At 68.3% G+C, this 57,671-nt stretch carries 51 protein-coding genes, 1 tRNA gene and 1 pseudogene (1 of these 53 cut by a window edge); 29 read left to right on the forward strand and 24 right to left on the reverse strand.

Annotation, left to right across the window (positions count from 1 at the left end):
* The first annotated feature begins 51 nt into the window (after window positions 1-51).
* Window positions 52-543 (forward strand): transcription elongation factor GreA, encoded by a 492-nt coding sequence (greA, locus tag JW364_RS02365; RefSeq protein WP_004020945.1) that lies wholly within the window; start codon window positions 52-54, stop codon window positions 541-543.
* Window positions 544-707: 164 nt separating this feature from the next.
* On the opposite strand, the gene JW364_RS02370 is transcribed toward greA, so the two are convergent.
* On the reverse strand, window positions 708-1,139 hold the full coding sequence (locus JW364_RS02370) for an Ltp family lipoprotein (protein WP_238995045.1): 432 nt from the start codon (window positions 1,137-1,139) through the stop codon (window positions 708-710).
* 119 nt (window positions 1,140-1,258) lie between these two features.
* Window positions 1,259-2,194: a type IV toxin-antitoxin system AbiEi family antitoxin domain-containing protein gene (locus JW364_RS02375; protein WP_068971446.1), complete on the reverse strand. Its 936-nt coding sequence runs from the start codon at window positions 2,192-2,194 to the stop codon at window positions 1,259-1,261.
* Between the two features lie 207 nt (window positions 2,195-2,401).
* On the opposite strand from JW364_RS02375, the gene JW364_RS02380 reads away from it, so the two are divergent.
* A complete protein-coding gene (locus tag JW364_RS02380; protein ID WP_065629943.1) occupies window positions 2,402-2,920 on the forward strand; it encodes a hypothetical protein in 519 nt (172 codons plus the stop codon).
* 15 nt (window positions 2,921-2,935) lie between these two features.
* On the opposite strand, the gene JW364_RS02385 is transcribed toward JW364_RS02380, so the two are convergent.
* The 5 genes from JW364_RS02385 to JW364_RS02405 form a co-directional block, all read right to left on the reverse strand.
* Window positions 2,936-3,685: a hypothetical protein gene (locus tag JW364_RS02385; protein WP_065629944.1), complete on the reverse strand. Its 750-nt coding sequence runs from the start codon at window positions 3,683-3,685 to the stop codon at window positions 2,936-2,938.
* Between the two features lie 265 nt (window positions 3,686-3,950).
* The gene (locus tag JW364_RS02390) at window positions 3,951-4,685 is read right to left on the reverse strand and encodes a BTAD domain-containing putative transcriptional regulator (protein WP_068972355.1); all 735 of its coding nucleotides are present in this window, start codon (window positions 4,683-4,685) and stop codon (window positions 3,951-3,953) included.
* 28 nt (window positions 4,686-4,713) lie between these two features.
* Entirely contained in the window at window positions 4,714-5,913 is a 1,200-nt protein-coding gene (gene ilvA / locus JW364_RS02395; RefSeq protein ID WP_205333262.1) for a threonine ammonia-lyase, read from the reverse strand.
* 49 nt (window positions 5,914-5,962) lie between these two features.
* Window positions 5,963-8,965, reverse strand: a complete 3,003-nt coding sequence (locus tag JW364_RS02400) for a BTAD domain-containing putative transcriptional regulator (protein ID WP_068972356.1) — start codon at window positions 8,963-8,965, stop codon at window positions 5,963-5,965.
* Between the two features lie 30 nt (window positions 8,966-8,995).
* Entirely contained in the window at window positions 8,996-9,703 is a 708-nt protein-coding gene (locus tag JW364_RS02405; protein WP_068972357.1) for a PIG-L deacetylase family protein, read from the reverse strand.
* 163 nt (window positions 9,704-9,866) lie between these two features.
* Here JW364_RS02405 and JW364_RS02410 point away from each other — a divergent pair, with 163 nt between their 5' ends.
* Window positions 9,867-10,973: a class I SAM-dependent methyltransferase gene (locus JW364_RS02410; RefSeq protein ID WP_068972358.1), complete on the forward strand. Its 1,107-nt coding sequence runs from the start codon at window positions 9,867-9,869 to the stop codon at window positions 10,971-10,973.
* A 15-nt stretch (window positions 10,974-10,988) separates the two neighbouring features.
* On the opposite strand, the gene JW364_RS02415 is transcribed toward JW364_RS02410, so the two are convergent.
* Both JW364_RS02415 and JW364_RS02420 read right to left on the reverse strand, forming a co-directional pair.
* Window positions 10,989-12,161, reverse strand: coding sequence for a cystathionine gamma-synthase (locus tag JW364_RS02415; protein ID WP_055474899.1), 1,173 nt, complete (start codon window positions 12,159-12,161; stop codon window positions 10,989-10,991).
* 10 nt (window positions 12,162-12,171) lie between these two features.
* Window positions 12,172-13,566, reverse strand: coding sequence for a cystathionine beta-synthase (locus tag JW364_RS02420; protein ID WP_055474900.1), 1,395 nt, complete (start codon window positions 13,564-13,566; stop codon window positions 12,172-12,174).
* 134 nt (window positions 13,567-13,700) lie between these two features.
* On the opposite strand from JW364_RS02420, the gene JW364_RS02425 reads away from it, so the two are divergent.
* On the forward strand, window positions 13,701-14,636 hold the full coding sequence (locus JW364_RS02425) for an SGNH/GDSL hydrolase family protein (RefSeq protein ID WP_374100784.1): 936 nt from the start codon (window positions 13,701-13,703) through the stop codon (window positions 14,634-14,636).
* A gap of 65 nt (window positions 14,637-14,701) precedes the next feature.
* Entirely contained in the window at window positions 14,702-15,925 is a 1,224-nt protein-coding gene (locus tag JW364_RS02430) for an acetyl-CoA C-acetyltransferase (protein WP_055474902.1), read from the forward strand.
* A 16-nt stretch (window positions 15,926-15,941) separates the two neighbouring features.
* Here JW364_RS02430 and JW364_RS02435 read toward each other — a convergent pair whose 3' ends face one another.
* The 5 genes from JW364_RS02435 to JW364_RS02455 all read right to left on the reverse strand — a co-directional run bounded on the left by JW364_RS02435 (window position 15,942) and on the right by JW364_RS02455 (window position 21,944).
* Window positions 15,942-16,499 carry a DUF6790 family protein gene (locus tag JW364_RS02435; protein ID WP_055474903.1) on the reverse strand — a complete coding sequence of 186 codons (558 nt, stop codon included), beginning with the start codon at window positions 16,497-16,499 and terminating at the stop codon, window positions 15,942-15,944.
* 133 nt (window positions 16,500-16,632) lie between these two features.
* Entirely contained in the window at window positions 16,633-17,499 is an 867-nt protein-coding gene (locus tag JW364_RS02440) for a Bax inhibitor-1/YccA family protein (protein WP_055474978.1), read from the reverse strand.
* Between the two features lie 144 nt (window positions 17,500-17,643).
* On the reverse strand, window positions 17,644-18,330 hold the full coding sequence (locus JW364_RS02445) for a TetR/AcrR family transcriptional regulator (RefSeq protein WP_055474904.1): 687 nt from the start codon (window positions 18,328-18,330) through the stop codon (window positions 17,644-17,646).
* A 54-nt stretch (window positions 18,331-18,384) separates the two neighbouring features.
* Window positions 18,385-20,655 carry an MMPL family transporter gene (locus JW364_RS02450; protein WP_055474905.1) on the reverse strand — a complete coding sequence of 757 codons (2,271 nt, stop codon included), beginning with the start codon at window positions 20,653-20,655 and terminating at the stop codon, window positions 18,385-18,387.
* Window positions 20,656-20,708: 53 nt separating this feature from the next.
* Complete coding sequence (locus tag JW364_RS02455) at window positions 20,709-21,944, reverse strand: oxygenase MpaB family protein (RefSeq protein ID WP_165630267.1); 1,236 nt, start codon at window positions 21,942-21,944, stop codon at window positions 20,709-20,711.
* A gap of 189 nt (window positions 21,945-22,133) precedes the next feature.
* Here JW364_RS02455 and JW364_RS02460 point away from each other — a divergent pair.
* Both JW364_RS02460 and JW364_RS02465 read left to right on the forward strand, forming a co-directional pair.
* A tRNA-Leu gene (locus JW364_RS02460) sits at window positions 22,134-22,207 on the forward strand.
* A gap of 227 nt (window positions 22,208-22,434) precedes the next feature.
* Window positions 22,435-22,998: a hypothetical protein gene (locus tag JW364_RS02465; protein WP_205333261.1), complete on the forward strand. Its 564-nt coding sequence runs from the start codon at window positions 22,435-22,437 to the stop codon at window positions 22,996-22,998.
* Between the two features lie 54 nt (window positions 22,999-23,052).
* On the opposite strand, the gene JW364_RS02470 is transcribed toward JW364_RS02465, so the two are convergent.
* Window positions 23,053-23,622, reverse strand: coding sequence for a TetR/AcrR family transcriptional regulator (locus JW364_RS02470; protein ID WP_055474920.1), 570 nt, complete (start codon window positions 23,620-23,622; stop codon window positions 23,053-23,055).
* Between the two features lie 114 nt (window positions 23,623-23,736).
* Between JW364_RS02470 and JW364_RS02475 the strand changes: the two genes are divergently transcribed.
* Together JW364_RS02475 and JW364_RS02480 are read left to right on the forward strand one after the other, a co-directional pair.
* The gene (locus JW364_RS02475) at window positions 23,737-25,170 is read left to right on the forward strand and encodes an MFS transporter (protein ID WP_068972359.1); all 1,434 of its coding nucleotides are present in this window, start codon (window positions 23,737-23,739) and stop codon (window positions 25,168-25,170) included.
* A 98-nt stretch (window positions 25,171-25,268) separates the two neighbouring features.
* Entirely contained in the window at window positions 25,269-25,487 is a 219-nt protein-coding gene (locus JW364_RS02480; RefSeq protein WP_004020299.1) for a hypothetical protein, read from the forward strand.
* Here JW364_RS02480 and JW364_RS02485 read toward each other — a convergent pair.
* Window positions 25,484-26,338: an SDR family oxidoreductase gene (locus JW364_RS02485; RefSeq protein WP_068972360.1), complete on the reverse strand. Its 855-nt coding sequence runs from the start codon at window positions 26,336-26,338 to the stop codon at window positions 25,484-25,486. The two genes, JW364_RS02480 and JW364_RS02485, sit on opposite strands and share 4 nt — an antisense overlap.
* A gap of 177 nt (window positions 26,339-26,515) precedes the next feature.
* Between JW364_RS02485 and JW364_RS02490 the strand changes: the two genes are divergently transcribed.
* The 6 genes and pseudogenes from JW364_RS02490 to JW364_RS02515 all read left to right on the forward strand — a co-directional run bounded on the left by JW364_RS02490 (window position 26,516) and on the right by JW364_RS02515 (window position 34,455).
* On the forward strand, window positions 26,516-26,863 hold the full coding sequence (locus JW364_RS02490; protein WP_068972361.1) for an L-rhamnose mutarotase: 348 nt from the start codon (window positions 26,516-26,518) through the stop codon (window positions 26,861-26,863).
* A 108-nt stretch (window positions 26,864-26,971) separates the two neighbouring features.
* Window positions 26,972-28,345, forward strand: a pseudogene (locus JW364_RS02495) (MFS transporter).
* A 125-nt stretch (window positions 28,346-28,470) separates the two neighbouring features.
* Window positions 28,471-29,679 carry an L-rhamnose isomerase gene (gene rhaI, locus JW364_RS02500; protein ID WP_205333260.1) on the forward strand — a complete coding sequence of 403 codons (1,209 nt, stop codon included), beginning with the start codon at window positions 28,471-28,473 and terminating at the stop codon, window positions 29,677-29,679.
* On the forward strand, window positions 29,679-31,715 hold the full coding sequence (locus JW364_RS02505; protein WP_058250774.1) for a bifunctional rhamnulose-1-phosphate aldolase/short-chain dehydrogenase: 2,037 nt from the start codon (window positions 29,679-29,681) through the stop codon (window positions 31,713-31,715). Before rhaI ends, JW364_RS02505 begins: the two co-directional genes overlap by 1 nt.
* A complete protein-coding gene (locus JW364_RS02510; RefSeq protein ID WP_058250775.1) occupies window positions 31,712-33,199 on the forward strand; it encodes a rhamnulokinase family protein in 1,488 nt (495 codons plus the stop codon). The genes JW364_RS02505 and JW364_RS02510 overlap by 4 nt, the downstream gene beginning before the upstream one ends.
* Before the next feature lie 20 nt (window positions 33,200-33,219).
* Window positions 33,220-34,455, forward strand: coding sequence for an alpha-hydroxy acid oxidase (locus tag JW364_RS02515; RefSeq protein ID WP_058250776.1), 1,236 nt, complete (start codon window positions 33,220-33,222; stop codon window positions 34,453-34,455).
* Window positions 34,456-34,495: 40 nt separating this feature from the next.
* Here JW364_RS02515 and JW364_RS02520 read toward each other — a convergent pair whose 3' ends face one another.
* A complete protein-coding gene (locus JW364_RS02520; RefSeq protein ID WP_205333259.1) occupies window positions 34,496-35,953 on the reverse strand; it encodes an MFS transporter in 1,458 nt (485 codons plus the stop codon).
* Between the two features lie 119 nt (window positions 35,954-36,072).
* On the opposite strand from JW364_RS02520, the gene JW364_RS02525 reads away from it, so the two are divergent.
* The 3 genes from JW364_RS02525 to JW364_RS02535 all read left to right on the forward strand — a co-directional run bounded on the left by JW364_RS02525 (window position 36,073) and on the right by JW364_RS02535 (window position 40,234).
* Window positions 36,073-37,086, forward strand: coding sequence for a LacI family DNA-binding transcriptional regulator (locus tag JW364_RS02525; protein ID WP_078112102.1), 1,014 nt, complete (start codon window positions 36,073-36,075; stop codon window positions 37,084-37,086).
* A 105-nt stretch (window positions 37,087-37,191) separates the two neighbouring features.
* Entirely contained in the window at window positions 37,192-37,869 is a 678-nt protein-coding gene (locus tag JW364_RS02530; RefSeq protein WP_307814692.1) for a TetR family transcriptional regulator, read from the forward strand.
* A gap of 1 nt (window position 37,870) precedes the next feature.
* Window positions 37,871-40,234 carry an MMPL family transporter gene (locus tag JW364_RS02535; RefSeq protein ID WP_205333257.1) on the forward strand — a complete coding sequence of 788 codons (2,364 nt, stop codon included), beginning with the start codon at window positions 37,871-37,873 and terminating at the stop codon, window positions 40,232-40,234.
* 6 nt (window positions 40,235-40,240) lie between these two features.
* Here the strand turns inward: JW364_RS02535 and JW364_RS02540 are convergent, their stop codons facing one another.
* Window positions 40,241-40,561: a putative quinol monooxygenase gene (locus JW364_RS02540; protein ID WP_058250780.1), complete on the reverse strand. Its 321-nt coding sequence runs from the start codon at window positions 40,559-40,561 to the stop codon at window positions 40,241-40,243.
* Between the two features lie 184 nt (window positions 40,562-40,745).
* On the opposite strand from JW364_RS02540, the gene JW364_RS02545 reads away from it, so the two are divergent.
* From JW364_RS02545 to JW364_RS02565, 5 genes are all read left to right on the forward strand, one after another.
* Window positions 40,746-42,170, forward strand: a complete 1,425-nt coding sequence (locus JW364_RS02545; RefSeq protein ID WP_058250781.1) for an aldehyde dehydrogenase family protein — start codon at window positions 40,746-40,748, stop codon at window positions 42,168-42,170.
* Between the two features lie 288 nt (window positions 42,171-42,458).
* Entirely contained in the window at window positions 42,459-43,391 is a 933-nt protein-coding gene (locus JW364_RS02550) for an alpha/beta hydrolase family protein (protein WP_078112206.1), read from the forward strand.
* A 44-nt stretch (window positions 43,392-43,435) separates the two neighbouring features.
* On the forward strand, window positions 43,436-44,245 hold the full coding sequence (locus tag JW364_RS02555) for an alpha/beta fold hydrolase (RefSeq protein ID WP_078112207.1): 810 nt from the start codon (window positions 43,436-43,438) through the stop codon (window positions 44,243-44,245).
* 75 nt (window positions 44,246-44,320) lie between these two features.
* Entirely contained in the window at window positions 44,321-45,802 is a 1,482-nt protein-coding gene (locus tag JW364_RS02560; RefSeq protein WP_078112208.1) for an alpha/beta hydrolase family protein, read from the forward strand.
* Window positions 45,803-45,912: 110 nt separating this feature from the next.
* Window positions 45,913-46,359: a hypothetical protein gene (locus tag JW364_RS02565; RefSeq protein WP_078112106.1), complete on the forward strand. Its 447-nt coding sequence runs from the start codon at window positions 45,913-45,915 to the stop codon at window positions 46,357-46,359.
* 15 nt (window positions 46,360-46,374) lie between these two features.
* On the opposite strand, the gene JW364_RS02570 is transcribed toward JW364_RS02565, so the two are convergent.
* The 3 genes from JW364_RS02570 to JW364_RS02580 form a co-directional block, all read right to left on the reverse strand.
* Window positions 46,375-47,211 (reverse strand): alpha/beta hydrolase, encoded by an 837-nt coding sequence (locus JW364_RS02570; RefSeq protein WP_078112107.1) that lies wholly within the window; start codon window positions 47,209-47,211, stop codon window positions 46,375-46,377.
* A gap of 21 nt (window positions 47,212-47,232) precedes the next feature.
* Window positions 47,233-47,622 (reverse strand): hypothetical protein, encoded by a 390-nt coding sequence (locus tag JW364_RS02575; RefSeq protein WP_205333256.1) that lies wholly within the window; start codon window positions 47,620-47,622, stop codon window positions 47,233-47,235.
* A gap of 390 nt (window positions 47,623-48,012) precedes the next feature.
* Window positions 48,013-48,942 carry an LLM class F420-dependent oxidoreductase gene (locus JW364_RS02580; protein ID WP_165630275.1) on the reverse strand — a complete coding sequence of 310 codons (930 nt, stop codon included), beginning with the start codon at window positions 48,940-48,942 and terminating at the stop codon, window positions 48,013-48,015.
* Window positions 48,943-49,071: 129 nt separating this feature from the next.
* On the opposite strand from JW364_RS02580, the gene JW364_RS02585 reads away from it, so the two are divergent.
* Window positions 49,072-49,485, forward strand: a complete 414-nt coding sequence (locus JW364_RS02585; protein WP_165630276.1) for a hypothetical protein — start codon at window positions 49,072-49,074, stop codon at window positions 49,483-49,485.
* 123 nt (window positions 49,486-49,608) lie between these two features.
* Here JW364_RS02585 and JW364_RS02590 read toward each other — a convergent pair whose 3' ends face one another.
* On the reverse strand, window positions 49,609-50,112 hold the full coding sequence (locus JW364_RS02590) for a DinB family protein (protein ID WP_137809276.1): 504 nt from the start codon (window positions 50,110-50,112) through the stop codon (window positions 49,609-49,611).
* A gap of 69 nt (window positions 50,113-50,181) precedes the next feature.
* Here JW364_RS02590 and JW364_RS02595 point away from each other — a divergent pair, with 69 nt between their 5' ends.
* The 5 genes from JW364_RS02595 to JW364_RS02615 all read left to right on the forward strand — a co-directional run bounded on the left by JW364_RS02595 (window position 50,182) and on the right by JW364_RS02615 (window position 55,826).
* Complete coding sequence (locus JW364_RS02595; protein WP_307814694.1) at window positions 50,182-51,636, forward strand: LLM class flavin-dependent oxidoreductase; 1,455 nt, start codon at window positions 50,182-50,184, stop codon at window positions 51,634-51,636.
* Window positions 51,633-52,676 (forward strand): methionine ABC transporter ATP-binding protein, encoded by a 1,044-nt coding sequence (locus tag JW364_RS02600; protein WP_065632010.1) that lies wholly within the window; start codon window positions 51,633-51,635, stop codon window positions 52,674-52,676. Before JW364_RS02595 ends, JW364_RS02600 begins: the two co-directional genes overlap by 4 nt.
* On the forward strand, window positions 52,673-53,380 hold the full coding sequence (locus JW364_RS02605; protein ID WP_065632009.1) for a methionine ABC transporter permease: 708 nt from the start codon (window positions 52,673-52,675) through the stop codon (window positions 53,378-53,380). The genes JW364_RS02600 and JW364_RS02605 overlap by 4 nt, the downstream gene beginning before the upstream one ends.
* 86 nt (window positions 53,381-53,466) lie before the next feature.
* Entirely contained in the window at window positions 53,467-54,405 is a 939-nt protein-coding gene (locus JW364_RS02610; protein WP_058250790.1) for a MetQ/NlpA family ABC transporter substrate-binding protein, read from the forward strand.
* Between the two features lie 83 nt (window positions 54,406-54,488).
* Window positions 54,489-55,826, forward strand: coding sequence for a YibE/F family protein (locus JW364_RS02615; protein WP_205333255.1), 1,338 nt, complete (start codon window positions 54,489-54,491; stop codon window positions 55,824-55,826).
* Window positions 55,827-55,841: 15 nt separating this feature from the next.
* Here JW364_RS02615 and JW364_RS02620 read toward each other — a convergent pair whose 3' ends face one another.
* Together JW364_RS02620 and JW364_RS02625 are read right to left on the reverse strand one after the other, a co-directional pair.
* The gene (locus JW364_RS02620; protein WP_171011574.1) at window positions 55,842-56,687 is read right to left on the reverse strand and encodes a hypothetical protein; all 846 of its coding nucleotides are present in this window, start codon (window positions 56,685-56,687) and stop codon (window positions 55,842-55,844) included.
* 162 nt (window positions 56,688-56,849) lie between these two features.
* Window positions 56,850-57,671 carry the 3' portion of a hypothetical protein gene (locus JW364_RS02625; RefSeq protein WP_078112115.1) on the reverse strand. The gene runs 123 nt beyond the window's last position, so 822 of the gene's 945 nt are visible here — the last part of the coding sequence; its start codon lies beyond the right edge, outside the window — the gene reads right to left on this strand; it ends in the stop codon at window positions 56,850-56,852.

Genomic DNA, 57,671 nt, shown 5'->3' on the forward strand with positions numbered 1-57,671 from the left:
CCCCTGGTGTAAACGGTCGCCCGGGGCGCGGACAACACAAAGGAGTGACCGATGACCGACACCCAGGTGACCTGGCTGACCCAAGAGTCGCATGACCGCCTCAAGAGCGAGCTCGATTCGTTGATCGCCAACCGTCCGGTCATCGCCGCCGAGATCAACGAGCGTCGCGAAGAAGGCGACCTCAAGGAGAACGGTGGCTACCACGCCGCTCGCGAGGAGCAGGGCCAGCAGGAAGCGCGTATCCGCCAGCTGCAGGAACTGCTGAACAACGCGAAGGTCGGCGAGGCGCCGACCCAGTCCGGCGTCGCACTGCCCGGTTCCGTCGTGACCGTCTACTACGACGGTGACGAGAAGGACACCGAGACGTTCCTCATCGCCACCCGCGAGGAGAGCGGCCAGGGCGGCCTGGAGACCTACTCCCCGAGCTCCCCGCTCGGTGCCGCCCTCATCGACGCCAAGGTCGGCGAGACCCGCGAGTACTCCGTGCCCAGCGGTGCCACCATCAAGGTGACCCTGGTCAGCGCGGAGCCCTACCACGGCTGATCGGACGACGAACACAACCCGGGACGGTATGACCGTCCCGGGTTTCGTGTTTTCGGGGGTTCTCGTCCGTGAGCTACCGCCGGTCGCGCGACCGGCGAACCTCAACTCGACTCCTGGACTTCGATCGAAGTCCAGGAGTCGAGTTGGGGTTCATCGGTCGTGCCCTACGCGTGGTCGACCCCATACGTCGCCTGCGTGGACGTGAAGCCCTCATACTCGAGCTGTTCGATCAAGCCCTGCCGCGAGAACGCCGTCATCGAACGATAGTCGCGGGCCTTCTGCGCCGCCTGTTCGTTCCAGTCGACGGCGCCCTGAGCCTCGACCTCGGTCACGGCGTACGTCGCGTCGGCCGTCGAGAACCCTTCGTACTCCAGCTGATCGATCAGACCCGCTCTCGAGAACGCCATGATCGAGAGGTACTCCTTCGCCTTCGCCACTGCGCTCGTCTGCTCCCAGGTCGCGAGTGACTCTGCACCGGGAGTCCCGGTCGTCGGTGACTGCTCGAACACCTGGCTCGAACCGGTAGCGGTCACAGCGACGCCACTTTGAATGCCGATCGTACTGACTCCCAACGCAATTCCGCACACCGCGACCACGCCGGCAATCAGACGGGGCCACACACGGCGTGCCAACGACGGTCGTGCTCCGACCGGCGAACCTCGACTCGACTCCTGGACTTCGATCGAAGTCCAGGAGTCGAGTTGGGGTTCATCGGTCAAGCCGCGGTCAGTTTGTCCAACCACGGCCGGAGCAGATTGGCGAGCCCGCCGCGCTCGAGCGTTCCCCACGTCCATCGGATCACCATGATCCCCTGTGCGCGCAGCGCATCCTCCCGACGCTTCTCCCGGATGAGTGCATCGCGCGGGCTCTCACCCTGGCGCAACAGTCGGCCGTACTTCTGTAGTCCGTCGAACTCACCGACAAGTGTTCCGTCCCAGTCGAAGTCGGTCCGCGCGTCTCCGGCGTCCGTCTGGAACGTGTGCTGCAGTCGCGGAGTCGGCAACCCGGCCTCGATCATCTGCGCCCGGCTCCACGACTCCCCGACACTCTCCGACGCACCGTCCGCATGCGCAAGGGCACGACGCGCGGTCCCCGCACCGCGCCAACGGTTCCGCGACGCGAGGATACGGGTCATCGTGGCGATGTCGGCGCCGGACGCTAGCGCGCGATCGAACACGGCCAGCGCTTGGGCGAAGTCACCGGACATCGCAACATCTACGGCGGTTCGCTCACGAGACGTGACCCTGATTCCGCCGATGTCGACCACCTCGTCGGGCGCCACCGGCCCGGCATGGACGATCCGTAACCCGTGCCCGAACCCGCCCACCTTCGACTTCTTCGTCAGATGCACGACCTCGCGTTCCGGGTGCAGCAGCGGCAGCTCGTGAACGGCTGCCGCCGAGTCGTGACTCAGGATCGACGCGTCACAGTCTCGAACAGACGTCGCGACCGCGATCGATCTCAGTCGGTACAGACGGTCACCCGGGTCCTCGGCGGACGCCTCGTCGGCCGCCAGTGCGCAGACCCCCGGGGCAAGACGAATCAGTTCGCCGCGCCGTACGGCGGCTGTCACAGCGTCGTCGTTGATGCCGAGTCGCAGCGTTGCCGTGCGGCGAATTAGCCCGTGTCTGTCGGTGGGAAAAGAGGTCATGACTTTAGGACGCACCAGGGCCGATATCGGATCCGCTGGCGAGGGTCGCTTACCCCACGACCGGCGAACCTCGACTCGACTCCTGGACTTCGATCGAAGTCCAGGAGTCGAGTTGAAGTGCACCGGTGGACCTCGACAGGAGGCCGACCCTGTTTCGACCACGCTCGCCCGGGGCTCGACCCGGAACACCGTGCTTCAATGTGACACATGGCACGTTCTCATGAGCTGGAGTCCTTCGATCTTGACTTCTTCGACGATGCGCCGGTGCGGCACGTCATCGACGTGCGTCTGCCGGTCGCGCCGGAACGCGCGTGGGCCGAGTTCACCCGTCAGCACACGCTGGACTGGTGCCGCGCGATCAAGAAGATCGAGTTCGTCTCACCGGAACCGTACGGGGTGGGAACACAACGCCGCGCGGTCCTCGGTCCCGGCTATGTGACCCTCGAAGAGGACTTCTTCGACTGGACGGAAGATCCGGCGAATGGCCACTACCGCAACGGTTTCCGGGTCCTGAGGGCGAACGTTCCCGGCATCCGCCGCTTCGGCGAGGCGACCGAGATCCTGCCCGCCGATGTGGGCTGCCGACTCAAGTGGACCTTCGCGCTCGAGTTGCCCACCTCGTCGCGGGTGGTCACCGCGTTCTCCGGTCCCGCGTCGTCGACGGTCTACAAGACCATCGAGGCCGACACCCTCAAGCACTTCGCGAACCTCGAACCTGCGAAGTGAGCCGCCGGCCGGTTGTCAGGCCACCACCGCGACGGCCGCCGACGTTCGACCCGTCGTCGGCACAGGCGAGGCAGTCAGCGTGCCCCGGCCCAGGTCATCGGCGAGACGCATCAGCACGCGAACCGATGGAGACGCTTGTGTGCTCCCCGTCCACGCAGGCTCGATCGCCACGGTGAACACGTCCACGTCGACGACCGCCGGGCGTCGCCCGTCGATCTCTGCGGAGCGGCAGAGCTTCCGGTCGCGGGTCAGCACGTGCAGCCTGATCATGTCCACGACGGGCGGCGAATTCTCCCCACCGAGTGTTGTTCGCCACCAGCACAAGCCGTCGATCCCGACGTCGCGATTGTCGAGACCCGGACATCTCTTCGATGGTCGATGGCGTCCGGCGGACCTCTCGAACAAGGCGAGACCGGCGCTACCCAATGTTGGTAGGACGCGGGTGTCCACACCGCCACCCCCGGCGGTGGCTTCCTCGTTCCGCACGCCTGTGATCAGCTCGACTGCCGGGGCAGTGACCCAGTGCACCGGCGCGTCGGCGAGATTCAACACCGTCACCGCGAGCGACGAAGACCACCAGTTGATGAGGCTGAGGAGTCCGTCCGCCTTCTCGAGGACGGCCTCCCGGTCGGCGTACTCGTCCGGATCGAGATGCAGCGAGCCCTCGTCCGCATCATTGAGATCTTCGGCCAGCAGACTCGCTTCGGCCTCGAGTTCGTCCAGCCGCCGGTAGGCCTTCCGTCGTTGCTCGTGAACGTCATCCATGAGCTCGTGACGGACGCGGTGAGCAATCCGTGGTGTCCAGGCCGCCTCTGCGGAGTGTGTGCGTCGTCCCATGGCAGGCAACGTAATCCGCCCTGCCCTCGCAGCCGCACCGAGAATCCACAGCACAGACGCTCATCCACAGAACTCCTCGTGTCAGCCGCGTCGAATACACGTCGGTCGCCCGTGGACGTTCCTCGGGAGCGTTCTGCGGAACACTCCGCCTCAACGACAGCACCACGTAAGCCGACGCAAGCCCGACGACAGGCTACGGCGCCACAGTTGTCGGCATGACAACGACAACCACTCCCCGGCCACCCGGGTCCGTCCCCAGCTCGGTCGACAGTCGCCGTCGGAGCCGGTCGAACACCACGAGCGCGTCGGCGGCGCGGCCTTCCCCGGCGAGCGCCCGCATCAGGGCGGTGTGTGCCGACTCGTCGAACGGGTCTCGCGCGCAGCGCTGTTCGGCGATGGATCGCGCGGTCGCGAAGTCCCCTTCGGCGAGCGCGGCCGTCAGTTGCGCACCGTCGAGCGCGTCCTGGGTGCGTCGAATGCGTGCGGACAGTGTCGCCGTCGCCGGGGACCCGTCCCCGAGATCGTCTCCGGGCACGCCGCGCCACCACTGCCGGGCCCGGTCGTGGGCATCCCGGTCGCCTTCGGCGAGCAGCGTGTCGACCACGTCGAGGTCGGTGCGGCTGTTGCGCAGTCGATAACCGTTCTCGGTGCCCTCCAGAACCCCCTCGGGCAGGAGCTTGCGCAGCCGGGACACCTGGGTGTGCAGCGCACTGTGGGGCGAACGCGGCGGATCGGCGGCCCAGACGTGGTCGATGAGGCGATCCGCCGAGATCACGCGCCCGTCGGCGAGAGCGAGCGACACGAGCAGGCGTCGGGCCCGCAGCCCCGGCACCGCGACGAGCCGATCGGGGCTCTCGGCGCCCACCGGGCACGCGCCGACCGCGATCGGGCCCAGCACACCGATCAGGGCGGGTCCGTCGGCAGCCACCCAGACAGGTTAGCGCCGACGTTCGCCCTCAGTCCCGCAGGAACCCCGCGTCGGCGAGGGCCCGCCGGACGTCGTGCTGGTGGTCGTGTCCGCGGGTCTCGACGCTGACGGTCACCTGCACCTCGCCGAGATACAGGTCGTCGGCGACACGGGAATGGACGACGTCGAGCACACTCGCGCCGAGGTCGCGGAGCAGTTCCAGCAGTGCGACCAGTCCACCGGGCCGGTCGGAGACGGTCGCGGTCACGGTCAGGAATCGTCCGGCGGCGGTCAGGCCGTGTGTCGTCACGTGGCGCAGCAGCAGCGGGTCGATGTTGCCGCCGGACAACACGACGCACACGGTCCCGGACAGTGCGAGCCGACCGCTCACCGCCGCCGCCACCGCCGCGGCCCCGGCAGGCTCGACCACCAGCTTCGCCCGCTCCAGCATGAGCAGCAGCGCGGTGCTCAACTCTTCCTCGCTGACCGTGACGATCCGGTCGACGAACTCGGAGACGTGCGCGAACGGGACCTTCCCGGGTGTCGCGACGGCGATGCCGTCGGCCATGGTGTTCATCGCCGCGACCGGTGTCGGCCGCTCCTTGGCGAGCGACGTCGGCCAGGCCGCGGCCTGCGCCGCCTGCACGCCGATCACCTCGACCTCCGGTCGTCGCAGACGCGCCGCCGCGGCGACGCCGGCGAGCAGCCCCCCGCCGCCGAGCGGCACGAGAATCGTTGACACGTACGGGATCTGCTCCAGGATCTCGACGCCGACCGTCGACTGTCCGGCAACGATGTCGAGATGATCGAACGGGTGGATCAGAGCCGCGCCCGTCGTCTCGGCATGACGCTGCGCCTCGACGAGCGCCTCGTCGACCGTTGATCCGGCGAGCACCACCTCTGCGCCATAGGCTTTCGTCGCGGCGATCTTCGGCAGCGCGGCCCCGACCGGCATGTAGACCCGTGAGGCGATCCCCAGTTCCGATGCCGCCCAAGCGACTCCCTGCGCATGATTGCCCGCACTGGCCGCGACGACCCCACGCGCACGTTCCCCCGCCGACAACCGCGAGATGCGCAGGTACGCGCCGCGTGGCTTGAAAGATCCGGTGCGCTGCAGGTTCTCGCACTTGAGCCACACCTGCGCACCGCTGCGCTCGGACACCACCCGCGACGCGATCGTCGGGGTCCGCCGTATCACGGACGCGAGCTCGTCGGTCGCGCGGTCGACGTCGTCGGCAGTCAGCAGCATGCGACCAGTATCGGCCATCTCCGCCCTGCAGGAGCCACCCGAGGAGACGTCATCGCGCCGCCGAGCTCCCGCGGTCGTCCGATGACGTCGACTCCCTGATCTCTCGGAGTTCGCGCATCGCCCGGTCGAGCACGACTTCGGTGTCGGCGTGGACCGTGTTGTCGGCGTGCACCAGGTCCCCGAAAGCACGGTCCGCGGCACCTCTGCGTGTGTCGAAGGCCGCGGCGGGGTCGAGATCGGCACACTCGACGAGCAGGTCGGCCACGTCGATCCGGCCCCGGACGCGCAGCAGTGCGGCGGCGTCGCGCGCCGTGGTCCACAGCTGCGTCGGCTGACCGCTGTCGCGCCATGCCCCGAGCAGGACGACGTAGGCCTCCGCGGCACGCGCTACATCGCCGACGCGGACGAGACACGCCGCCGCGCCGACACGAGCGACCCCGACGATGAACGTCGCCCCGACGCCGGCGGCCCGTTCGTGGGCGCGTTCGTAGAGGGCGAGCGCGCTGGACGGGTCGTGCGCGGACAGCAGCTCGCCGTGGACGTAGTCGAGGAAGGCGTGCTGCGACGGCCCCGCCGACGGGTCCAGCGTCGACCGGGCCTCGGCCAACAGCCGGGCAGCCCCGCTCGAGTCACCGGAGTACGACGCGGCGAGCGCCGCAGACGCGAGGAACGCCGACCCCAGGGACGGGTGTGTGCCGCAGCGGGTCCATTCCCGTACCGCCACCGCGAAGTCGCCACGGAAGTGCGCGACCGCCGCCCTGGCCGCCCGCGCGCCGACCAACGCGGGCGCATCCGGATCCGGTGGTGCCCCGGAGGCATCGGGACGTAGGGCGGAGGTCGCGAAGTCGACGGCGAGGTCGAACTCGCCGACGAGCCGCGCGGCCTCGGCCGCCGCGGACAGCATCTCGGCGCGATCGGGATGACCATCGAGCCACGCCGAACGCGCCGATTCGACGGCCCACGTCCACAATTCGTTGAGGTTGCGCCATGTGCTGATCAGCGACAGCGATGTCGTGATCGCCACGAGTACGTCGACGCGTCCGCGCGCCAGTGCCAGGTCCCGCGCCGACCGCAGGTTGTCCATCTCGGCATGGAGACGCTCATTCGCCTCGAACTCCGCGACGCCGAGCCACTCGTCGCCGATGTCCCGCACCGTTGCGACACATTCGTCGAGGAACCGGTCCTCGGCCGCGGCGAGCACGCCCGCACGGTCGAGGTGATCAAGCAGATGGGTGCGGATGAGATGCAGGAGACGGTATCTGCCGCCCGACGCGTCGGCGACGAGCAACGAGCTGTCGATCAGACGGTGCAGGGTCTCCACCGGGTCGAGCCCGCCGTCACCTCGCGTGCCGATGCCCGCTGCGCCGACGACCTCCGCTTCGACGCTCAGTGCGACGGATTCGAACGTGCGCAGCGACACACCGCCGGGAAACGGTGCGAGGGCGGCGAGTACGGCTTGATCGACCACGCTCAGCCGTCGGAATGACATGTCGATGCTGCTGCGGAGCGTCAGCCGCCGCTGGTCGTCGGCTCCGGTTCCCGTCGCGAGATCGAGTGCACCATCGAGCATTCGGGCCACGGCCGACATCGGCATCACAGCGGCCTGACGCGCCGCCAGCTCGATGCCGAGCGGGAGCCCGTCGACACGGCGCACGACGTCGACGAGGTCCGTGAGCTCACGACTCGACACCGCGAAGTCCGGATTGCGACGCAGCGCGTGCTCGACGAACGCGCGCACCGCAGGCTGCCGGGCGACCGCGTCGACGTCGTCGACGCGGGTGGGAAAGGTCAGGGGCTGCAGACGCAGGACGTACTCGGCGGAGAGTGAGAGCACGACTCGGGAGGTGGCCAGGATCCGCACCGCGGGAGCCAGTTCGACGATCGCCGCGACCAATTCGCGACAGGACGACAACACATGTTCGCAATTGTCGAGGACGAGCAGGAGCGACCCGTCGACGGCGCGCGCGATCGCGTCCACGGAAGCACCCACCCCGACCTCGAGACCGAGGGTGGACACCACCGACGGGAGGACGCGGTCGGCTCGCGCGACCGCGGCGAGGTTGACGACGACAACGGCGTTCCCGGGGAACACCGCGGGGTCGGCGGCGACGTCGAGCGCGAGACTGGTCTTGCCGACGCCGCCCGTACCGGTCAGGGTCACGACCCGATGCGCCGACAACAGCCGGATGATCTCGGCGCGTTCTCGCTCCCGCCCCACCAGAGGCCCGGCCGGCGGAGCAGGTCGCCGCCGCGAGGTCACGCCGGGTCCCGGATTCGTCTCGGCCTGCCCGTATTCGGAGCCCGCCGCCACCCGCTGCTCGAGCGACGCGAGGGCCGGACTCGGATCGAGACCCGTCCGCTCACGCAACTGCTCGCGGAAGTTCATCGCGACAGCCATCGCGTCGCCGACACGCCCGTCGGCGGCGAGTGCGCGGATGAGCAGTCGTGCCGAACTCTCGCGTAACGGCGCGGACGCGACACCGGCCCTCGCCGTCGCGGTCGCGCTCGGGTCGCGGCACTCCACCAGCGCTTCGACGTGGGTGTCGGCGAGCCGGTTGTGGAGGTCCTCCAACGCAACGCGTTCGGTGTCCAGGTCGGGGATGCCGGCGAACTCGCCGAGCGGCTCGCCGCGCCAGAGTTCGCGGGCCCGGACGGTCAGACGGAGACGCTCGGCGGGATCGGGCGTGTCGGCGGCGGATGCGAGCAGGTCGCGCACGATCGTCACATCGACGACGGACACCCGGAGCCGGTAGCCGTCGGGGCGTCGTTCCAACAGATCGGCGTGTCGGCCGAGATGGCGTCGCAGCCGGGACACCAGATTGTGCAGTGCGGCAATCGGTTCCCGCGGCAGATCGTCGCCCCACAGCGCGTCGACGAGCCGCCCGATACCCATGCCGTGCCGGCCGGCGACGGTCAACAGCGCGAGCAGGGCGCGTCGTCGTTCCCCGGGGACCGCGACCTCGGCACCGTCGACCCGCAACCTCAGTGCACCCAGCAGGCCGACCTCGACCGCGGGCGACACGTGCCCGTCTTCGGTTTCGCGCACCACCATCCCGATCGTCGCTCTCTGTTCTCCGACGGCCTATGCAGGATGAGCGTAGGTCTCCACCGACACCCATGTTCGATATCGCTCGAGGCCGATCGCCGCGGCCAGGTCCGCGGTCTGCGAGCGCTGAGCCAGCAGGGCTCGCACCTTACGGTCCAGTTCGGCCCCGTCGAGATCGATTCGCAACGCGACCATCTCCTTCGGACACTGGCGCGGCCCGCCCAGCGCCCACATGTCGAACTCACGGGTGAGGTCGAACTCGATCCCCCGCCCGGTGCCCACCGGGTGAAGGATTCGCGGGCAGGTCGACGAACGGTCGACGGCGAGGCGGACCCACCGGTTGACGGTGCGGTGGTCGGGGTGCCCGGTCACGCCGTCTGGACCGAAGGTCAGGACGGTGTCGGGTGACACGTCGTCGAGGAGGGCGGTGATGCGTCCGACCGGGCCGCTCTCGTCGATCGCCGCCAGTGAACCGTCGGGTAGGTCCAACCAGTGGTGCTCCTGGATGCCGAGCTCGATAAAAGCCTTCTCAAGCTCGCCGGTCCGGACCAGGGCGAGCTCCGAACGCTCTGCGGCGGTGGCATTCTCGTCGGCCGCTTCGCCGCGGGTCGCGGTCACGCACACCACGCGCCCACCCGCGTCGCGGACGGCGGCCATCACGCCGCCGGCGAGGTAGGTCTCGTCATCGGGGTGAGCCCAGATGGACATCACGGTGCCCAGGTCGCTGATCTGTGTTGTTCTCATGCGTCGACGGTCTCCGAGCCCGCTGTCACGGGGCTGTCACCATCGGCTCACCGCCCAGCGGGTCACGGTCCGGTCATGACAGCGCCGCGACAGGACGCCGGCGCACGCTCGGTGCACACGCCGCCCGGCGTGGTTACGACATCGCACACGAGAGGTTCATCCCATGACCACCACACACGCCGCCGGTTCCGGCACCGCGACCGACTTCGCTCGGGTCGAGGCCTTCGCCGGCCAGGTGAGCGCCGATCTCACCCATGCCTATCACTCGATCAGCACCTACCTCGGCGACCGCCTGGGACTGTGGCGGGCGCTGGCGCAACTCGGTTCGGCGACGAGCGCCGAGCTCGCCGAACGCTCGGGACTCGCCGAACGGTATGTGCACGAATGGTTGTGCGTGCAGGCCGCGGCCGGATACGTCCTGCTCCACGACACCGGCGATGACGCCGCGAATGGCCCAGAGGTGTTCGTGTTCCCCGCCGAGCACGCGATGGTGCTCGCCGAGGACAACAGTCCGGCGGCGATCGTGGCCGGCTTCGAGGTCGCTGCCGCGGTGTGGTCCTCGGTCGACCAGCTCGCGCATGCGTACGCGACCGGCGACGGCGTGCCCTGGCACGCGCACGATTCCCGGCTGTTCTCCGGCGTCGAACGGTTCTACGGCACGATCTACCGTGCGTCGCTGCTCAGCGAGTGGGTTCCGGCGATCGACGGCCTCGGACAGCGCCTCACCGACGGCATCCGCGTTCTCGACGTCGGGTGCGGGTACGGGGTCCCCACGATCCTGCTCGCCGAGGCCTTCCCGAACTCCACGTTCGTCGGCGTGGACAGCCACGAGGAGTCCGTCCGGCGCGCCACCGCAGCCGCCCATGCGGCCGGGGTCGACGACCGGGTCCGCTTCGAGGTGGCCACGGCCCAGTCGTACGCCGGCGACCACGACGCGATCATGATCTTCGACGCCCTGCACGACTTCGGCGATCCGGTGGGTGCGCTCGCACACGCACGGTCGTCACTGCGTCCCGGCGGTCAGGTGATCGCCGTCGAACCGCTGGCGCACGACACACTGGCCGAGAATCTGACCAATCCCGTTGCGCTGCTGTTCTATTCGGGTAGCTCATACCTCTGCGTACCGCACAGCATCGCCGACGGCCCGACCTCGCTGGGAGCCCAGGCCGGCCCCACTCGACTGCTCGACACCTTCCGGGCGGCCGGTCTGACCTCGGCGCGTGTCGCGGCGACCACTGCGTCGAACCTGCTCCTCGAGGCGCGGGTCTGACGCCCCCCCGACTCCTCAGCGCAGCGCGTTCTCCAGGTCCCCGAGGAGGTCGTCGATGTCCTCGATACCGACCGAGAGCCGGACGAGGTTGGCGGGGACCTCGAGGAGCGATCCGGCGGTCGAGGCGTGCGTCATCGCACCGGGGTGTTCGATCAGCGATTCGATGCCGCCGAGTGATTCGGCGAGCGTGAACACCTCGGTGCGGGCGCAGAACTCCTTGGCGGCGTCGAGCCCGCCCTTGACCAGCACCGACACCATGCCGCCGTAGCGCTTCATCTGCTTGCCCGCGACCTCGTGGCCCGGATGGTTCTCCAAGCCCGGGTACAGGACGGCGTCGATCTTGTCGTGGCCGCTCAGATAGTCGACGACCTTCTCCGCGTTGTCACAGTGCCGGTCCATCCGGACGCCGAGGGTCTTGATGCCGCGCAGGGTGAGGAATCCGTCGAACGGTCCGGGGACCGCCCCGGCGCCGTTCTGCAGGAACGCGAACGCCTCGTCGAGCTCCTCGCTGTCGGTGACCAGTGCGCCGCCGACGACATCCGAGTGCCCGCCCAGGTATTTGGTCGTCGAGTGGAGCACCACGTCGGCGCCCAGGACGAGCGGCTGCTGCAGGTACGGCGAGGCGAAGGTGTTGTCGACCACGAGCTTCGCGCCGGCCTCGTGCGCGACGGCGGCGAGGGTCTCGATGTCGCCGACGTTGAGCAGCGGGTTGGTCGGCGTCTCGGTCCAGACCAGCTTGGTCTCCGGCCGGATGGCGTCGCGCACCGCGGCGACGTCGGACACCGGGGCCACCGAGTAGGTGATCCCCCACTGGCTGAACACCTTGTCGATGAGCCGGAAGGTCCCGCCGTAGGCGTCGTTCGGGATCACCAGATGATCGCCCGGCCGCAGCGTCGAGCGCAGCAGGCAGTCGGTGGCCGCCATGCCGGAGGCGAAAGCCCGTCCGTAGGTGCCGCTCTCGAGCGCAGCGAGATTGGCTTCGAGGGCGCGTCGGGTCGGGTTGCCGGTGCGCGCGTACTCGAAGCCGTCGCGCAGTCCGCCGACGCCGTCCTGGGCGAAGGTCGAACTGGCGTAGATCGGGACGTTCACCGCCCCGGTCTGCGGATCCGGCTCGTAACCGGCGTGGATGGCGCGGGTCGAGAAGCCTTGCCAGCGAACCGAATCCGCGGCACTGCGTCGTTCACTCACGGTGATGCTCCTATCCGACGATCGGGTGGCTCGACACGAAGGCGAGCAGGTCGTGGCGCGTGATCACGCCGATGGGCTTGCCGTCCTCGACGACCATCAGCGCGTCGCAGTCGCCGAGCGCCTTGGTGGCCGCCGACACCGGTTCGCCGGAACCGATGAGCGGGAACGGCTCTCCCATGTGTGCCGACACCGGGTCGGCGAGGCTGGCACGACCTTCGAAGACCGCGCTGAGCAGGTCGCGCTCGGTGACCGCACCCGCGACCTCGCCGGCCATCACCGGCGGCTCGGCGCCGACGACCGGCATCTGCGAGACGCCGTACTCACGCAGGATCTCGATCGCGTCGCGCAGGGTCTCCTGCGGGTGGGTGTGCACGAGGTCGGGCAGGGCGCCGGTCTTGCCGCGCAACACATCTCCGACGAGGGATTCCTTGGTGTTGGCGTCGAGCGGCGTCCGCAGGAAGCCGTAGCTGCTCATCCACTGGTCGTTGAAGATCTTCGCCATGTAGCCGCGGCCACCGTCGGGCAGCAGCACGACGACGACGGCGTCGGGTCCCTCGCGTTCGGCGACCTGCAGGGCCGCGACCACCGCCATCCCACACGAGCCGCCGACGAGCAGCCCTTCCTCGCGGGCGAGACGCCGGGTCATGTCGAACGAGTCGGCGTCGGAGACCGCGATGATCTCGTCGGGGATGTCCGGGTCGTAGGCCGACGGCCAGAAGTCCTCCCCGACACCCTCGACGAGGTAGGGGCGCCCGGTCCCGCCGGAGTACACCGAACCCTCGGGGTCGACGCCGACGATCTTCACCGAGCCGCCGGACACCTCCTTGAGGTACCGGCCGGTGCCGGTGATGGTGCCGCCGGTGCCGACGCCGGCCACGAAGTGCGTCACCTTGCCGTCGGTGTCGGCCCAGATCTCGGGACCGGTGGTCTCGTAGTGACTCTGCGGACCGGCCGGGTTCGCGTACTGATTGGGCTTCCACGCACCGTCGATCTCGGTGACCAGGCGGTCGGAGACGCTGTAGTAGCTGTCCGGGTGGGACGGCTCCACCGCGGTCGGGCAGACCACGACCTCGGCACCGTAGGCGCGCAGGACGTTGCGCTTGTCCTCGCCGACCTTGTCCGGGCACACGAACACGCACTTGTAGCCGCGCTGCTGGGCGACGAGCGCCAGGCCGACGCCGGTGTTTCCCGACGTCGGTTCCACGATGGTCCCGCCCGGCTTCAGTTCACCCGAGGCCTCCGCCGCGTCGATCATCCGCACGGCGATGCGGTCCTTGCTGCTGCCACCGGGATTGAGGTACTCGACCTTGGCGGCGACCAGGCCCGATCCGGGTGAGGTCACCGAGTTCAGCTTGACCAGCGGGGTGTTGCCCACCAGGTCGACGACGTGATTGGCGATGCGCATGTGTCCATGGTCCCAGAGCCACCGCGAACAGCGACACCCGGCCGCTGCCCGACGTCGGCAGTCGGTTCTACCGCTGGCTGAGCCGACGACGAGCGCAGCGAGGAGTCGTGTCGAAGTCGCCTAAACTGGCACTCGTGTCCGGTTCGAGTCGTCGAGGAATCGTCCCCGCCAGGATCGTGCGCGACGTCGGCGCGACAGCGGCTGCGACCGCGGGCGCGGCCGGCGCCGGCTGGGCCGCCTACAACCTGCTGAACAGTCAGGCCGCCGAGGCCCGCGTGGTGATCCCGCACCGTACCGACAACGCCCCGGACGGCGACGGCGTGTACCGCCCCGACGGCACCAGCGCACGTTTCACCCGGGACACCGTGTACGACCTGTATCTCGTGGTGTTCGGGGACTCGACCGCGGCCGGACTGGGTGCCGAGACCGCGGGCGAGACGCCAGGAGTCCAGATCGCCCGCCGCGTGGCCGCGGAGACCGATCGGGTGGTCCGCTACGCCAACAAGGCCATCGTCGGCGCGACGTCGAAGGGGCTCGCGGCCCAGATCGAGGCCATGTTCGTCCATCACGAGCGACCCGACGTGGCCGTCATCCTCGTCGGCGCCAACGACGTCACCGCCCGCAACAGTCCGCTCCCGTCGGCGCGGCGGCTCGGAGATGCCGTCCACGCACTCGTCGACGAGGGTGCGAAGGTCGTCGTCGGCACCTGCCCGGATTTCGGCGTGGTGACCGCGATCCCCCAGCCCCTGCGAATGGTGTTGCGACGCTGGGGACTCACGCTGGCGGCGGCGCAGCGATCGGCGGTCCGGGCCGCCGGGGGGCGGCCGGTCCCACTGGCCGACCTGCTGACCGAGGAGTTCCTCGCGCGCCCCGAGCACATGCTGTCGCCCGATCGATTCCACCCGTCGGCCGCTGGGTATGAGCTCGCCGCCGACATCCTGGTGCCCGAGGTGCTCGCCTCGATCGGCGAGTGGGGTCCGACGCCGCTGCCCGAACCGCCGAAGGTGTCCGAGGCCGTCGAAGAAACACGGTTCGTCACACGTCTCAGGAGACGTCTGACACACCGGTGACCAGCCACGACTCGGGCTGACCGGCCTCGCGACCAAGCAGATGCTTGGTGGGGTAGTTTCGAGGTATGCCTGAAGCCGTCATCGTCGCCCACGCCCGTTCCCCGATCGGCCGCGCCGCCAAGGGATCCCTCAAAGACATCCGACCCGACGAACTGTCGCGTCAGATGGTCGAAGCCGCGCTCGCCAAGGTGCCGGAGCTCGACCCGGCGCTGATCGAGGACATCCACTGGGGCATCGGCCAGCCCGGCGGACAGGGCGGTTACAACATCGCCCGGGTCATCGCGGTCGAGCTGGGGCATGACCACATCCCGGGCGTCACGGTGAACCGCTACTGCTCGTCGTCGTTGCAGACCACCCGGATGGCGCTGCATGCCATCAAGGCCGGCGAGGCCGACGTCCTCATCTCCGGTGGCGTCGAGAGCGTGTCGAGCTTCGGCATCTCCGGCGGCGCCGACGGCGCACCGAATTCCAAGAACCCGCTGTTCGACGACGCGATGGCCCGCACGGAGAAGGCGGCCGCCGGTGACGCCGGCATCTGGCACGATCCGCGCAAGGACGGGGTCATCCCGGACGTGTACATCGCGATGGGCCAGACCGCCGAGAACGTCGCCTCGTTCACCGGCATCTCGCGCGAGGACCAGGACAAGTGGGGCGTGCTGAGCCAGAACCGCGCCGAAGAAGCCATCAAGTCCGGTTTCTTCGAGCGGGAGATCGACCCGGTCACCCTGCCCGACGGCTCGCTGGTCACCACCGACGACGGCCCCCGCGCGGGCACGACCTACGAGAAGATCTCGCAGCTCAAGCCGGTCTTCCGCCCGGACGGCACGATCACCGCGGGCAACGCGTGCCCGCTCAACGACGGCGCCGCGGCGCTGGTCATCATGAGCGACACCAAGGCGAAGGAGCTTGGCCTCACCCCGCTGGCGCGCGTTGTCGCCACCGCGGCCACCGGCCTGTCGCCGGAGATCATGGGGCTCGGTCCGATCGAGGCGATCCGCAAGGTGCTGCGGGTCTCGGGGATGTCCCTGTCGGACATCGACCTCGTCGAGATCAACGAGGCCTTCGCCGTCCAGGTCCTCGGTTCGGCCCGTGATCTCGGCATCGACCACGACAAGCTCAACGTGTCGGGTGGCGCCATCGCCCTGGGTCACCCGTTCGGGATGACCGGCGCCCGCATCACGACCACCCTGCTCAACAACCTGCAGACCCGCGACAAGACCTTCGGCATCGAGTCGATGTGCGTGGGTGGCGGTCAGGGCATGGCCATGGTGCTGGAGCGCCTCAGCTGATCAGTGCTGGAGCGCCTCAGCTGACCGAGGCCGTCTTCTCGTCGACGCCCCTCGCCGCGTTCGGTCCCTGGATCGCGACGCTGCGGGGGGTCGTTCGTCGGTACACGAACCAGGCGATGACGACGGCGCCGACGATGTAGATCTCGGCGGGGATCGCCCAGACGTTGTTCGTCGCGGTGTTGTCGTGGATGTAGTACTGCGAGATGTGACCGGCGAGGTCTCCCCCGTAGCTGATCGCCAGTGCCCACACGGCGGCGTCGAGCCATCCGCCACGATTGCGCACCCGGTAGCAGAGCACGCCGAGCACGCCCACGGCGATGTCGTTCCACCCCAGCTCCCACTGGAACATGGACGGGATGAAGTCCGGCCCGATGCCCTCGGCGATCTCGGGGGCGTTCGGGCCGACGTGGCCGACCCCGGCGAGGATGCCGAATGCGCCGCCGGGGACGAGTATCCAGAGCAGCACGAGTTCGGCTGCGCGGCCGACGGTGCGTCGTCGCATCGATCGGTCCACCAGTATGTGTACGACGGCGCCGATGATCATCAGCGCCAGCTGGATCAGAAAGAACACCATGTCCGCACGGTAGAACCGCGGTGATGGGGTTGTTCCCGCAAACGCACCGGGTGGCACACTTTGTCGCCAACCGACCCTGACACGACAGTGGCCCCGCACCTGCCGAGGTGCGGGGCCACTGTCACATGACTGACTAGTCGGAGTTGAAGTAGGTCAGCAGACGCAGGATCTCGACGTACAGCCAGACCAGGGTGACGGTCAGGCCGAGTGCCACGCCCCAGGCGGCCCGGTCGGGTGCGCCGGCACGGATCAGGCGATCCGCGGCGTCGAAGTCCAGTAGGAAGCTGAACGCGGCGAGGGCGATGCAGACCAGCGAGAAGATGATGGCGATCGGGCCACCGTCGCGCAGGACTCCGGCCTCACCGGTGAACAGACCGATGACCAGGTTGCCGAGCATCAGGACCAGGACGCCGATCATGCCGGCGAACAGCATGCGGGTGAAGCGCGGCGTCACGCGGATGGCGCCGACCTTGTACACGAACAGCATGCCGAAGAACACACCGAAGGTGCCGAGGACCGCCTGTCCGATCAGCGCACCGGCCGAGGTGTCACCGGCGACCGCCCAGTTCGCGAACACGAACGAGATGGCACCGACGAAGAGGCCCTCGAACGCGGCGTAGGCCAGCACGATGGCCGGGTTGTCCTGCTTGCGACCGAAGCTCGCCACGAGGACGAGCACGAGACCGGCGATGGCGCCGACCAGCATCAGCGGCGTGGCGAGAGCTGCCTGGGCGGCCTCGGTGGCGCGGCTGCTGATCGCGAAGTACGTGGCGGCGGCGGCCAGCGTCAGCACTCCGAGGGTGATCGCGGTCTTGGTGACGACGTCGTCGATCGTGAGCTGACGAGTGGCCGGCGGTGCCGGCTGGGTGTAGGGGTCAGTGGCCTGACCGAACTGGTTGGCCGCGGCGCCGGCGCCGGCCATGCCGGCCCCGAAACCCGCGTATCCGGATTGATTGTCGCGGACCACGCCGCGCATCACCGGATTGCTGCTTTCTCGCACGAAGCGCTCCTTCATCGGTACGGATGTCTGCCGTCTCAACGTCGGGCCGTTTCTGAGAGTTCCCTGGCGAGAGCTCGCAACGACCGAGTCGATGTCGACTTTACCGACTCTTGACCCTTCTGTCGTCAGACACCCGCCACCGGGTCAGTTCACCCGGTCGCGCAGCGACCTCAACCGGCGGCCCACTGCGGTCTGATCGATGCCGCCGTCGGTCGCGAGCGAGGCCCGGCCCAGGCACATGGCGGTGAGCATGGCTTCCGCACGCGCGAAGTCGTCGCCCCAGGCGAGACCCGGTTTGGCGAGCATCAGCGACGCGATTCCGTGGGCGGCGGCCCAGAACTCGAGAACGATGTCGGCGATCTCGGCGTGATCGAACACGCCTCCGTCGGCCAGCTCGGTGACGGTTCCGGCGAACCGGGAGTACGCACTGGCGGCGAGTACCTCGTCGACCTTCGACGGATGCCCTTCGGGAGTGGGTTTGCCGAACGCCACCCGGTAGAGCACGGGCGTGGCGACGGCGAAGCGGACATAGGCCATCCCCTGGCCCAGCGCTCGTTCGAAGGCGTCGTCGACGCCTTCCGACGCGGCGGCCATCTCGTCGTCGAGACGCTCGAAGTAGCGGGCGCACACCGCGTCGAGCAGGGCTTCCTTGTCGGCGAAGTGCAGGTAGATCGACGGCGGTGTGACCCCCACGCGGTTGGCGACCGCGCGAATCGACATCGCGGTGTCGTCGCCGTTCTCGACCAGCAACTCACCGGCGGCCTCGATGATCTCCTCCGCGAGGATCTCTCCGGACCCGCGCGGTGATCTCGCTCGTCTACGTGTCGTCACTGCACTCCAGCACCTGTCCCGCCGCCGTTCATCCGTCGTATGACGTATTCGGTGTCAGACCCTCGTCGGCGCAGTGTCCGGCGCCGCTTTCTCGGGACGCCCGACCTCCGGGGCCTCCTCGGACAATCCGATCCGATCGTGTAGCCGTCGCAGCGGACCCGGCGCCCACCAGTTGGCCCGCCCGGCCAGCCGCATGAAGGCGGGGACCAGGAACATGCGGATGATCGTCGCGTCCATCAGGACCGCCAGGGTGAGACCGACCCCGAACATCCGCATGAACGACACCTCCGACGCCGCGATGGCGGCGAAGACGATGCTCATCAGCAGGGCCGCGGCCGTGATGACCCGGCCGGTCCGGGCCAAGCCCAGCGCCACCGCGTGGTCGCTGGCCGCGCGCGTCCGGTCCGATCGCAACCACTCCTCGCGGATCCGTCCCAACAGGAACACCTCGTAGTCCATCGACAGACCGAACGCCACGCAGAACAGCAGCACCGGCATGGTCGCGCTGAGGGTGCCCGTGGCGGTGGTCCCCAAACCTCCGAGGTGCCCCTCCTGGAAGAACCAGACCATCGCGCCGAACGTCGCCGACAGCGACAGGATGTTGAGGACGAGCGCCTTCAGCGGCAACACGACGCTCCCGGTGAACAGGAACAGCAGCACGAACGTCGCGATCGCGATGAGGCCGAGCACCCAGGGCAGATGCGCGTAGATCGACCCGACGGTGTCGTCGGTGGCGGCGGCGAGCCCGCTGAACAGGGTCTCCGTTCCCGCCGGCGGTGGCACCGCCCGCAGCTCGTCGAGCTGGGCGATCCCCGACTCACTCATCGGGTCGCGGTCGGTCGACACCTGCAGGACGTGTACGTCGCCCCGGGTGTCGTCCGGGCTGCCGGGCGCGGCCGGCGCACCCCGGACGAACGTCCCGGCCGACGACCCTACGGAGTTGACATCTCCGACCGTCGACAGGGCGCGGGTGTAGCCCGCCAGGGTCGCATCGTCCACCGGCCCCCGCACGACGACGGTGACCGCTGCGGACAGGTCGTCCTCGTAGTCGTCTCGGATCTCCTGCTGGATCGCGTGGGCGCTCGCCGACTCGGGGAGCACCCGGTCGTCGGGGAACCCCAGCTTCATCGACAGGAACGGCGCACCGAGTACCAGTAGGAAGACCGTGACGACCGCGGCGACCGGCAAGGCGTGGCGCAGCACCCACTGGACGAGCCGGTACCACCAGGTGTCCTCGGGTTCGACGGGCCGCGCCGGCGGCAGCCGAAGCAGGCGCCGGAGTGGCTTCCGGGCGTCGAACGCGTCGATGCGATCACCGAGGAGCATGAGCACGGCCGGCGTGAGGACGAGTGCCGACACCGCGGCCACCGCCACGACGCCGAGACCCGCGAACGCGAAGCTGCGCAGGAAGTACTGCGGGAACAGCACGAGCGCGCTGAGCGACAGGGCGACGGTCACCGCGGAGAAGGCGACCGTCCGCCCGGCCGTGGCCAGGGTTCGGACGATCGCGTCGGGCCGGCTCAGACCGTGTCCGACCTCTTCCCGGTAGCGCGTCAGGATCAGCAGCGTGTAGTCGATCGCGAGCGCGAGACCCAGTGCGGTGGTGAGGTTGAGCGCGAAGACCGAGACGTCGGTGACCGATCCGATCGCGCGGAGCAGCGCGAAGGTGAGGATGATCGAGACGATGCCGATGCCGACCGGGACGGCCGCCGCGAGCAGTCCGCCGAAGATGAAGATCAACACGATGAACGTGATCGGGATCGCGATGGCCTCGGCGACGAGGAGATCGGACGCGGTCTGATCGTTGACCTGCGCGAAGACCATTCCTTGACCGCCGACCTGCACGGTGATCCCGTCGCGGTCACCGGCCAGGGCCGCGGCGATCTCCTCGGCGTGCCCCGGCGCCGAATCCTCGCCACCGTCGAGCGAGGCGATGATCAAAGTCGACGTCCGGTCGCGACTGACGAGCGCGGAGTCGAGCGCCGGATTGGCCCACACTGAGAGGATCTGGTCCTGCACGTACTGATTGCGATTCAGGTCGGCGACGATGTCCTCACCGACCGCTCGGGCCGTCGGGTCGCGGGAGATGTCGACTCCGTCGGGACCGTCCAGTTTGAGCACGACCTGGACCCCGCCGCGGTTGAACGTCTCGTCGAGAGTTCTCTCGGCCCGCGCCGACCCCGAGTTCGGATCGCTGTACCCTCCGGCCAGCAGATGTTCGGCCGCGGTCGCGCCGTACGCGCCGCACACCACCAGCAGGATGAGTGCGCCCAGCAGCACTCGTTTGGGCATGGATATGACCAGCCGTGTCAATCTGACCAGCATGCGGACCCCTGTCGCGTCGGTCGACTTTACGGCGTTAAGTTATCAGCAGTAATTTAGGTGGTCAAGGACGATTCCGAGACGTGCGGCATGCCGAGTCCGCGTCGGACCGTTCGCAGTTCGCGCTCGATCACCGTCGACTCCGATCCGAGCAGTCCGGTCGCGCGCGCGATCTCGCGCAGCCTGACGGCGGGCCGCGCGACGTCGACGAGATGGTGCAACGGCGTCCGGCGCAAACCCATCCGCCGGGCGACCGGGCGCTCGACCCATCGTGTGCTGATGGCCGAGAACGACGACATGAGCAGGGGTCTGGTGATCGCATCCACCGCGGAGACCAGCAACCCTGGCACCGGAATCGGAGCGGCCCCGTGCACGACGCGCGGAAGGTCGTACCCCTCGCGAAGCAGCGCCTTGATCAGCACCTTCGACGAATCGTCGGGCCGCAGCTCGAATTCGCCTGCGATACGGAACAATTCGCTCGACGACTCGTAACTCGGCGGCAGGAGGTCGTCGTCGACCCCGATGACCCAGCCGATCCAGCGCCACAGATGTGTGATCGCCTCACATTCCGCACTGCTGTAGTGGATCCCGAAATCCCGTGCGACGACGAGAGGGAGAGCCAGGAAGCCGCACGAGATGGTCATCACCGCATACGTCTGGTTGATGGGTGCGCCCCACTCCCCTTCGTCCCAGCCCCCGGCGTCGTCCGTCGGATCGCCGTGCGGGTGCCGCAGGACGTCGCGAATGTAGGCGTGTAGCAGCCGAATACGAAGCGTCGCAGCCCAACCGGGACGGCCCGGGAGCATCGATCCGGGCGTGGTCGCCTCGGCGACCCAGCGGGCCGTCGACTCGACCCGATCACGTGTCCCCGATCCCAGCCGGCCGGTGGCCACCAGCGGACGGACGAACCCCTGCGCCTTGAATCCGTAGATCAGCGATTGATACAGCGTCGACGACTGCAACGTCCCGAACCGCCACCAGGCGCGGGCGCCGGCCTCTGCCCAGGCCGGGTCGAACCACGGAGGTGGGGTGCTCGCGACCTGCAACAGATGCGTCATCGAGGCGGGCATCTCGAGGTGTTCGACATCGGTCTCCTCCTCGGCGGAGGTGTGCTCTTCCAAGAGCGCGACCAGTGTGGAGAAGGAGATTCCGCGTTCTCTGGCCTCGACGATCACCGCGTCGGCGAGCGGATCACCCTGCGTCAGACCCGCCTCGAGGCGCTCGACGATGGCGGGATGCCGCTCTCGGACGGCCTCCCAATTGCGTGCCCCGGTCACCGCTGCCGCGTCCATGCCCCATGATCACCCCGGCGACTGGGCCGGTCAAGGACGGCTGACTCCCAGACGTCGACTCGACTGCCAGACCTCGACCGAAGTCTGGCGGTCGAGTTGACGTCTGTCGGTGGCAGCGCCGGACGAATTCGGACACGCTGCCGCGGCTGACTATGCTCACCGTGGGGACCGTCGTCGAGCGGACCCTTCGCCCCCATAGCCCAATTGGCAGAGGCAGCCGACTTAAAATCGGCACAGTGTCGGTTCGAGTCCGACTGGGGGCACTTCCGGCCGGGCATTCTCGCCGTTTCGGGTCGACACCTCCGGCGGCGCGTCCAAGTTCTTCGACCCGATCCGCGTCGATCAAACGCATGGCCGTTCAGCCGAATACGTACGTGGACACCGCTTCGATCCCCGCGGTTACATGACTGCCGGTGGTACCGAACGACTCTCGGGACCTCCGGGGCGGCATCGCTCATTTCGAGATCATCCCGAACGTGAGGTGACCACCATGCCGAAGCACACCATCGAGGATCTGATCGCGCTGATCCCACCACCGGTGGCACGGCCGGCGACGGTCGACTGGGCGCTCATCGAACAGCGACTCGGATTCCGGTTGCCGACCGACTACAAGGCACTCGCCGACACGTACGGACAGGGAGTCTTCTGCGACGACTTCCTCGTGTGGACCGGTCTCCCCTGGCCCGACGCGTCGATCGAGGAGGCGGGGCGCCACGCGGTGGCCGACCTCGAGCCACTTCTCGAGGACTTGAGCATCGTGACGTGGGCGCATGACGACGGCACCGACACGGCCGTCGACCTGTCCGGCGATTCGTTGTTCGGGTGGGGACGTTCCACCGACGGCGACTCGGGATACTGGCACCGGACGGGCGACGACCCCGACGGGTGGCCGGTCCTGGTCACCGACGGCGTCATGGTCTGCGACTACCACCGCGGCGGTCTGGTCTCGTACCTGTACGACTTCTGGACCGGCGGCTTTCCGAATCGTCAGGTCTTCGCCGACCGCGAAGCACCGGAACGGCTGAGCTTCGAGCAGGTGACCGTCGACTCCTGAGCGGGCGGGGACCCGTCCGCGCCGAGCATGAACAGACGGGCCCGCGGGCTCGGCTCACCTACCGGGCCCGCGGATCCCCTCGACCACGAGATCCAGAAGACGCTGCGACTCAACGCAATTACGGCCCAAAGCGATCATGTTCGCGAGAGTGAAGAGTTCGTCGACGGTGAGATCGGCTCGGATTCCACCGGACCGCTGGGCGGCGCCGAGGATGTCCCCGCCGGCCACGCGGAGGTCGGCGCAACTGGTGTAGAGCGTGCTCTCGGGGTCGCCCGCCGACGCGATGATGATCTCGGGCAGACCCTGGTACGCCCCGACGTGGCGCGCGAGCGCCCGGACCCACTCGACGAGACGCTCGCCGGGGTCCCGCTGCTCGTCATCGGCGCGCGCAGACTCCACGAGGGCGGTGGTGTCCTGTCGCATCGCGGCCGCGACGAGCGCCTCGCGAGAGGGGAAGTGGCGGTACAACGTGCCGGCGCCGACGCCGGCACGTTTGGCGATGTCATCGAGCGACGTGTCGATTCCCGACTCACGAAATGCCTCGGCCGCCGTGGCAACGACTTTGTCGTAGTTGCGTCGAGCATCGGCTCGCATCGGTTTCGCCGGCGCGGATGCGCTGGTCATGACACCTCCCGAAGAAAACACTTGTAACCGGAGAGCATCTCCGCTTCAATAATCGGAGACAGTCTCCAATTGGAGACACTCTCCTGTTCGACCTTACCCGCCCGGGAGGCCCTGATGTTCCAGACCACCGATCGCGTCGCTTCCGCGGCAGGTTCCGACACCGCAGGGTCGACGATCGACCGCCGCACCTGGATCGGACTGGTCGTCGTGGTGGCGAGCCAGCTGATGGTGATCCTCGACGGCACGATCGTCACCGTCGCGCTCCCCCGCATCCGCGACGACCTGGGTTTCAGCGAGGTGTCTCGGTCGTGGGTGATGAACGCCTACGTGCTGGCGGTGGGTGGCCTGCTGCTGCTCGGCGGCCGCTTGGGCGACCTGATCGGACGGCGTCGCGCGCTGCTCTACGGCATCGCCCTGTTCACCGCGGCCTCGCTCCTCGGCGGACTCGCCACCAGCGCGTGGATGCTTCTCATCGCTCGCGTCCTGCAGGGCGTGGGAGCCGCGCTCGCCGCGCCCACCGCCCTGGGACTGATCGTCGCCAACTTTCCGCCCGGTCCCGATCGCGCCCGGGCCATCAGCTGGTTCTCCCTGGGTGCCGCCTCGGGCGGAGCGCTCGGCCTGCTGCTGGGCGGCGTACTCACCGAACAGCTGTCGTGGCACTGGGTGATGCTGGTCAACGTCCCGATCGGGGTGGCGATCCTCATCGCCGCACCGTTCACCGTCGATGAGACACCCCGGCAGCCCGGTCACCTGGGTCTCTGGGACACCCTGCTGTCCGCGGCGGGCGTCGCGGCGGTGGTCTTCGGCTTCATCCGCGCCTCCGAGGTCTCCTGGGCCGACCCGGTGACCATCGCTTCTCTCGCCGTCGGCGCATCGACGCTCGCGGCGTTCGCGATCAGACAGCGTCGTACGAGCCATCCCCTGCTGCCGCCCCGATTGGTGAACTCCGCGCGCAGGGCCGCGCCCTTCGTGGTGATGTTGCTCTTGCCCGGCGCGATGATGGGCATGTTCACCTTCATGACCCTGCACCTGCAGGACGTGATGGGTTACAGCGTCGTCGCGTCCGGGTTCGCGTTCCTGCCGTTCATGGTTCTCAACATCGGATTGACGGTCACCGGGATCACCGCCCGTCTCGTCGCGCGCTTCGGTGCGGCTGCGGTGTTGATGGCGGGATTGTCCCTGGCGATCGCCGGGCTCGTGTGGTTGTCGTTCGTTGGGCCCGACTCCACCTTCGCCGCAGCGATTCTGGCGCCCTCGATGATCATGGGTGCGGGAATCGGCCTGTCCGTGGTGCCGGCGAACGTCCTGATCGTGGACAACTCGCCCGCAGCCGACGCCGGCGCCGCCTCGGGCCTGATGCAGGCGCTGTTGCAGGTCGGTGGCGCGCTCGGACTCGCCACGCTGATGACCGTGTTCGGCCCACTCCAACGTAGCGATCCGTCCGGAACTGCCACCGGCACAACGATTCTGGTCGGTTCGTCGTTCGCGATGGTCGCCCTGCTCCTGCTCGTGGTCGCCTACCGGCCGCGGCGTGCCGCGGCCGTGTGACCCAACGCGACGACATACGTCACGACGTCGGCGCCCGTGCACCCCTCCGAGTCGATCCGCGTGCATCCCCCGAGCCCGCTGATGATGTACTCGGTGTCATGTCCACTCGGGTTGTCCTGCTCGCCGACTCCTCCGTCGCCCTGCTCACCCTCGGTATCTCGGTGTACTCGATCGCGGTCCTGGTGTGCCTCGGGATCGCGATCAACGCGGCCCGGTTCGGACGCAGACGGGTCGCGATCACGATGGCCTGGGTCGTCGGTGTACTGACCGTGGCAGGTGTCATCATCGCCATCCTGAGCAGCACCGCCGGCGGTTAACCCTCCGGCCGCAACTCCGCGCGTTGCCGATCGATGAATTGCGCGGCAAGCCGATTCGTGAGGCCGGGCGCCAATCGCTGGACGCGCCAGGTGATCCGGGATCGACGCGGGACGACCAGCAGTGGTTGATTCCGCTCGATGGCGGCGAGCGTGTCCCGGGCGAGGCGGTCGGCGTCGTACGCGGTCGACGAACCCTGACTCGCCAGATAATAAGAGCGACCGACGAATCCGCCGACCGATCCCTTGTCCAGGATCGGGGTCTCCACTGCCGAGGGACACACCGCCAGCACGTTCACCCCGCGGCCCGCGGCCTCGGTACGTAGTGCGAGCGACAGCCCCACGACCGCATGTTTGGTCATCACGTAGCTCGTGATCAGTCCGGCGGCGACGAGCCCGGCCATCGACGCCGTGTTGACGATGTGTCCGTAACGCTGCTCGATCATCACCGGGTACGCGGCCGCGACCCCGTGCACGACGCCCCGGATGTTGACGTCGATGATCGCGTCCCATTGTTCCGGCGTCAGCATCTCGGTCGGACCACCCCAGGTGATCCCGGCGTTGTTGAACATCAGATCCAGGCGCCACCACTCGGCGACGACCTCGTCGACCACCCGCCGCACAGCGGCGGCATCCGTCACATCCAGTTGCACCGCCCGTGCGGTGCCCGGCCCACCGGACAATGAGTCCGCCACCCGCTGCGCCGCGGGTAGGTCGATGTCCGCGCAGGTGACGTGGGCTCCCCGGGTCACCAGCGCGCGCGTGAGCGCGGCCCCGATACCGGACCCGCCCCCGGTCACGATCGCGATCCTGCCCCCGACATCTGCTCCGCGCGTCTTCCCGAATCCCAGCACGAACAGAGCATGACCGATCCCGTTCCGGCGGGGTGCGCTTTGTGCGAACCGGGTCTTGACATCCTCACAGGCCGCTCTTAGTGTTGCTGCCATCACAAATTGAAACGTTTTAATTCGCCGGGTTGATCCTCTCTCGACGGTCTGCGTTTCCCATCACGTCGTTTGTCAGGAGCAGCCATGTCCGACCCCCAGCGCGTCTGCTTCGTGCTCCAGCTCCGCCCGGAGCGCGTCGAGGACTACCTCGACGCCCACACGGACGTGTGGCCGGAGATGCTCGACGCCCTGCGCGAGACCGGATGGCGCAACTACTCGTTGTTCCTCCGCAAGGACGACGGCATGGTCGTGGGTTACCTCGAGACCGACGACTTCGCGACGACCGCCGCCGCCATGGAAGCAACGGACGTCAACGCCCGGTGGCAGGCGCGCATGTCCGAGTACTTCCTCCCGGCTACCGGCGGAGACGCCGACGGCGCCAATCCCGACACCATCCGCACCGAACTCCTCGAGTACTTCCACCTCGACTGACCGACATCGAACACACGACGCGTACTGACGGGCACACCGACATCAGCGAACCCGGCTTGACCCCTCCGATCCCGACCCTCTCTACTGATCTCCGACGCTAGGAATCCCATGAAAGTAGGAGCGCGCTCCACCACCGGCTGGCGGGCGACCATCTCGGTTGCCATGTCGAACTACATCGAAGCCGGCTCGATCATCGCGATCGCCACCAGCCTGACCTTCTGGCAGGACGAGTTCGGCATCAGCAACTTCGCCGTCGGCCTGCTGGCGGCACTGAGCGCCAACGCGTTCGGCACGGCGGTCGGCGCCGCCATCGGCGGACCGCTGTGCGACCGCTACGGCCGCAAGGCGATCTACACCTACGACCTGCTGGTCTATATGGCCGGCGTGTTGCTCGCCGCCTTCGCGCTCAACTTCACCATACTGCTGGCGGCGTTCATCATCACGGGCCTCGCGGTCGGCGCGGGCGTACCCGCGTCCTGGACCTACATCGCCGAAGAGGCGCCATCGGTCGAACGCGCCAAACACGTCGGAACCGCCCAGCTGGCCTGGTCGGTCGGACCCCTGATCGGCTTCGCACTGGCGGCCGCGCTCGCCCCGATGGGCCTGCTCGGTTCGCGGATCATCTTCCTGCACCTCTTCGTCGTCGCCGCGGTCGTCTGGTGGATTCGCCAAGGGCTCGCGGAGTCCAAGATCTGGTCCGACGAGGCAGTCAACGAGACCCGTGAGCTCACCGCTTCCGTCGGCGCCCGCGGAATCAAGGGCCTGTTCTCCTAGAAGGTCAACATCACCGCACTGCTCCTGCTCGGTGGCATCTACCTCTTCTGGAACACCGTGGCCGGACAGGCCGGCATCTTCATGCCGCGTGTCTACGAGACCGCGGGCGTCGAAAGCGCGGTCCAGCAGAACCTGCTGCAGGTGCTGGTCTGGGGATGCACCGTCCTCGCGACCTACTTCGGCTTCATGCGGTATGCCGATCGGGTCTCCCAGCGCGCCCTGTACGTCTTCGGCGCCGCATTGGGCATCGTCGCCTGGATCGTGCTGGTCGCCTTCACCGACAGCGGTGTCGCCACGATGCTCGTCTTCGCGGTCCTGTGGGGTATCTCCTCGGGCATCGGCGCGCAGGCGTTCTACAGCCTCTGGGCCAGCGAGATGTTCGCGACGCCCTATCGGGCCAGCGCCCAGGGCGTCATGTTCTTCGCCGTCCGCACCGCAACCGGTCTCCTGAGCTACTTCTTCCCCACCATGCTCGCGGCCACCGGACTCACCACGGTCGGCATCCTGCTGGTCGCACTGCTCACCATCGCGCTGATCATCGGCGCCATCGCGGCTCCGGACACCCAGGGCAAGACGCTGCAGCAGATCGAGGTCGAGCGCTACGGCGCCCCGCTGTCACCCGAGCTCATCGAGTCACCGGAATCCGCTGCGCACCCGACCCGGGGCAACAACCCGGCCGCGGAGTCGGGACACAGGGCCCCGGCCTGACACCACGGCCTGATCGCGCCGTGCGCGATTGAAACGTTCCACCAGCTCGCATGTTCCACCCAGACCTCCCCGCCGCCGGCTGACCCCGACGCCGGCGGCGGGGAATCCCAACCGAAAGAAATCTCATGGCCACCTTTGACGAGACGATCCTCGACAACCTCGAGATCGAGCTCCCCTCCTGGGCGTTCGGCAACTCCGGCACCCGGTTCAAGGTGTTCGGCACCCCGGGCACCCCCCGCACCATCCACGAGAAGATCGCCGACGCCGCGAAGGTCAACGAGCTGACCGGGCTGGCACCCACCGTCGCCCTGCACATCCCGTGGGACACCGTCGACGACTACACCGCCCTGGCCGCTTACGCGAAGGATCTCGGCGTCAGCCTGGGCACCGTCAACTCCAACACCTTCCAGGACGACGCCTACAAGTTCGGCAGCCTGACCCACACCGACAAGACGGTGCGGCAGATGGCCATCGACCACCACCTCGCCTGCATCGAGGTGATGAACGCGACCGGTTCGCGCGATCTGAAGATCTGGCTGGCCGACGGCACCAACTACCCCGGACAGGGCGACATCCGCGGACGCCAGGACCGGCTCGCCGAGTCGCTCGCGACCATCTACCAGCACATCGGCGACGACCAGCGACTCGTATTGGAGTACAAGTTCTTCGAGCCCGCCACCTACGTCACCGACGTCCCCGACTGGGGCACCTCCTACGCCCACGTGACCGCGCTCGGCGAGCGGGCGATGGTCTGCCTCGACACCGGCCATCACGCGCCGGGCACCAACATCGAGTTCATCGTCGCGCAGCTGCTGCGCCTCGGAAAGCTGGGTTCCTTCGACTTCAACTCGCGCTTCTACGCCGACGACGACCTCATCGTCGGTGCCGCGGATCCGTTCCAGCTCTTCCGGATCCTGTTCGAGGTGATCCGCGGCGGCGGGCTCGACGCCGGGTCGCCGGTCGCTCTCATGCTCGATCAATGCCACAACGTCGAGGAGAAGATCCCCGGCCAGCTCCGTTCGGTGCTGAACGTCGAGGAGATGACGGCCCGCGCACTACTCGTCGACACCGATGCGCTGACCGAGGCACAGGCCGCCGGAGACGTGTTGGGCGCGAACGCGATCGTGATGGACGCGTTCTACACCGACGTCCGTCCGATGCTCGCCGAGCGTCGTGTCCGTCGCGGCCTGCCCGCAGACCCGATGGCCGCATACGTCGACTCCGGATACCACGAGCGCATCGTCGCCGAGCGTGTCGGCGGTACCCAGTCGTCCTGGGCGCCTGAGCCCTCCCCCAGCCCCAGTTCCCTGAACTCCCGAGGAGATCACCCCTAATGACCAATCCCGCAGTCGCCGCCCTCATCGAGCGGTCCAACCGACTCGGATCGGATCCGAAGAACACCAACTACGCCGGCGGCAACACCTCCGCCAAGGGCTCCGACACCGACCCGGTCACCGGTGAAGACGTCGAACTGCTCTGGGTGAAGGGCTCCGGCGGTGATCTCGGCACCCTCACCGAGAAGGGCCTGGCCGTGCTCCGGCTCGATCGCATGCGTGCGCTCGTCGACGTCTATCCCGGCCTCGACCGTGAGGACGAGATGGTCGCCGCCTTCGATTACTGCCTGCACGGAAAGGGCGGTGCCGCACCGTCGATCGACACCGCGATGCACGGCCTCGTCGACGCCGCGCACGTCGACCACCTGCACCCGGACTCCGGTATCGCCATCGCGACCGCGGCCGACGGCGAGGTCTTGACGCACAAGATCTTCGGTGACCGCGTCGTGTGGGTGCCGTGGCGTCGTCCGGGTTTCCAGCTCGGGCTGGACATCTCGGCGATCAAGAAGGACAACCCGCAGGCCATCGGTTGCATCCTCGGCGGCCACGGGATCACCGCCTGGGGCGACACCTCCGATGAGGCGCAGGCACATTCGCTGGAGATCATCCGCACCGCCGAGGAGTACATCGCCGCCAACGGTCGGCCGCAACCCTTCGGCGGCCCGATCGACGGCTACGGCGCATTGCCCGCCGAGGAACGCCGGGCCAAGGCCGCGGCGCTCGCCGCGTTCATCCGCGGCCTCGCCTCGATGGACAAGCCGCAGGTCGGTCACTTCACCGACGTCGACCCGGTCCTCGAATTCCTGGCGGCAGAGGAGCATCCGCGCCTGGCCGCACTCGGCACCAGTTGCCCGGACCACTTCCTGCGCACCAAGGTCAAGCCGCTGGTCCTCGACCTCCCGGCCGACGCGAGCGTCGAGGAGTGCAAGGAGCGCCTCACGGCACTGCACGAGGCCTACCGCGAGGACTACCGCGCGTACTACGACCGTCACGCCACCGCGGACAGCCCCGCGATGCGCGGCGCCGACCCGGCCATCGTGCTGATCCCGGGCGTCGGAATGTTCAGCTTCGGCAAGGACAAGCAGACCGCACGTGTCGCCGGCGAGTTCTACCTGAACGCCATCAACGTGATGCGCGGCGCCGAGGCCATCTCGACCTACGCACCGATCGACGAGTCGGAGAAGTTCCGGATCGAGTACTGGTTGCTCGAGGAGGCCAAGCTCGCCCGCATGCCGAAGCCCAAGCCGCTCGCGACCCGCATCGCCCTGGTCACCGGGGCGGCATCCGGCATCGGCAAGGCCATCGCGACGCGTCTGGCCGCCGAAGGTGCATGCGTGGTGATCGCCGACCTCGACGCCGAGAAGGCACGGGCGGCCGCCGAGGAGATCGGTTCGACCGATGTCGCCATCGGGGTGGCCGCCGACGTCACCGACGAAGCGGCCGTACAGTCCGCGATCGACGCAACGGTGCTCGCCTTCGGCGGCATCGACCTCGTCGTGAACAACGCCGGCCTGTCGCTGTCGAAGTCGTTGCTGGACACCACCGCCGCCGACTGGGACCTCCAGCACGACGTGATGGCCCGCGGTTCGTTCCTGGTGAGCAAGGCCGCCGCACGCGCCCTCATCGATCAGAAGCTCGGCGGCGACATCCTGTACATCTCGTCGAAGAACTCGGTCTTCGCCGGGCCGAACAACATCGCCTACTCGGCGACGAAGGCCGACCAGGCCCATCAGGTCCGTCTCCTGGCCGCCGAGCTCGGCGAGCACGGGGTCAAGGTCAACGGCATCAATCCCGATGGCGTGGTGCGTGGTTCGGGGATCTTCGCCGGCGGCTGGGGCGCCAAGCGCGCTGCCGTCTACGGCGTCGAGGAGAAGGATCTCGGCAAGTTCTACGCGCAGCGCACCCTGCTCAAGCGCGAGGTGCTGCCGGAGAACATCGCCAACGCCGCGTTCGCACTCTGCACGTCCGACTTCTCGCACACCACCGGCCTGCACGTGCCGGTGGACGCGGGCGTCGCCGCCGCGTTCCTGCGATGAGCCGATCCACCCGGTCCGCCCAGGTCGCCGCGATCGACCTGGGCGCGACCAGCGGCCGGGTCATGCTGGCCGACGTCTCGCGCGGACGACTCGAGCTCGAACAGGTCGCCCGGTTCACCAACGACCCGGTCCACATCTGGAACGGGCGCAGGTCCGCTCTGCACTGGGAAGTCCCGGCGCTGTTCCGCGCCGCGTCGGCCGGCCTCGCCGAGGCGGGCAGGCAGTCCGACGATCTGGTCGGGATCGGGGTGGACTCCTGGGCGGTGGACTACGCGCTCCTGCGGGAGGGCCGCATGCTCGGGTTGCCGCACCACTACCGGGACACCCGGAGCGCGGCTGGGGTGGACGCCGTGCACGCCGAACTCGGTCCCGCGGACCTGTACGTGCGCAACGGTTTACAGTTCCTGCCGTTCACCACCGTGTACCAATTGGCCACCGAGAAGGCCGACGGGTTGCTCGATCAGGCCGACACCGCCCTGCTGATCCCCGACCTCATCACGTACTGGCTCACGGGCCGGCGCGGCACCGAACGCACCAACGCCTCGACCACCGGACTGCTCGGCATCAACGGGCGGTGGGACACCGCGATGATGGAGCGTCTCGGATTGCCCGTCGGCTTGTTCCCCGACCTCGTGGAGACCGGCACCGACCAGGGCCCGTTGCTCGGCGACGTCGCCGAGCGCCTCGGACTGTCGACGTCGACCCGCGTCACCGCGGTCGCGTCCCACGACACCGCGTCGGCGGTCGCCGCCATCCCGATGGACCCGTCGCGGTCGGCGTACATCTCGTGCGGGACCTGGGGTCTGGTCGGCGTCGAACTCGAGCAGCCGGTCGTCTCCCGCGACGGGTGGAAGGCCAACTTCACCAACGAGGTCGGCGCCGACGGCCGTATCCGCTACCTGCACAACGTGATGGGCCTGTGGCTGCTCAGCGAGACGGTCCGCCAGTACCAGCGCGAAGGGTATCGCGCCGATCTCGGTGAACTGCTCGCGCAGGCCGCCGAGGCGCCGGCGACGGTCGAGATCTTCGACACCGACGACGCCCGGTTCCTCCCACCGGGAGACATGCCCGGACGCATTCGCGACTGGTACGACGAGCGCGGCATGCGTCCGCCGATGACGCGCGCCGAGATGGTGCGCGCGATCGTCGAGAGCCTCGCGGCGGCCTTCGCCGACGGGGTGGCGCGAGCGGCCGAACTGTCCGGCACGACGGTGGAGACCGTCCATCTCGTCGGCGGCGGCTCGCAGAACCGGCTGCTGTGCCAACTCACCGCCGACCGGCTGGGTCTGCCGGTGCAGGCCGGTCCGGTGGAAGCGACCGCGCTGGGCAACGTGCTGATCACCGCCCGCGCCCACGGCCTGATCGATGGCGACCTCGAGGCGATGAGGTCTATCGTCGCCGATAGGTTCCCGCCGCAACACTACGCACCCCGACACTCCCGCGGCACGCGCTCCCGGACCGCGGTGGGGACAGGAAAGGCATGACCATGCAAGGCAGTTCTCCCATGAAGCGTCGAGTTCCCAAACCGCGCGACCTCGCGCCGCTGATGCAGTTCAAGAAGCCCCAGTTCGACGCGAAGAAGCGCCGTCTCGACGCCGCCCTCACCATCGAGGACCTGCGCGCGATCGCCAAGCGCCGCACCCCGAAGGCGGCCTTCGACTACACCGACGGATCGGCCGAGGCCGAGCTGTCCATCGAACGCGCGCGACAGGCGTTCGCCGACATCGAGTTCCACCCGGCCATCCTGCGTGACGTGTCCAAGGTCGACACCTCGTGCACGATCCTCGGCGGGCGTTCGGAACTGCCGTTCGGCATCGCACCCACCGGGTTCACCCGGATGATGCAGACCGAGGGCGAATACGCTGGTGCGCGCGCCGCCGGCCGGGCCGGGATCCCCTTCTCGCTGTCGACGATGGGTACGGCGTCGATCGAGGACGTCCGGGATGCGAATCCGCACGGCCGCAACTGGTTCCAGCTGTACATGTGGAAGGACCGGGAGCGCTCGATGGCCCTGGTCGACCGCGCGGCGAAGGCCGGATACGACACCCTGCTGGTGACCGTCGACGTGCCGGTCGCCGGGGCTCGTCTGCGCGACAAGCGCAACGGCATGTCGATCCCGCCGGCGCTGACCGCCAAGACCGTGCTCAACGCCATCCCGCGCCCGCAGTGGTGGATCGACTTCCTCACCACCGAGCCCCTGGCGTTCGCCTCGCTCGATCGATGGTCCGGAACGGTGGCCGAACTGCTGGACACGATGTTCGACCCCACCGTCACCTTCGACGATCTGGCGTGGATCAAGTCGCAGTGGCCGGGCAAGCTGGTGGTCAAGGGCATTCAGACCGTCGACGACGCCAAGGCCGTCACGGCCCTCGGCGCCGACGGCATCGTGTTGTCGAATCACGGAGGGCGCCAACTCGACCGCGCACCGATCCCGTTCCACCTCCTGCCCGAGGTGGCCCGCGAGGTCGGCGCGGACACCGATGTCATGCTCGACACCGGCATCATGAGCGGTGCCGACATCGTGGCGTCGGTCGCCCTCGGCGCGCGGTTCACGCTCGTCGGCCGGGCCTACCTGTACGGCCTGATGGCCGGCGGGGAGGCCGGGGTGGACCGGATGATCGAGATCCTCGGCGAGCAGATCGCACGTACGATGCGGCTGCTCGGTGTCGCCTCGCTGGACGAGCTGACACCCGCGCACGTGACCCAGCTCGAGCGGCTGGTGCCCCGGGCGCGTTCCTGAGGCTCGACTGCCGAGGTCGCGTGGGCATCAGACCGGCCGCCTACGCGACCTCCGCGTCCTCGCGGCGGTGGGCGAAGTGATCCACGAGGCCCACCACCAGCGCGATCAGCACCAGGACCGCGGCGGTCGCCAGCCCGATCTGGAACGCCCGCGCCCAGTCGCCTCCGGTGTTCGCCACCTGGGCGAAGAACACCGCACCGACGAGCGCGATCCCCGCGGCGGCCCCGATGCGCTGACCGGTCTGCAGGACGCCGCCGGCGATGCCCGCCTTGGTCACCGGCACCTGGTCGAGGCTGAGCGTGAGGTTGGGCGAGATCACGAGACCGGAACCGATACCCGCCACCAGCAGCGGCAGCGCGGCGGCGTACCCGACACCGGGACCAGACACGAGCGCGACGGCGACGATCGTCGCGATCATCCCCACGACCACCAGGCCCAGACCGAGCAACACCAGCGAGCGCCCGACCCGGTTGACGATGTTACCGCCGACGCTGGCCGACACCGCCGAGCCGAGCGCGAAGGGGGTCACCGCCAGACCGGCCTGCAGTGCCGAGTAGCCCAGGCCCTGCTGGACGAACAGCGTGTAGATGAAGAACACCGTGGTGAACCCGGCGAAGTAGACCATCGCGATGATGCACCCCAACGTGTACGACCGCATGGAGAACAACGAGAGGTCGACGAGTTGCTGGCGGCCGACGCGGCCCTGCCGGCGTTCCCACAGGACGAACGCACCGATCAGCACCGCCGCGACGACGAGCAGCAGCCATTTCCGCCCGCCGGGCCACTCCTGCTCCTGGACCATCGGCAGCATCAGCGCGAACACCCCGGTGCCCAGGAGCACAACGCCCACCGGGTCGAAACTCCCCCGCAGCGGTTGTTTGAGTTCCTCGGGCCGAGCCGGGATCAACCGGATCGCGGCGACGAAGGCCGCGATGCCGATCGGCACGTTCACGAAAAAGATCCAGCGCCACCCGTCGGCGGACCCGCCCAGCTGGATGAGGACCCCACCGAGCAGCGGCCCGACCGCGGTCGAGATACCGATGGTCGCGGCGAACATGCCGAAGGCCCGGCCACGCTCGGCCCCGCGGAACAGCAGCTGGATGAGCCCGGAGACCTGCGGCGCGAGAATGCCGCCCGCGACGCCCTGGATCAGGCGGAAGACGACGAGTTGCGTCGGACCCTGGGCGAACCCACATGCCGCCGACGCCAGCACGAACAGGGACAGCCCGATGAGGAAGGTCACCTTGCGGCCGCGTGCGTCCCCGACCCGGCCGGCCGGGACCAGGACGAGTCCGAAGGCGAGGGCGTAGCCGGACACGACCCACGACAGGTCGGCCGAGTCCGCGCCGAGTCCGGATTCGATGGACGGGAGCGCGACGTTGACGATCGAGACGTCGAGAAGGGTCATGAAACCGACCACCAGGCACACCGCGAGCGCCTTCCAGCGTCGCGGATCGGGTTCGTAGTCCGCGGAGAACGGGCTGGCCGGAGTCGACATGAAGCGCCTTTCCTACAGGGGGTACCGCGGGTGTTCGTAGTCAATCAGCTCGCGAGATGGGCGACCCTCCCGAGTCCGCGAAACGCGGGTACCGGCATCGCATCTGGTGAGATGGACACATGGGTGTGAGCATGCGGGACGTCGCGGCGGCGGCCTCGGTGTCGGTGGGCACGGTCTCGAACGTGCTCAACTCGCCCGGAAAGGTCTCGCCCGCGACCGTCGCGCGGGTCCAGGCGGCGATCGACCAGCTGGGTTTCGTGCGCAACGACGCCGCGCGCCAACTCCGTGCGGGCCGATCGCGTTGCGTCGGCATGGTGGTGCTCGACGTGGGCAACCCCTTCTTCACCGACATCGCCCGCGCCGCCGAACAACGGGCAGGCGACCACGACCTCACGGTGCTGCTCGGGACCTCCGACGACGACGAATCGCGCGAACAGGCCTATCTCGACACCTTCGACGAGCAGCGGGTGTTCGGTCTGCTCGTCTCGCCGATCGGCGACGATCTGCGGCGGTTCGACTCGCTGCGCCGTCGCGGCACCCCGGTGATCCTCGTCGACCGGGACGCCGGCGGCTCGCCCTTCGATTCCGTCGCGGTCGACGACATCGCGGGCGGGCGGCTGGCGGTGTCGCATCTGTGCGAGACCGGTCGTCGCCGGATCGTCTTCGTGGGCGGACCGCCCGGCCTGCGGCAGGTCGCGGACCGCCGGCGGGGCGCGCAGGAGGCGGTCGACGCCGTCGACGGCGCCACGCTCGACGTCGTGCAGACGGCGAACCTGAGTGTGCTCGCCGGACGTGAGGCGGGAAAGGCCCTGCTGACCAGGGCCCCCCGCGACCGACCGGATGCGGTGTTCTGCGCCAACGATCTCCTCGCGATCGGGGTCCTGCAGGCGTTGACGATGCTCGGCGGCGACGTCCGCGTTCCCGACGACATCGCGCTCATCGGTTACGACGACATCGATTTCGCCCGCTCGGCCGTCGTCCCGTTGTCGTCGATCCGTCAGCCGACCTCCCGCATCGGAGTCACCGCCGTCGACCTGCTGATGAGCGCGGCCGACGATCCCGCCGAACGCCACGTCCCGTCGAACCTGGTGTTCCAGCCCGAGCTGGTCGCCCGCGCGTCGACACTGGGCTGATGGTGTGACGCACGCCATCGACGGGTAGACGGTGTGAGGACTCTCCTAAATCTTGTGTAGTCCTGCAAGTTTGCAGGCTTCTGCAAGTTCCGTACCGTGGGTGAAGTGAACTCCCCCAGACTCCGCGAGGCGAAGAAGGCAGCGACCCGCTCGGCGCTCGCCCGCGCCGTGCTGCGGTTGTCCACCCGCGACGGCATCGATCACGTGACGATCGACGCCGTCGCGGCCGAGGCGAACGTCTCGGTCCGCACGTTCCACAACTACTTCAGCGGCAAAGAGGATGCGCTGCTGCACTTCGTGTCGTCGCTGTTCGACACGATCGTGGAACGGATCGAGGCCCGGCCGACGGACGAGAGCTTCTTCTGCTCGGTCCGGACCGCTCTCATCGAGGCCGCCACCTCGCCCGACGTCGGTGAACCCGCGGAGATCGTCGCGCTCCTTCGCCTTCTCGACACGGATCCGGGGCTGACGGCCAGGTCCCGCGACATGGAGCTGGGCGACACCGTCGAAACGCGTCTCGCCGAACTGTGCGCGCAGCGCGGACAGCCGGCACACACCCTGTATCCGCGCCTCGTCCTGCACAACGCGATCACCACCATCCGCGTCGCCCTCGAATTCTGGGTGACCCATCACGACGACACCCCGGGCACCGCTGCCGACCTGGCCACCGTGCTGGAGTCCGCCTTCGACCAGCTGGCCTCCGGACTGGCACATCCCATCCGACCCCTGAACGCCGACGGACCCGAGAACGGTCTCGCCGAACCATCCCCCGAGGAGCACTGACGTGGCAACACACCTGTACCGACTAGGGCGATGGGCGTACGAGAACCGCCTCAAGACCATCGCGATCTGGGTTCTGGTCCTGATCGGGCTGGGCATCGGCGCGAGCCTGCTGGCCAAACCGACCTCGGAGTCGTTCTCGGTCCCGGGCATCCCGTCGGAGCGCGCCCAGGACCTGATGATCGAACGCTTCCCCGGGGAAGCGACGTTCGGTTCCGACATCGGTGTCACGTATGTCGTCCGCGCACCGGAGGGTTCGACGCTGACCGAGCCCCGGTTCCAGAGCGCCATCGACTCGATGGTGGCCGGCCTCAAGACCGTCGAGAACGTGAAAAGCCCCGATTCGATCGCCAACCCGTTCGTCTCGTACGGCACCGAGCAATCCCCCGGTCAGCTCCGTGAACTCTCGGCGACCTTCCAGCGGGAGACCTTCGGCAAGAGTGCGGACGAGGCCGCCGCCGACGCGCAGGCCACTTCGCCGATCAACGCGACGGGCACCGTTGCGCAACTCGGCGCCTCCTTCGACGTCGAGGCATCCTCGGACGTCACCGAGACCATGCGCGAACAGATGGACGCCATCGCCGACGACGCCCGGGCTGCCGGCCTCACCGTCGAGATGAAGGGTTCGGCCACACAGCAATTCGAGCTCGGGATCACCTCTGAGCTGATCGGCATCGGGGTCGGTGCGCTGATCCTCATCCTGACCTTCGCCTCCCTGGTCGCGTGGGGCATGCCGATCATCACCGCGATCGTCGGCGTCGCGATCGGCATGCTCGGCGTGCAGATGGGCACCCACTTCTTCGACCTCAGCAACGAGACACCGATTCTCGCGACGATGATCGGCCTCGCGGTCGGCATCGACTACGCGCTGTTCATCGTGTCCCGCTACCGCCACGAGATCCATCGGTCGGCGAACCGCGCCGACGCGGCGGGCCGGGCGGTCGGCACCGCGGGTTCGGCGGTCGTCTTCGCCGGCAGCACCGTCGTCATCGCTCTGGCCGCACTGGCCATCGTGAACATCCCGTTCCTCACCGCGATGGGTATCGCCGCCGCGGGCACCGTGGTGGCTGCCGTGCTGGTCGCGCTCACCCTCCTGCCGGCCATCCTCGGCCTGTTCGGCGGCAAGGCGTTCGCCGGACGCGTGCCGCGCCTCAACGCTCCCGATGTCGGACCGCACGATGCGGAGCGGTTGCACAACGGCCAGCGCTGGGTCCAGCGCATCGTGGCCCGGCCGCGCACCGTGACGGTCGCGATCGTCGGCATCCTCGTCGTCCTCGCGATCCCGATGGCCGGGCTCAAGCTCGCGCTACCCAACGACGGGACCGCCGAGCCGTCGGAGACGCAGCGCCGGGCCTACGACATGGTCGCCGAGGGTTACGGCCCCGGCGTGAACGGACCGCTGGTCGTCGTCGCGGACGGTCGCGAGATCCAGGACACCGGGGAGCGCCTGCGCGCCTTCGACTCACTCGTCGACGACCTGGGTCGCGTCGACAACGTCGAGGTGGCGCAGATCGGTGCCGGCGGGCTCAACGAGGCCCAGGACACCGCGAAGATCACCATCATCCCGTCGACCGCGCCGGCCGACGAGGCGACGCCCGCACTCGTGGAATCGCTCCGCGAGATGGAGTCCCGGGTGCAGGGCACGACGGGCATCTCCTACGGGGTGACCGGACAGACCGCGATCGAACTCGACATCTCCGACCGCCTGTCCAGTTCGCTGATCCCCTACCTCCTGGTCGTGGTGGGTCTCGCCTTCATCCTGCTGATCATCGTGTTCCGCTCGATCCTCGTGCCGCTGACCGCCGCGCTCGGCTTCCTGCTCAGCGTCGCCGCGACCTTCGGTGTGACCGTCGCCCTCTTCACCGACGGCGCCCTGGGGATCGTCGACAACCCGCAACCGCTGGTGTCGTTCCTGCCGATCATGTTGGTGGGCATCGTGTTCGGACTCGCCATGGACTATCAGGTGTTCCTGGTGACCCGGATGCGGGAAGCGTACGTGCACGGCGCCGACGCGAAGACCGCGGTGGTGGAGGGATATCGCCACAGCGCCCGCGTCGTGGCGGCGGCCGCGGCCATCATGATCTCGGTCTTCGCCGCATTCATGCTGCAGGACATGGCCTTCATCATGGTGATGGGCTTCGCCCTGGCCGCCGCGGTGTTCCTGGACGCCTTCGTCGTCCGGATGACCCTGATGCCGGCGGTGCTCACCGTCCTCGGCGACAAGGCGTGGTGGATCCCGCGCTGGCTCGACCGCATCCTGCCCGACGTGGACATCGAGGGCGAGAAGCTCGGCATCGGCGACGACGCGGCGCGACCGGCGGACCCGGCGGGGGCCGACACGGACTCCGAGGTCTGCGCCGGCCGCTGAGAGAGCTCAGTCGACCCGGAACTCCCCGAGTTCGGACCAGGTGTCGCCCTCGATCGTCGTGTTGATGACGTCGGGTGTGCGCTGGAGGTACTTGGGGAGTTCCTGCTGGGCCTGCTTGAAGTGCGGGGCGGTGACATGTGCCTCCGCGGCATCGTCGTCGAACGCCTCGACCAGGACGTAGGTGTTGGGGTCCTCGAGCGATCGCGACCAGTCGAACCACATGTTACCCGGTTCGGCGCGGGTTGCCTCGGTGAACTCGCGGGACAACTCGGGCCACTCGTCGGCGAATTCGGGCTTGATGGGGAACTTCACGACGATGAGGATCATGATTCGACCCTAGTCGTTCGCGGCCGGGCCGAGCGTCGCAGCATGCGACTGGGACGGCTGTTCCAGAACCGGTCACAAAGTGTCGCCCCCGGAACGCCGGGATTCGCGAGACCCCGGTCGCGGCAGCGCCTACAGTGTGAAACAGACAACAATTGTCCTCACTTCAGGCTGCAACGGAGGCACCATGCCGGACATCACCAAGTTCTACATCGACGGTCAGTGGGTCGAGCCCGCCGAGCTCAACCTCATCGACGTCATCAACCCGGCCACCGAGAAGTCGGCCGGACAGGTCGCCATCGGCAGCGCGGCCGACGTCGACGCAGCGGTCGACGCCGCCCGTCGCGCATTCGTCACCTGGGGACAGACGACCGTCGAGGAACGTCTCGAAGTCCTCAACCGGATCATCGCCGAGTACCAGAACCGCATGGGCGACCTCGCCGCCGCGGTCACCGAGGAGATGGGTTCGCCGGTCGGCCTCACGAACGCCGCCCAGGTGCCGATCGGTCTCGGCCACCTGATGACCGCCGCCGCGCAACTCCCCGACTTCAAGTTCGTCGAGGACCGCGGCAGCTCGCGCATCGCCAAGGAGCCGATCGGCGTGTGCGGCTTCATCACTCCGTGGAACTGGCCGCTCAACCAGGTCATGTGCAAGGTCGCCCCGGCACTCGCCACCGGTTGCACCATGGTCCTCAAGCCCTCCGAGGTCGCGCCGTTCAGCGCGGCGATCGTCGCCGAGATCTTCGACGCCGCCGGCGTACCCGCAGGCGTGTTCAACCTCGTCAACGGTGACGGCCCCGGCGTCGGCGCCGCGCTGTCGAGCCACGAGGGCATCGACATGATCTCGTTCACCGGGTCCACCCGCGCCGGCATCGAGGTCGCCAAGAGTGCCGCGCCGACCGTCAAGCGCGTCGCCCAGGAACTCGGCGGCAAGAGCCCGAACATCATCCTCGACGACGACGACTTCGCGAAGAACGTCGCCGGCGGCATCGCGACGATGATGATGAACTCGGGCCAGTCCTGCAACGCCCCGAGCCGCATGCTGGTCCCCGCCGGCCGCGTCGACGAGGTCGCCGAGATCGCCAAGGGGGTCGCCGCCGAGCTCACCGTCGGCGATCCCACCACCGACGTGAAGCTCGGCCCGGTCGTGTCCGAGGCGCAGTTCGACAAGATCCAGGGTCTCATCGAGCGTGCCGTCGCCGACGGCGCGACCGCGGTCGTGGGAGGTCCCGGGCGCCCCGAGGGTCTCGAGACCGGCTACTACGTGAAACCGACCGTGTTCACCAACGTCACCAACGACATGGAGATCGCCCGCACCGAGGTGTTCGGCCCGGTCCTCGTCGTCATCGGTTACGACTCGATCGACGAAGCGATCAAGGTCGCCAACGACACCGAGTACGGCCTCGCCGGCTACGTCTCCGGCAAGGACGTCGACGAGGTCCGCCGCATCGGATCGCAGATCCGTGCGGGTTCGATCTCGCTCAACGGCGCCCAGCTCGACCCGAGCGCACCGTTCGGCGGATACAAGAAGAGCGGCAACGGCCGCGAGTGGAGTGACTACGCCTTCGACGAGTTCCTCGAAGTGAAGTCGCTGCTCGGTTTCGGGGCCTGACAACAGCCCGTTCCCTTTCCCGTCGACGCCGGGCGCATCCTCAACGGATGTGCCCGGCGGCGTCGTTCGTCGAGAGCCGCGGAGTCGCGCCCACTGCGGTACCCCAGGATTTCGCAAGGCCCGGACAGGACTGCGCGAACGTCCTACGCTTGCCGAACGACTTCGATCCGGCGGCCCGGCGCCTACCGATCGAATCCACATTCTTCGGGGGAAGAGCGTCCGCGCGGCGCACATGGGGGAACGGTGCTTCGAGTGATTCTTCGTGCGGTCTGTGCCGCATGTCTGGTGATGCTGTGTCTGGCCGCCGCGCCCGCAATGGCGGCACCCGCTGCGTCGCGAGTGGTCTCGATCGTGCAGGAGTCCCCGACCCGCGCCGCGGTCTGGGTCTACTCGGCGGCGATGGCCAAGAACATCAAGCTCTTCGTCCTCACGCCACGAACGAAGACCGGACCCCGGCCGACGCTCTACCTCCTGGACGGGGCGGGTTCGCGCGGCAACGACAGTGGGTGGCGCGGAGCCGGCAATGCCGACGAGTTCTTCGCCGACAAGGACGTGAACGTCGTACTCCCGACGGGTGCGTACGGCAGCCAGTACGCCGACTGGCAGCGTCGCGATCCGCGCGTCGGACAACCGATGTGGGAGACGTTCCTGACCAGGGAACTCCCGCCCCTCATCGACGCCCGCTTCGAGTCGAACGGTTCGCGCGGGATCGCGGGCGTCTCGATGGGCGGGCAGGCGGCGTTCACGCTCGCGTCACGGGCCCCGGCGCTGTACCGCGCGGTGGCCTCGATCAGCGGATGTCCTCCGGTGTCCTCCCCGCAGGGAGAGTCGTATGTGCGGGCCACCCTCGCCCGGGGTGGGGCGAACGCCGACAACCTCTGGGGGCCGGTCGGTTCGGCCGGATGGCGGGACCACGACCCGGCGCGGCATCTGGACCGTCTCCGCGGCAAGGCCCTGTACCTGTACTCCGGTGCGGGCCGGCTCGGTCCCGCCGACCTCAAGCGGAACGTGACGCCCGAGGAAGGCCTCTACCAGGTGGTACTCGCCGCATCGTCGGCGTTCGAGATCGCGACCAGCGACTGTTCGCGCCGGTTCGCCGGGTTGTTGCGCGGTGCGGGTCTGCCGTTCACCGACGCGTTGCAGGAGGTCGGAACCCACCATTGGTACTACTGGGAGAAGGAACTCCCCAACATGTGGGCGGCGATCTCGCCGGCACTCTGAGGCGAATCACGGAATCCGGTCAGCCGCGTGGCTACCATCTCCGCATGCAGATCCCCGTCGCGTCCGATACCGGTCCCGTCCTCGACACCGAGGTGTTCGGCGACGGCGAACCGCTGCTGCTCATCGGCGGCATGTCCGCACACCGCGGGATGTGGACCGATGAGCTCCTCGACGCCCTCACCCCGCACTTCTCGGTGGCCGCCTACGACCATCGCGGCATCGGCACGAGCAGTCGGGCCGAGGGACCGTTCACCATCGCCGACCTCGCCGCCGACGCCCGCGGAATCCTCGACGGCCTCGGCTGGGACTCCGCCCACGTGCTGGGCACGTCGATGGGCGGCATGATCGCGCAGGAACTCGCCCTGAACTCGCCGGACCGGGTGCGCAGTCTCGTCCTCGGCTGCACCACCGCGGGCGGCCCCGGGGCCATCGGCGCACCCGGCTCGTCTGGCGCCGCCCGCCTCGTCGAGGCGATCTCGTCGCGCGACGCCGACCGCGTCGCCCGCATCGCGTTCGAGGTCAATCTGTCTCCCGAGTTCATCGCCCGCGCCGGCGCCTTCGACCATTTCGTCTCGCTGTCGAGGCAGCGCCGCGTTCCGTCGGCAGTCGTCGCGTGGCAGGCGGGCGCCTGCGCGGCACACGACACCCGCGACCGGATCGGCTCACTCGACATGCCGACGGCGGTCATCCACGGCGACGTCGACGAGATGATCGCGGTCGCCGAGGGCGAGCGGCTCGCCGACCTCATCCCGCAGGCCACCCTGGCGCGATGGTCCGACGTCGGACACATGTTCTGGTGGGAACGTCCGGACGAGACCGCCGAGATCATTCGGAAAAATGCGCTCACCCGGTAACGCGGGTCCACTCTCCGAACGACATCCCTGACATCGGCACCGTGTAGTCGGGTGGCCGCGTATGTCAGGAGCTCCATGTCGCACTCGCACAGCGAACCGCCCGTCCCCTCCACCCCCGCGGGCCAGACGCCCGAGTCGCCACGCCGACCCTCACCTCGTCGCCGACTCCTCACCGGCATCTCGGTGGTCGCGATCCTCACGCTCGGCCTGTTCGGCGCGAGCACGCTGATCAACTCGTCGAACACCGCCAGCGCTCTGCGTGGGCATCCCGAAGTGCTGCGGCCGGGCTGCACGTGGGACTCCTCCGGGAACTACGTCCAGAACTGCAAGGTCTGGTCGGAGTCGCAGAAACGGCACGTGATCGTGCAGATCCGCGCCTCGAGCGGCAGCGACAGCGGCGTCTACCTGCTCGACGGCATGCGTGCCAGCGAAACCCGCTCGGCATGGACCACCGACGTGCAGGCCGCCAAGGTCTACGACGCCAAGGCCGACACCACCCTGGTCATGCCGGTGGGCGGCGCATCGTCGTTCTACACCGACTGGGACGGCGGCGCCGGTGACAAGAACACGGTCATCAAGCAGGAGACCTTCCTGACCTCGGAGCTGCCCGGTTACCTCGAGCGTGAGTTCGGCGTGGCCCGCAACAACAACGCGATCATCGGACTGTCGATGTCCGGCGGGCCCGCGGTGACCCTCGCCGAGCGCCACCCCGAGCAGTTCAAGGTCGTGCAGGCGATGTCGGGCTACTACCAGACCGACAACCCGATCGGCGCTCTCGGCGTGTTCGCCACGCAGACCATGGTGTCCAACTACGTCAACGGCGTCGTCAACATGTGGGGCGCGCCGGGCGGCACCCGCTGGACCGACAACGACCCGTCCAAGAACCTGACGCAGCTGGCCGACAACGGCCAGGTTCTCATCATCTCCTCGGGCAACGGTTTCCTGACGCCGTCGGAGATGGCCAAGCTGTCGCCGCAGGACCAGCTCAGTGCGATGGCTCTGGAGATCCTGTCCGCGGTGTCGACCGTGCTCATGCAGTTGCAGGCCAAGCAGGCCGGCGTATCGGTGATCTCGTTGCCGAACTACGGCGGCCACACGTGGGAGAACTGGGGACGTGCGCTCGGTGACGGCAAGGAGCACGTGCTGACCACACTGCGCAACAACCCGCCGGTGACCACGAAGACGACCGTCGTCTCCGCCTCGGGCAGCCCCGATCCCGACGGCCCCGCGAAGGTGACCCTGGCGGCGAAGAAGGCGGCCGAGGAATCGCCGGCGCTCGACCTGTCGGGTCTGTCGGCCCGTGGTTCGGATGAGACCGAGTCCGCCTCTCAGTCGGCCTCCTCGTCCGCCGAGTCGTCCGCAGCGGAGTCGTCGGCCTCCGGGTCGTCCTCGGCCGACCTCGCACCGTCCGCGGTGTCGGGCTCGGAGTCGGTGGACGCTTCCGTCCCGGAATCGGCCACCAGTTCCGAGACGAGCACGCCGACCGTGCCCCAGCTCGCCCCGACGGGGCCCGTCACACCCGGTAACTCGAGCAGCACCCCGGTCCCGTCCCGCTGACCGGCTCTCCCGCTCACGGTTTCCGTTCCCGCTCACCGGAAGAGGTGTGAGCGGGAACGGACCGTGTGAGGGACCGATCCCGTCGACTCACCTGCTGCTAGCGTTCAGCCATGACCGCCGACCCCGATCTCGCCGACCTCGTCGGCGTCGACACCATCGTCGTGGTCGTGGCGTCCGGTGTGATCCTCATCTGGGCACTCGCCTTGGGCGTGTGGAAGTACCACGGCATCCGCACCTCACCGGACCGGACGGCCCATGTGTATGTCGACATCGCGCACCGGGCCGCGCTGATGTACTCGTTCGCCACCCTGGTGCTCGCCGCGCTGGTCGAGCTCAGCGCCTTCCCGACGACCGTCAACGCGATCGCCGCGGCGGTCCCGATCGTCTTCTTCGTCGCGGCGATCGCCGCGTATTGCATCCACGGCGCCCTGCGGGACACCACGAATCAGTTCGTCGACCCGACTCCCGGCACCTACCTGTTCATGCTCGCGCTCATCGTGGGCGAGATCGGCGGCGTGCTGGTCCTGCTGGCCGGGGTAGTGGTGCGACTGACGTGAGTGGTCGCGCGATGGTCACGGGCGCGCGGTGTGACCGCGCAGCCAGGTGATCACCGCGTCGAGCACCACCGCCTGCTCGGGTTCGTTGAAGATTTCGTGGAACAGGTCGTCGTAGATCACGAGCGTTTTGTCCGCCGACCCGGCGAGCCGCTCGACGAGTTCGCTGCCGCGCGGGTCGGTGAGCGCGTCCTCGCTGCCGTGCATCACCAGGATGGGTAGTTGCAGTGACGGCAGGCGCTCAGGAAACGACCGCATGGTGCCGATCATCGCCCCGCCCAGCCCGGCCGGGATCTTGCCGCGCGTCACCAGCGGGTCGGCGTCGTAGGCGGCCACGACGTCCGGATCCCGGGAGATGCTCGACGAACTCAACTCGGTGGTGGGCAATCCCGGTGCGATCCGGCCGATCAGCGGCGCGAATCGGACGGCCAGATCGGGCAGGTCGTCACCGGGCAGCACGGCCGCTCCCGACAGGATCAGTCCGTCGAGCTTGTCCTGGTGGTCGAGCGCATAGTCGAGAGCGATGCACCCGCCCATGCTGTGCCCGATCAGGAACGTCGGGACGCTGCCGTCGGCGACATGGGCGAGCACGGTGTCGAGGTCGTCGGTGAAGTCACCGAACCGGCGCAACCGGAGTCGCTTGCCACCCGAGCGGCCGTGACCGACGTGGTCCGGTATCGCGACGAGGTAACCGTCGTCGACGAGCCGACGGGCCACATGCAGATACCGTCGTCCGTGTTCGGCGAGTCCGTGCACCACGACGACCACGCCGCGCGGGCTGTCCGCGGGCCGGTGGACGTCGTAGACGATGGTGTGCCCGTGCCGGCCGCGAAAACTGTGTTCTTCCGGTGTCATTCCCTGATCTCGTTTCGGTGTTCAGTGCCAGCCGAGTCGGGCAGCGACCGACTTGCCTGCCGACTCGAGGGCGCCGAGCGGACGGAAGGCGGCCTCGCCGATACCGACGAGTGCCTCGACCCGCCCGACCACCCGTTCGAGCCGCCCGACGATGTCGGACATGCGGTCGACGGTGGCGTCGACCTGGTCGAGGGTTCCGGAGAGTCGCACCAGCGTCACGTCGAGTTTCGCGATCGTCGAGTTCAGCCCGTCCAGGGTGGGGCCGAGTCCGTCGAGGGTCTCCCCCATGTCGGCGATGATGCCCTCGAGTTGCTCGACGGTCACGTCGGCGTTGAGCGCGGCCTGGGCCAGCTTCTTGATCCGTTGACGTTCCGGCGATCTCGATGATGTGTGCTCGCCCCTGTCGACCATGAGGTGGATTATGGCCCATCCTGGTCGGCCCGGGTGCCGGGTCGGGGGAACCCTTCGAGGACTCTCGACTGTCTAATCCGACAGAACCACCAAACCCCTGGTCCCTGTGCCGAAAGAGGCGCATAACCCCTGCTCCCGAATCCGAAAGAACCACAAAACCTCTGGTCCCTGAGGTGTGAGGAGCGCAAGCGACGAGCCACGAAGGGCCTGGCGAGACACGTTGCAACACCCATTGTGGCTCGCTTCGCTCGCACCTCAGGGAGCATGGGATCTAGCCACTCATACTCGTGGGCGGGTGCCTTTCATGGTCCACGACGGCCGCCGGGCCGCTGACACTTCGGAGCAAGCTTTACGAACGCCGCACCCAGCAGACGGGGTGCCCAAGGGCGCTCACGCCAACTGCGGGGCGACCTTAGACGCGACGAGCTCGAGGTGACCGAGATCCGACAGATCAAGGGTCTGCAGATACATGCGCGTGACGCCCAGCTCGCCGTAGGTCGCGATCTTTGCGGCGACCTCGTCCGGGGTTCCGGCAGCCCCGTTCTCGCGCAACTCGTCCGGTTCCCGGCCGATGGCCTCGGCCCGGCGTCGGAACTCGGCTTCGTCGCGGCCGCAACACAATACGAGCGCGGCGGAGTAGGTCAGCGACTCCGGGTCGCCACCGGTGTCGACGCACGCCGTGCGGACGCGCCCGATGAGATCCCCGGCGACGTCGAGTGGTTGGAACACGACATTGAACTCGTCGGCGAAACGCGCGGCCAGCGCGGGCGTCCGCTTCTTGCCACTGCCTCCGATGATGATCGGCGGGCGCGGGTGCTGCACGGGTTTGGGCAGGGCCGGCGATTTCGAGAGACGAAAGTGTGTGCCCTCGTAGTCGAACTCCTCGCCCAGCGGGGTCTGCCACAACCCGGTGATGATCTCGAGGTTCTCCTCGAGGCGGTCGAACCGCTCCTTCAACGGCGGGAACGGGATTCCGTACGCCTCGTGCTCACCCTCGTGCCAGCCCGTTCCGATTCCCAATTCGACACGGCCACCGCTCATCTGATCGACCTGGGCGACTGCGATCGAGAACGGCCCGGGTAGCCGGAAAGTGGCCGACGAGACGAGCGTCCCCAGCCGGATTCGCGAGGTCTCGCGCGCCAAGCCCGCCAACGTGATCCACGCGTCGGTCGGCCCGGGGAGGCCGTCGCCGCCCATTCCGGCGAAATGGTCGGAACGGAAGAAGGCATCGAAGCCCAGGTCCTCGGTCGCCTTGGCGACGGTGAGCAGGTCGTCGTAGGTCGCACCCTGCTGGGGCTCGGTGAAGATTCGCAGTTGCACGTTTTCAACCTACGCGCGCTGGGCACACGACCGGTGGCGAGGCGGCGTGCGAAGCGGACCCCATCCGGCCCGGCGGCCATTCCGAATCGCTCCACGCACGACACCGTTCCTCGACAAAGGAGTCCCAACATGAAGACGGTCACGCACACAGCTCTGGGTTTCGTCGTCGCCGCCGCAGGTGCGACCGCAGTATCGCTCGCCGCCGCGCCGTCCGCCGGCGCCGCGCCCACCGTATGTCCGGCACTTCCCGGCCAGTCCGCCTCTGCGGCCTCGTGTAGCGCCGACTCCGGCCCGACCGGACTCTCGCTGGCCATCACCGACAACGGCGGCGAAGCCAACGTCACCGCCGACAACTTCGCCGGACCCGCGGCCATCGCCCTCGGTCCCGGAGCGACGGTCACCATGGACGGCATTCGTCCCGGCCTGGCCATCGGTATCGCCGGACCCGGCGGCGAGGTCGTCGTCGACGGAAAGAACGGGCCGACCTGCAAGGGACCCGCCTTCGCCGGTGACTTCCAGACCTTCAAGGGCTGCCTGTCCTGACCGTCTAGATCCCGACCGCGATTTCGAACCAACCTTCCGTCAAACCCACCCCTTTTCCGTGAACCCACCCGGTCCGAGCGCTGTGGGTTTACGGAAAAGGGGTGGGTTTGCGGGACCAGAACATCAGGACAACAGGCCCCGGACGTATGCCGCCTGACCGATGTGCTGGGTGTCGTCGTCGATCACGCTGAGCAGTCGTACGCCCAACGTGACCGGCGGGTCCCAGTTCTCGTCGACGACGCGGTCGAGATCTGAATCCGACAGCGCGCCAATGTAGTCGACGCTGACCGCGTGCGTGGCGTCGTAGTAGCCACGCAACAGGTCCGGGTCGTCGACGACGACCCGCGCCGCCTCGTCGGCCGACTGCCCGTACCCGCTCTCGCCGGGCGGGAACGGCAGACCGAACCGGTCGACCCATCCCCCGGTCACCCACACCTCGTCGGTTCCGGCGACGTCGGCGACGTGCGAGTCCTGCACGCGCGTCAGATGCCACACGAGCCAGGCGATCGTGTTGGCACCGGGCGCGGGAGCCCGGTTCAATTCCTCGGTGGAGATGTCGTCCAGGACGGCGTGAACGTTCTCGACGACTCGACCGAGACCGTCGAGCAACACATCTGTGGATCGCACGGCACAAGTTTAGGTTCGCGGTGGGCACAACGATGGCCACTCCGACGATCCGTCAGCATCATTCCTCCGGTGTCAGCACCGAATGCCCCACGTAAGATCCGACTCAACGCCGTCGACATGAATTGCGTTGCGCACCAGTCACCGGGTCTGTGGCGCCACCCCGACGACCGGTCGTGGGACTACAACACCATCGACTACTGGGTCGACCTCGCCCGCTTGCTGGAGACCGGCGGATTCGACGGTCTGTTCATCGCCGACGTCCTGGGCACCTACGACGTGTACGCCGGCAACGACGAAGCCGCCATCCGCCAGGGTGCGCAGATCCCCGTGAACGACCCGCTGTTGCTCGTCTCGGCGATGGCGCACGCCACCGAACACCTCGGCTTCGGGGTCACCACCGGTACGGGTTTCGAGCATCCCTACCCCTTCGCACGGCGTCTGTCGACGCTGGACCACCTCACCCGTGGCCGGATCGGCTGGAACGTGGTGACGGGATACCTGCCTGCGGCAGCCCGCAACATGGGCGCCGACGATCAACTCGAGCACGACGAGCGCTACAACCAGGCCGATGAGTACCTCACCGTGCTGTACAAGCTCTGGGAGGGTTCGTGGGAACGCGACGCGGTCCTCCGCGATCGCGAGGCGGGCATCTTCGCCGACCCGGCCCGGGTCCATCACATCGGGCACCGCGGCACCCACTTCACCGTGCCCGGCATTCACCTCGCCGAGCCGTCGCCGCAGGGTTCACCGGTCATCTACCAGGCCGGGGCCTCGCCTCGCGGTCGGCGTTTCGCCGCGGAGAACGCGGAGGCCATCTTCGTCGCCGCGCCGACCAAGGCAATCCTGCGTGATGTGGTGAGCAAGGTGCGCGACGAGCTGATCCTGGCCGGACGCGACCCGTACGACGCGAAGATCTACACGCTGCTGACGATCATCACCGACTCGACTCCGGAGGCCGCCCGCGCGAAAGCCGCGGAGTACCAGTCCTACGCCAGCACCGAGGGTGCGCTGGTCTTCATGTCGGGCTGGATGGGCATCGACCTCGCGAGTTACGAGATCGACGAACCGATCGGCAACGTGCACAGCAACGCGATCCAGTCTGCGGTCGCCGCTTTCCAGCAGGCGAGCGACACCGGCGAGGAATGGCGCGTGCGGGACATCGCGGCGTGGGGCGGCATCGGCGGAATGGGTCCGGTCCTGATCGGCTCCGGTGACGAGGTGGCAGAAGCCCTGCAGGACTGGGTGACCGAGACCGACGTCGACGGCTTCAACGTCGCCTACGCGGTGACCCCCGGATCGTTCGAGGACATCATCACCCACGTGGTGCCCGCCCTCGAGCGGCGCGGACTCTACGACCGGGACTACGTCCCGGGAACCCTGCGCCACAAGCTCTTCGGGCGTAGCGATCAACTGCCGGAGAATCATCGCGGGTCCACGTACCGGGTCGGTGGGAGCAACTCGACCATCGACGATTCGATCAGGGAAGCCGCTCAGCTCACCAGCGCGAACGGGGGCCTCCGGTGATCGAGGTGGTGGGGTTGACGAAGGTGTTCGGTGTCGGTTCGCCCGACCCGACGACGGTGCTCGACGAGGTCGACTTCACTGTCGACGCCGGTGAGATCTTCGCCGTCGTCGGCCCGTCCGGCGCCGGCAAGAGCACGTTGGCCCGGTGTCTGAATCTGCTGGAACGTCCGACGTCGGGCAGGGTCGTCGTCAACGGGGAGGATCTCACCGCACTGGGCACGTCGGGCCTTCGCGACGCCCGGCGCCGGATCGGCACCGTGTTCCAGTCGGCGAGTCTGCTGTCCCGGCGAACCGCCGCGCAGAATGTCGCTTTACCCCTCGAATATCTGGGTGCGACAAAACGATCGACCACGGCACGTGTCGGCGAACTTCTCGACCTGGTCGGCCTTGCCGACAAGGCGGACCTGTATCCGCATCAGCTGTCCGGCGGTCAGCGGCAGCGCGTCGGCATCGCTCGGGCCCTCGCACTCAAACCTTCCGTCCTGCTGTCCGACGAAGCCACCTCGGGTCTGGATCCCGCGGCCACGGACACCTTCTTACGGCTGCTCACCGACGTTCGGGACGAACTGGATCTCGCGGTGGTGTTCATCACCCACGAGATGGACACGGTCGTGCGGGTCGCCGACACGGTCGGCCGTCTCGACCGCGGCCGCATCGTCGAGCACGGTCGGCTGGAACAGGTGGTCCTGGAAACGGATTCGGTTCTGGGACGGGCACTCCGGCCGCGCGGGCCGAGTGCGCAACCGGCCTCTGCCGAAACCCCGATCTCGGTGGTCTACCACTCCGCGACGGTCCCCGCGGACTGGTTGACCCAGCTGGGCAGGCGACTCGACATCTCGATCTCGGTGCTGGGCGCCACCGTGCAGACCATCGACGGCACCGTCTTCGGCGATCTCACCGTGTCGGTGCCGACCGGACACGCGTCGGCATTCATCGGCGCCGCGGGCGAACTCGGCCTGGCCGGAAGACTTCTCGACGCCACCGCGACCGCGGGCGATTCCGCCGTCGAGACCGACACCGGCTCTGAGGTGGCCGCGTGAGCACCACGTATTCGGCGAACATCACGGTGCCGCTCGACGAGATCCCCGACCTGCTCATCCCGGCGGCCATCGACACGGTCCTGATGGTGAGCATCGTGATGGTCGTCGTCCTGGTGGTGGGAGTCCCGCTGGGCGCACTCATCCACAACCTCGCTCCCGGCGGGCTTTTCGCACGACGCTCGTTGCACACGCCCCTGTCGTGGGTGATCAGCATCGGTCGGTCGTTGCCCTTCCTGGTGCTGATGACGGCGATCATCCCGTTCACCCGCCTGGTCACGGGCACGAACATCGGCATCGCCGCGGCGGTGGTCCCGATGTCGATCGCCGGCATCGCCTTCTTCACACGCATCGTCGAGAACTCGCTGCGGTCGGTCCCGGCCTCGACGATCGACGTGGCACGTGCGTCCGGCGGATCGAACGCCCAGATCATCTGGAAGGCACAGGTTCCCGAGGCGCTGCCGAGCATCGTCGGCGGACTGACGATCAACACCATCGCGATGATCGAGTACTCCACGATCGCCGGCACCATCGGCGCCGGCGGACTCGGATACGTGGCGGTCACCTACGGCTACCAGCGATTCGATCAGGGAGTCATGGTCGCCACCATCATCGTGCTCATCGTGACGGTGGCCGTGATCCAGGTCGCCGGCGACGCCCTCGCCCGCAGCCTCAACCCGGTCACGTCCCGCCGGGTCAACCACTAAGAACCACAAAACCGCCGGCCGGCTCTGCTCCCTGAGCGGCGGAGCGCCCGTCACCGCATCACCCAGCCACACCCGAAAGGCACCCCATGACACAGGACACCGGTTCCACCACCGGCACCTCATCGAAATCCGGCGAGACTCCCTCTCCGCCCGGCAGTTCCGGAATCGAGATCTCGACACGTCGCCGCTGGCCGCTGATCGTCGGCGCGCTGGTCGTGGTCGCCGTGATCGCCGCCGTCGTCGGCTGGCGCTTCCTCGGGTCCGACTCGACGTCGCCCAACGAGACCGCCGGTGCGACACTGACCGTCGTCACCGCCGAGGGCAACGCCTCCGAGCAGGCACTGGTCGAGTTCATCGCCGACGAGGTCGCACCCCGGTATGACATCAAGGTCGCATTCAAGGGCCTGTCCGACTCCACGACGCTGAACCGTGCGGTCAGCGACGGGGAGGTCGCGGGCACCGTCTATCAGCACAAGCTGTGGCTGTCGCAGGTCCTCGAGGCGAACCCGGACTTCCAGGAGGAAGCCGCGACGCCGGTGTTCCGCTGGGGATTCGGCATCTGGTCGGACAAGTACCGCGACGTCGCCGACCTGCCGCAGAACGCCCGCGTCTCCCTCTACTCCGATCCCGCGAACGAGGCCCAGGGACTCTGGCTGCTCGAACGCGCCGGACTCATCACGCTGAAACCAGGCGTGGACAAGTGGAAGGCGACCCAGAAGGACATCGCCACGAATCCGCGGAACCTGCAGTTCGTCCTGCTCGACTTCGCCGCCCAGTCGCGCTCGCTCGCCGACCTCGACGCCACCGTGGGCTACACCGAGTACTACCTCGCCGCGAACATCGACATCGCCAAGCAGATCTACGCTCCGCCCGCTCCCGACGAGTTCGCCGGGCAGCTGACCATCGGAACGCAGTGGAAGGACACCGAGAACATCAAGAACCTGGTCGCCGCGTTCAAAGACCCTGCCGTGCAGGAATTCCTGCGGACCGATCCGCGGGTCAAGGGCATCCTGCTGCCCCTGTGACCAGCGTCGGCACTGCTGCACACCCCATCACCGCACCCGGGTCGCCCATCGCGACCCGGGTGCGGTGCGCATAGGCTCACCGCGTGAGCCGCACACATCACGGGCACGGTCATGCGCACTCGCTGTCCCACATCAGCCACACGTTGTCGCCGATCGCCCGGTGGTTCGTCATCGGCACGCTCGCGGTGACCGCGGTCGCGGTCGCGGTCGGCATGGTCGTCCTGTGGCCGTCGGATTCCGAACACCCGATCCCCACCCAGTTCCGGTCCGCCGACGGCGGGCCGATCACCACGGTCGACGGCGAGATCGTGGACCAGTTCCATGCGAATTGCCTCAACTCGGTGGCGGGATCAGTGCTCGAGACCGCCGACATACCGGTGAATCCGGTGCCGGGTGGGCCGTGCATCCTCAACGCGGTCCGGTTCACCTCCGGCGACGTGGCCGGCCAGTACACCGTCCTGGAGATCCCCACCAACCGGGCACAGGCCGGATCCGGGCCCGACACCGTGGCCCCCGCCGCCGGCACGCTCGACGAGCCCCAGGCCGGCCAGCCGACGTTGAACGTCGGTGACGGCATCCGGCTCGCGACCGTCCCCGGCCCCGACGGCAGCAACCGGTACAGCTTCTTCGACTTCCAGCGCGGGCCGGCGATCATCTTCTGGGCCGTGCTGTTCATCGCCGCGATCGTGCTGGTGGCGGCGTGGCGCGGGTTCCGCTCGATCATCGGGCTGGCGATCGCCTTCGGGGTACTCACCGTGTTCACGCTGCCGGCCATCCTCGACGGGTCGTCCCCTGTCGCGGTGGCGGTCGTGTCGTCGGCGGTGATCCTGTTCGTGGTCCTCTACCTCGCGCACGGTGTCAGTCTCCGGACCAGTTCGGCTCTGCTCGGGACGCTGACCTCCCTGCTGCTCGCGGGATTCCTGAGCTGGCTCGCCATCCGGACCATGAACCTCACGGGGCTCTCGGGCGATCAGACCACCAATCTGCAGGTGTATCAGGGCAACATCTCGGTCAGCGGTCTCCTGCTCGCCGGGTTCATCATCGGCACCCTCGGTGTTCTGAACGACGTCACGATCACACAGGCCTCGGCGGCCTTCGAACTGGCCGCGGCCGGCGAACCGTCACGGCTCGCGACCTTCCGCGCCGCGATGCGCGTGGGCCGCGACCACATCGCGAGCACGGTGTACACCCTCGTCTTCGCCTACGCGGGCAGTGCGCTGCCGCTGATGCTGCTGTTCTCGGTGGCCCAGCAGCCGTTGGGCGGACTGCTCACCACCGACGTCGTGGCAGTGGAGTTGGCCCGCTCGTTCGTCGGCGGAATCGCGATCGCCCTGTCGGTTCCGCTCACGACGGCGATCGCCGCCGCGCTCACGACCCCGGCGGGCGCGGGACGTACACCGGCCGCGCACGCCGCGGCCTGAGGTCACGGCCCGCGATCAGCATCGACCCTTGGGGAGGTCGGCCAGGTTCTTTCCGAGCCAATTGCCGAGCCGGGTCAGCATCTTGGTCCCGTCGGTGAACGATCCACTCCGCGGGATCGCCGCCATCGACACCGCGACCTGGCCGCTGGTCGTGGTGATGATGCCCAGTTGCCGCACCAGATGCGCCGACGACTTCGACGTCGCCGGACCCCAGCCACCCTTGACCGCGGTCACCGCTCCCTGACTGCGCCCCACCTTCGCGATACCCCACTGCTGATTCGGGGCGACGGCGCTCATCAGCCGGATGAGGTGTTCGCTGTCGGGCAGACACGGCAGGTGAGCGCCGAAGATCGCCTGGTCGCGTAGCGCCCACGCGGTGTGACCGGGGTACGACGGCGGATTGTCGACCTCGGAGGACACGTGCGTCCGGACGTCGTGGCCCTCACGGAGGACCGCACTGACAGCGTCGACGGACGCGTGCCCGCCGCCGAGCACCCCCCACAATTCGCCGGCTGCATCGTTGTCGGAGAACGTGATCGCCTTGTCCTCCATCGCGGCGACCGCGGGACCGCGCTCGCGCTGCGCGGCGAGCGACACCGGGACCTTCATCGTCGACCATGCACGTCCCGATTTGAGCGACCCGAGGGAGATGACCTCGTCCCCGCCGACGGGCACGATCGCGATCCCGAGCTGGCCGGGCAGGGACTTCCGCATCGACTTCGTCAGTGCGGCATAGCTCTTCGCGAGCTTCTTGTCGAGCGGTTCCGGGGGCTTGAACCACGTGGCGAAGGGCTCCGGCAGCGGCGGCAGCACGGGGAGCGGTATCGCCGTCGCCGAGCCCGCGCCGATCACCATCGACATCGCCACCGCGCAGAACACCACGCCGATCCTGGTCACAACTTTCACATCTGTCTCCTGAGTCAATTCAGACACTTGAGACTAGGGCGGTTACGCACCAGGGACCAGGCTGTATACCCAATCGGAACCTTGCTGGGACCGGGGTCACACCGCTTCGAGGACCGGTCAGGCGGAACAGCGTCCGCGCGGAAGACGGGCGAGGTTGGTGTCGAGCCAGTTCGCCACCGAATTCAGCGCGGCGATACCCCCCGACATCGAGCCCCCGACCGCGCTCATCGCCACCGCCGCACGTTGGCCGTCGCGGAAGGTGAGGATTCCGATCTGACGGACGAGGTATCCCTCGGACACTCCTGGACCCCAACCACCCTTCACCGCGGTTGCGCGGGGCGCCGGCATGATCTCGATTCCCCACTGCTGATTGCCGCCCACCTGACCCATGAGGGCGACGACCTGTCGCGAACCCGAGATGCAGGGCAAGCCGGCGGTGAACGTCGCGGCCCCCGGCAGCGACCACACCGTCTGCCCGAACACGGTGAAACCGGCACGACGCTGCGTCGCCGGGACCACCGTCGTGGTGTCACCGCCGTCCCGCAGCACCGCGGTGACGGCGTTGGCTGCCGCCTGTCCGCCGCCCAGCGAGGACCAGAGGCTCTCCGCGGCGGCGTTGTCGGAGTCGACGATCGCGGCCCGCGCCGCCGGGCCCGGGCCGTTCGCCCGTTCTGCGGCGACGGCGAGCGGGACCTTGATCGTCGACCACGCCACCCGGGGTGTGGCATCGCCGAGGGTGAGCCCGGGGACGGCCGACCCACCGACCGGTGCGATCGCGATGCCGACCGTCAGTCCGGTCGACGCGGCAACCCTGCGGAAACTCGCCGCGAGGCCTCCATACGATGCGGAGGGGACGGCCGCCGACGACGTCGGGATGTCTGTAGCGCGTGCGGCGGGTGTTGACGCCGATGGGTCGGCGGTCACGGTGACGGTGACCGG

The sequence above is a fragment of the Gordonia sp. BP-119 genome (assembly GCF_016924115.1).
In the GTDB taxonomy this organism is placed as follows: Bacteria; Actinomycetota; Actinomycetes; order Mycobacteriales; family Mycobacteriaceae; genus Gordonia; species Gordonia hongkongensis.

Excerpts from the sequence above, each read along its gene's own strand:
- greA (WP_004020945.1), top strand. The coding sequence starts at position 52 with ATGACCGACACCCAGGTGACCTGGCTGACCCAAGAGTCGCATGACCGC.
- JW364_RS02515 (WP_058250776.1), top strand. The coding sequence starts at position 33,220 with ATGAAGCGTCGAGTTCCCAAACCGCGCGACCTCGCGCCGCTGATGCAG.
- rhaI (WP_205333260.1), top strand. The coding sequence starts at position 28,471 with ATGGCCACCTTTGACGAGACGATCCTCGACAACCTCGAGATCGAGCTC.
- JW364_RS02400 (WP_068972356.1), bottom strand. The coding sequence starts at position 8,965 with ATGGTGGTGCGCGAAACCGAAGACGGGCACGTGTCGCCCGCGGTCGAG.
- JW364_RS02610 (WP_058250790.1), top strand. The coding sequence starts at position 53,467 with ATGACACAGGACACCGGTTCCACCACCGGCACCTCATCGAAATCCGGC.
- JW364_RS02380 (WP_065629943.1), top strand. The coding sequence starts at position 2,402 with ATGGCACGTTCTCATGAGCTGGAGTCCTTCGATCTTGACTTCTTCGAC.
- JW364_RS02490 (WP_068972361.1), top strand. The coding sequence starts at position 26,516 with ATGTCCGACCCCCAGCGCGTCTGCTTCGTGCTCCAGCTCCGCCCGGAG.
- JW364_RS02510 (WP_058250775.1), top strand. The coding sequence starts at position 31,712 with ATGAGCCGATCCACCCGGTCCGCCCAGGTCGCCGCGATCGACCTGGGC.
- JW364_RS02540 (WP_058250780.1), bottom strand. The coding sequence starts at position 40,561 with ATGATCCTCATCGTCGTGAAGTTCCCCATCAAGCCCGAATTCGCCGAC.
- JW364_RS02560 (WP_078112208.1), top strand. The coding sequence starts at position 44,321 with ATGTCGCACTCGCACAGCGAACCGCCCGTCCCCTCCACCCCCGCGGGC.
- JW364_RS02430 (WP_055474902.1), top strand. The coding sequence starts at position 14,702 with ATGCCTGAAGCCGTCATCGTCGCCCACGCCCGTTCCCCGATCGGCCGC.
- JW364_RS02570 (WP_078112107.1), bottom strand. The coding sequence starts at position 47,211 with ATGACACCGGAAGAACACAGTTTTCGCGGCCGGCACGGGCACACCATC.
- JW364_RS02435 (WP_055474903.1), bottom strand. The coding sequence starts at position 16,499 with ATGGTGTTCTTTCTGATCCAGCTGGCGCTGATGATCATCGGCGCCGTC.
- JW364_RS02465 (WP_205333261.1), top strand. The coding sequence starts at position 22,435 with ATGCCGAAGCACACCATCGAGGATCTGATCGCGCTGATCCCACCACCG.
- JW364_RS02565 (WP_078112106.1), top strand. The coding sequence starts at position 45,913 with ATGACCGCCGACCCCGATCTCGCCGACCTCGTCGGCGTCGACACCATC.
- JW364_RS02420 (WP_055474900.1), bottom strand. The coding sequence starts at position 13,566 with ATGCGCATCGCCAATCACGTCGTCGACCTGGTGGGCAACACCCCGCTG.
- JW364_RS02375 (WP_068971446.1), bottom strand. The coding sequence starts at position 2,194 with ATGACCTCTTTTCCCACCGACAGACACGGGCTAATTCGCCGCACGGCA.
- JW364_RS02470 (WP_055474920.1), bottom strand. The coding sequence starts at position 23,622 with ATGACCAGCGCATCCGCGCCGGCGAAACCGATGCGAGCCGATGCTCGA.
- JW364_RS02575 (WP_205333256.1), bottom strand. The coding sequence starts at position 47,622 with ATGGTCGACAGGGGCGAGCACACATCATCGAGATCGCCGGAACGTCAA.
- JW364_RS02525 (WP_078112102.1), top strand. The coding sequence starts at position 36,073 with ATGGGTGTGAGCATGCGGGACGTCGCGGCGGCGGCCTCGGTGTCGGTG.
- ilvA (WP_205333262.1), bottom strand. The coding sequence starts at position 5,913 with ATGCTGCTGACTGCCGACGACGTCGACCGCGCGACCGACGAGCTCGCG.
- JW364_RS02385 (WP_065629944.1), bottom strand. The coding sequence starts at position 3,685 with ATGGATGACGTTCACGAGCAACGACGGAAGGCCTACCGGCGGCTGGAC.
- JW364_RS02505 (WP_058250774.1), top strand. The coding sequence starts at position 29,679 with ATGACCAATCCCGCAGTCGCCGCCCTCATCGAGCGGTCCAACCGACTC.
- JW364_RS02550 (WP_078112206.1), top strand. The coding sequence starts at position 42,459 with ATGCTGTGTCTGGCCGCCGCGCCCGCAATGGCGGCACCCGCTGCGTCG.
- JW364_RS02620 (WP_171011574.1), bottom strand. The coding sequence starts at position 56,687 with ATGTCGATGGTGATCGGCGCGGGCTCGGCGACGGCGATACCGCTCCCC.
- JW364_RS02405 (WP_068972357.1), bottom strand. The coding sequence starts at position 9,703 with ATGAGAACAACACAGATCAGCGACCTGGGCACCGTGATGTCCATCTGG.
- JW364_RS02450 (WP_055474905.1), bottom strand. The coding sequence starts at position 20,655 with ATGCTGGTCAGATTGACACGGCTGGTCATATCCATGCCCAAACGAGTG.
- JW364_RS02480 (WP_004020299.1), top strand. The coding sequence starts at position 25,269 with ATGTCCACTCGGGTTGTCCTGCTCGCCGACTCCTCCGTCGCCCTGCTC.
- JW364_RS02585 (WP_165630276.1), top strand. The coding sequence starts at position 49,072 with ATGAAGACGGTCACGCACACAGCTCTGGGTTTCGTCGTCGCCGCCGCA.
- JW364_RS02410 (WP_068972358.1), top strand. The coding sequence starts at position 9,867 with ATGACCACCACACACGCCGCCGGTTCCGGCACCGCGACCGACTTCGCT.
- JW364_RS02555 (WP_078112207.1), top strand. The coding sequence starts at position 43,436 with ATGCAGATCCCCGTCGCGTCCGATACCGGTCCCGTCCTCGACACCGAG.
- JW364_RS02545 (WP_058250781.1), top strand. The coding sequence starts at position 40,746 with ATGCCGGACATCACCAAGTTCTACATCGACGGTCAGTGGGTCGAGCCC.
- JW364_RS02520 (WP_205333259.1), bottom strand. The coding sequence starts at position 35,953 with ATGTCGACTCCGGCCAGCCCGTTCTCCGCGGACTACGAACCCGATCCG.
- JW364_RS02475 (WP_068972359.1), top strand. The coding sequence starts at position 23,737 with ATGTTCCAGACCACCGATCGCGTCGCTTCCGCGGCAGGTTCCGACACC.
- JW364_RS02455 (WP_165630267.1), bottom strand. The coding sequence starts at position 21,944 with ATGGACGCGGCAGCGGTGACCGGGGCACGCAATTGGGAGGCCGTCCGA.